The organism is Kitasatospora sp. NPDC001225, from assembly GCF_053597855.1.
This window is the reverse complement of record NZ_JBSFJC010000046.1, coordinates 1-56,923: the sequence shown is the minus strand read 5'-3', so window position 1 is coordinate 56,923 and position 56,923 is coordinate 1. Positions and strand designations below refer to the sequence as shown.

The following is a 56,923-nucleotide window of genomic DNA, read 5'->3' as shown; positions in this document are numbered from 1 at the left end:
CCCTCGCCGTACACCACCGGCTCGGCGCCGAGGCCGCGCAGGAAGTCGTGGTTGCGCTCGGCCGCGGTGCCGATCACCCGGGCGCCGCGGGCCCGGGCCACCTGCACCGCCAGGTGGCCGACCCCGCCCGCGGCGGCGTGCACCAGGACGGTCTCCTCCTCGGCGAGGCGCAGCGCCCGCAGGCCCTGCAGGGCGGTGAGCCCGGCCAGCGGCAGGCCGCCGGCCTGCGCCCAGTCCAGCGCGGCCGGCTTGCGGGCCAGGGTGCGGACCGGGGCGGAGACCAGTTCGGCGTAGGTGCCGTGCTCGACGGCGTCCTTGCGGACGTAGCCGTACACCTCGTCGCCCGGGGCGAACTCGGTGATCCCGCCGCCGACCGCGCGGACCACGCCGGCCACGTCCCAGCCCATGACCAGCGGGAAGTGCGCGTCGAGGATGCCGTCCAGGGCGCCGTCCCGGACCTTCCAGTCCACCGGGTTCACCCCGGCCGCCCGGACCTCGACCAGGACGGAGTCGGGCCCGACCTTGGGGTCGGGCAGGTCGGTGTACTCGACCACCTCGGGGCCGCCGTAGCGGTTGATCGCGATTGCTTTCATGGGCTCAGCCATACCCGTCGGCTTCGAAGTATCGATTCGGCCACGCCCGGAAGCATCCGATTCGACGAGCGGTTCTCGTCACATCGACAGGATGGCCATCGTCACTCTGACGCTAAGCGGTTAGAATAGATAGCGTCAGTTAGACGAAAAGGCCCCACCGCTAGCTCGGCCGCACAGAAGGGCACCCGCCCGTGACCACCACCATCACCGAGACCCACGGCGTCGACCCCACTCCGACGCCGCTCGCTCTGCTGCTGCTCGGCCGCGAGGCCGACCCGAACAGCGAGCGCGGCGTCGAATGCCCCGGTGACCTCCCCCCGGCCTCCGACCCCCACCTCGTCGAGCGCGCCCGCGCGGCCAAGGCCGCGCTCGGCGACCGCGTCTTCATCCTCGGCCACCACTACCAGCGCGACGAGGTGATCGAGTTCGCCGACGTCACCGGCGACTCCTTCAAGCTCGCCCGCGACGCGGCCGCCCGCCCCGAGGCCGAGTACATCGTCTTCTGCGGCGTGCACTTCATGGCCGAGTCCGCGGACATCCTCACCAGCGACCGCCAGCAGGTCGTCCTGCCGGACCTCGCGGCCGGCTGCTCGATGGCCGACATGGCCACCGCCGAGCAGGTCGCCGAGTGCTGGGACGTGCTGACCGACGCCGGCATAGCCGACGTCACCGTCCCGGTCTCGTACATGAACTCCTCCGCCGACATCAAGGCCTTCACCGGCCGGCACGGCGGCCTCATCTGCACCTCCTCCAACGCCAAGCGCGCCCTGGAGTGGGCCTTCGAGCAGGGGCAGAAGGTGCTCTTCCTGCCCGACCAGCACCTCGGCCGCAACACCGCCGTACGGGACATGGGCTTCTCGCTGGACGACTGCGTCGTCTACAACCCGCACCGGCCGAACGGCGGCCTGACCACCGAGCAGCTGCGGGACGCCAAGATGATCCTCTGGCGCGGCCACTGCTCGGTGCACGGCCGGTTCAGCCTGGACTCGGTGAACGACGTCCGCGAGCGGATCCCCGGCGTGAACGTCCTGGTGCACCCCGAGTGCAAGCACGAGGTCGTCGCGGCCGCCGACATGGTGGGCTCGACCGAGTACATCATCAAGGCGCTGGACGCCGCCGAGCCCGGCTCCAAGTGGGCCATCGGCACCGAGCTGAACCTGGTCCGCCGCCTGGCCAAGGCGCACCCGGACAAGGAGATCGTCTTCCTGGACCGGGCGGTCTGCTTCTGCTCGACCATGAACCGGATCGACCTGCCGCACCTGGTCTGGGCGCTGGAGTCGCTGGTCGAGGGCCGGGTGCCGAACGTGATCACCGTCGACCCGGAGACCGAGACGTACGCCAAGGCGGCGCTGGACCGGATGCTGGCCCTGCCGTAGCCGTCCGCGGACAACAGCCGAAGGGCGGGCCCCCTCCGTGGTGGAGGGGGCCCGCCCTTTCGTCTGGCAGCGGCCGCGGCCCTACTCCGGGAAGCCCGGGATCACGCCCTCGCCGTCGGCCATCAGCAGCTCGCGGACCTCGTCGATCGTCGCGTCGGCGCTCGGCAGGATCAGCTCGGACGGCTCCAGCGAGTCCAGCGGCACCGGGGTGCCGTACTGCTTCACCGCCTCGATGAGCTTGCCGTAGGCCTCACGGAAGAGCGCCTCGTCCCCCGACTCCACTGCGGTGACGAGCTCGGCGTCGAGCTCGTTGAGCAGGTTCAGGTGGTCGTCGCCCACCTCGTACTGCCCCTCACCCATGACCCTCATGATCATGCCGTGCGTCTCCCTGGTTCGTGGGGTCGAGCTCAGATCACTTGTTGTAGTTGATGCGCGGGGTGTCCTGCTGCGGCTGCGGCTGGACGTCCTGCTTGCCCTGCTCGATCGCGGCGGGGCCGGCCGAGGAGGGACCGGAGAGCTCGGCCTTCATCCGGGCCAGCTCCAGCTCGACGTCGGAACCGCCGGCCACCCGCTCCAGCTCGGCCTCGATGTCGTCCTTGCGGCCGAGACCGCTCGCGTCGTCGAGCGCACCGGAGGCCAGCAGCTCGTCGATCGCGCCCGCCCGGGCCTGCATCTGGGCGGTCTTGTCCTCGGCACGCTGGATCGCCAGGCCGACGTCGCCCATCTCCTCCGAGATCCCGGAGAAGGACTCGGCGATGCGGGTCTGCGCCTGGGCGGCGGTGTACGTCGCCTTGATGGTCTCCTTCTTGGTGCGGAAGGCGTCCACCTTGGCCTGAAGTCGCTGGGAGGCGAGGGTGAGCTTCTCCTCCTCGGCCTGGAGCTGCTGGTACTGCGTCTCCAGGTCGTTGATCTGCGACTGCATGTTGGCCTTGCGGGTCAGCGCCTCGCGGGCGAGGTCCTCCCGGCCGAGCGACAGCGCCTTGCGGCCCTGGTCCTCGTACTTCGCCGACTGCTGCTGGAGCTGCGTCAGCTGGAGTTCGAGCCGCTTGCGCGAGGTCGCGACATCCGCGACACCACGCCGTACCTTCTGGAGCAGCTCAAGCTGCTTCTGGTAGGAGTAGTCAAGCGTCTCACGCGGATCCTCCGCCCGATCCAAGGCCTTGTTCGCCTTGGAGCGGAAGATCAGCCCCATACGCTTCATGATTCCGTCGCTCATGGGCCTCGGGTGCCCCCTTCTCCGGCCTGCGGTCTCTATCTCGTTACCAGACACGACGAGTGTATGTGCAGCGAGCCCTTCGCCGCAGTGCACCTGCCTGCAACAAGACTGCTACAGCGACCAGTGGCGTTTCCTCCTCCCCCGGGTGGATCCGCCCCTCATCCCCCCCATCGTCCATCCGACTGATCCCCTACGGGAAGGGCCCGGGAAACCCGCTTCGGACGGCGACCTGGCGGTATCGATATGTGTTCGGTTCCGAGGGCGCCCGTGGAAGCCGCGTCGCACCCCGTACGCTGGTGGTGTGTTCCGACGCCGTTCAGATGATGCCGCCGCCTCCGCCACCGTGCTGGAGAAGCAGGACGAGACGACCCAGGCCCGCGATCCGCAGGCCAAGAAGGGCCGCCCCACCCCCAAGCGCAGTGAGGCCGAGGCCAACCGGCGTACCCGGGTGACCGTGCCCAAGGACCGCAAGGAGGCCGCCCGCCAGGGGCGCGAGCGGATGCGCGCCGAGCGCGAGAAGCAGCGCCAGGCGCTGATGAACGGCGACGAGCGTCACCTGCCGGCCCGTGACAAGGGCCCGGTGCGCAAGTTCGCCCGCGACTACGTGGACTCCCGCTGGTCGCTGGCCGAGTTCTTCCTGCCGGCCGCCGTGGTCATCCTGGTGCTCAGCATCGTCAAGGTGCCGGCGCTCCAGCTGCTCTCCACGCTGCTGTTCCTGCTGTTCTTCGTGCTGGTGATCCTGGACTTCGTCCGCCTCGGCTTCGGCCTGCGCAAGCAGCTGGCCGAGCGCTTCGCCGACCAGAACACCCGCGGCGCCGTCGCGTACGGCATCATGCGCACCCTCCAGATGCGCCGGCTGCGCCTGCCCAAGCCGCAGGTGCGGCGCGGGGAGAAGCCCTGACCGCCGAACCGGTCGGCTCCGGCTGGGCCCCGCCCTCCTGGGAGGGGCCCGGCCTCTACGCACTCCCCGGGCAGGGCGGCGCGCTGCCGGGGCAGGGCGACGGCGGCCACGACCGCCTCGCCCAGGAGCGCCGGCTGCCCTCGCGCAGCGGCTCCTTCGCGGGCGGCACCGGCGCCTGGCTGGACCGGCTCGGCGGGCTGCGCAACTTCGTCCGCCAGGAGCTCGTCGCCCGCCAGCTCGCCGAACAGCTGGCCGGCCGCAGCGGGCAGCGCGTCCTCGACATCGGCTGCGGCCAGGGCACCCAGGCCCTGCGGCTGGCCCGGGCCGGCCACTACGTCACCGGGATCGACTCGGACCCGGTCGCGCTCGGCGTCGCCCAGGGGGCGCTCGCCGAGGAGCCGCCGGAGGTCCGCGGCCGGATGCAGCTGCTCAGCGGCGACGGCCACCAGTGCGGGCGCTGGTTCGGCCCGCGCAGCTTCGACGTGGTGCTCTGCCACGGCGTCCTGATGTACCTGCCCGACCCGGACCCGATGATCGCCTCGCTGGCCCGGCTGCTGGCGCCCGGGGGGCTGCTCTCGCTGCTGGTCCGCAACCGCGACGCGCTCGCCCTGCGGCCGGCCGCCGCCGGGGACTGGCGGGCCGCCCTGCACGCCTTCGAGAGCGACCGGTACTACAACCGGCTCGGACTGGCCGCACGGGCCGACCGGCTCGCCGACCTCACCGTCACCCTCTCCGAGGTGTCCGTCCCGCTGCGGCACTGGTACGGCGTGCGGGTCTTCACCGACAGCGCCCCGGACGACGCGGCCCCGCCGGTGGACGGGCGGCAGCTGGCCCAGCTCCTGGAAGCCGAGGACCGGGCCGGCCGCACCGACCCGTACCGGCAGGTCGCCGCGCTCCTGCACGTGATCGGGGCGAAGTAGCCGCGCCGCGGCCGCTCCACCCCGTCCGCGCTACTCCTCGCCCAGGCTCATCGAGTAGACGACCCGGTCGTCCTCCAGCAGCACCGCGGTGTCCACACCGTCCTCCGCGAGCTGCTTCCAGGTCTCCCCGATCCAGGTCTCGGCGTCCCCCTGGCCGGCGAACTCCTCCTGGCCGGCGTCCGGCGTCACCGCGCTGCCGTCCGCCTTCTCGTACCGCCACGTCCAGACCATGCCGGCTCCTCCCACTGACCACGCTGCCTGTGTTGCTGCGCACCATAGCCTGCCCGGCCCGATCTTCCGTATGCCTGCTCCGGCAGGATGGACGGCATGGCGACCCGATCCGAGCCCACCCGTCCCCCGCTGCCCCGCACCCTGCTGCTCGGCGGCGCCCGCTCCGGCAAGTCCACCCGCGCCGAGCAGCTGCTCGCCGACCGTCCGGACGTCCTGTACGTGGCCACCGGCGGCACCCGCGACGGCGACGCCGAGTGGGCCCAGCGGGTCGCGCTGCACCGGGAGCGCCGGCCGGCGAGCTGGCGCACCGCCGAGACCTGCGACCTGGAGGCCGTGCTGGCCGACCCGGCCGACCCGGCACCGGTGCTGGTCGACTGCCTCGCCCTGTGGCTGACCGCCGTGATGGACGAGTGCGGCGCCTGGGACGACGAGGTCTGGGCGGCCGGCGGCGAGGCCGCCGTGCAGCGCCGCTGCGAGGCGCTGGCGCGGGCCTGGGCGGCCACCGGACGGACCGCCGTCGCGGTGAGCAACGAGGTCGGCATGGGCGTCGTCCCGGCCACCGCCGCGGGCCGCCGCTTCCGCGACACCCTGGGCCGGCTCAACATGGCCGTGGCGGACGCCTCCGAGCGGGTCCTGCTGGTGGTGGCCGGTCAGGTGCTGACCGTCAAGCCAGCCGTTGGCTGAACACCCGCGCCGTGTAGCCTTCCGGACGATGGACACGACCGTGGATCTCGATACGTTCTCCTCGCTCGTCGAGCGCCCCGACGAGAGCGCCCGGCGGGCCGCCGAGGAGCGCTGGCAGGCGGCCGACCGGCCGCGCGGCGGGCTCGGCCGGCTCGAGGAGCTGGGCAGCTGGCTGGCCTCCGTACAGGGGCGCTCGCCGGTGCTGCCCGTCTCCGCCCCCAAGGTGCTGCTGTTCGCCGCCGACCACGGCGTGGCGGCGCTCGGGGTCTCCCGGATGCCCGCCCGGGGCGGCACCGCGGCCCGGGTGCGGGCCGTGCTCGACGGCAGCGCGCCGGTGTCCCGGCTGGCCGCGCGCTACGGCGCCCAGGTGCGGGTCGTCGACGTCGCCGTGGACGCCGACCCGACCGACTTCCCGGACGAGGTGGTCGCCCACCGGATCCGGCGCGGCTCCGGGCGGATCGACGTCGAGGACGCGCTCACCGTCCAGGAGACCGTCCGGGCGTTCCGGGCCGGCATGGCCGTCGCCGACGAGGAGGCCGACGCCGGCACCGACCTGGTGCTGCTCGGCGACCTCGGGGTCGGCGCCACCACGGTGGCCGGCGTGCTGGTCGGCGCGCTCTGCGGGACCGACGCGGCGGCGGTGACCGGGCGCGGCTCCGGGATCGACGACCGGGTGTGGATGGTCAAGTGCGCCACCATCCGGGACTCGCTGCGGCGGGCCCGGCCGGTGCTCGGCGACCAGCTGGCCCTGCTCGGCGCCACCGGCGGCGCCGACTTCGCCGCGATCACCGGCTTCCTGCTCCAGGCGGCCGTCCGACGGCTGCCGGTGGTGCTGGACGGCGTGGTCTCGGCGGCCTGCGCCCTGGTCGCGCAGCGGATCGCCTTCCGGGCGCCGGAGTGGTGGCGCGCCGGGCAGTCCAGCGGCGAGCCTGCCCAGGCGAAGGCGTACGACCGGCTGACCCTGACGCCGCTGCAGGACCAGGGCATCACCATGGGCGAGGGCGTCGGCGCGCTGCTGGCGCTGCCGCTGCTCCAGGCCGCGGGGGACGTGCTCGCGGACGAGGCGCCGAAGCCCTTCGTGCCGGCGGCGCCGGGCGCGCCGAAGGAGCAGCCGAGGCTGCCCTCGGCGGCGGACCTGCTGCGGAAGCTGTAACGGCGGCCCCGGCCGTCCGGAGAACGCCCCTTCGCCGGGGCGTTCTTGCTTTCCCGCCCTCTCCTACTGTCCTGCTGTCTGACTCTGTCCTGCTGTCTGACCTTCGAGAGGAACACGCACATGACGGACCGCGGCGACCGGGCCGGCTGGGCCGAGGGCCTGCGGTTCGGGTTCGGGACGCTGTCCGTGCTGCGGGTGCGGGTGGAGCGCTGGGACCGGGCCGCGGCGGCCCGGGCGATGGTGACGGCCCCGGTGGTCGGGCTGGTGCTGGGCACCCTGGCGGCCGTGGTCGGGGCCCTGGTGGCCTGGCGGGCGGGCGGGCCGCTCGGCGCGGTGACCGCGGTGGGGGTGCTCGCCGGGCTGACCCGGGGTCTGCACCTGGACGGCCTGGCGGACGTCGCCGACGGGCTGGGCAGCGGGAAGCCGGCCGAGGACGCGCTGCGCATCATGAAGCAGTCCGACATCGGCCCGTTCGGCGTCCTGACCCTGGTCCTCGTCCTGCTCGCCCAGGTGGCCGCGCTGGCCGGACAGTTCGGCCACTCCCCGCTGCGCGGCGCGCTCGCGGTGCTCGCCTCGGCGACGGCCGCCCGCTGCGCGCTCGCCTGGGGCTGTCTGCGCTCGGTGCCGGCCGCCCGGCCGGGCGGGCTGGGGGCGATGGTCGCGGGCACCGTGCCGCCCGCCGGGGCCGCCGCCGCGACGGCCGCCGCCGCGCTCGCCCTGGCCGCGGCCGGACTGCTCGACGGATGGTCAGTTCTCCGCCTCCCGCTGGCCGTTGCGGTCGGCACGGGCTGCTCCTGGCTGCTGCTCCGGCGGTGCGTTCGCAGGTTCGGCGGGATCACCGGGGACGTGCTCGGCGCGATGGCCGAAACCGCCGCGACCGCCTCGCTGTTCGCCCTGGCGTTGCTCGGCTGACACCGGGCGGCGCGTGATCCCACCATGCGGACTACCATGCGTGGAGCACCGCAGCCCTGCACCGTGGCAGGTCCTGCCCGCCCGGCGCGTACCGAGGAGCCGGGGCCTCTGGTGTACGCGGCCACCCCGGCGGACGCGCGCAGCCAGGGGGCCCGGACCCGGAGGCCCGCCGGCGGACGGCCTGCGACGGCGCGGGCTGCGCCGGTGCGGCAGCCTCGCCGTGGCCGGCCGTGGACCGCGAAAGAACAGGACGCATTACGTGACTGCATTGTCTGTGAGCACCTCCTCCGCCGCCTCGCTGCGCGCGGACGCCCTGGTGGTCGGTGTCGCGAAGGGCCCGAAGGGCATCGTGCTGGCCCCCGGTGCCGAGGCCGTGAACGAGGCGTTCGAGGGCAAGCTGACCGAGGTCCTCAGCACCCTGGGCGCGACCGGCGCCGAGGGCGAGGCCGTCAAGGTCCCCTCCCCCGCCGGCCTGAAGGCCGCGCTCGTGCTCGCGGTCGGCCTGGGCGAGGCCGCCGAGGACGGTTACGCGCTGGAGACGCTGCGCCGCGCCGCCGGTGTCGCCGCCCGCACCCTGGCCGGTGCCAAGAAGGCCGCGCTGGCCCTGCCGGCCGAGTCCGCGGCGGACATCGAGGCGGTCGCGCTGGGCGGCCTGCTCGGCTCGTACGCCTTCGGCACCTACAAGGGCGACGGCAACGGCAAGGAGCCGGTCGGCGAGCTGGTCGTGCTGGCCGCCCGCAAGGGCAGCAAGGACGCCAAGGCCGCCGTGGAGCGCGCCACCGCGATCGGCGAGGAGATGAACCGGGCCCGCGACCTGGTCAACACCGCGCCGAACGACCTGAACCCGAAGAGCTTCGCCGCGATCGCCCAGGGGGCCGGCAAGGAGCACGGCCTCAAGGTCGAGGTGCTGGACGAGAAGGCGCTGACCAAGGGCGGCTTCGGCGGCCTGATCGGCGTCGGCATCGGCTCGGCGAACCCGCCCCGCCTGGTGAAGGTGGCCTACACCCACCCGAAGGCCAAGGCCACCCTGGCATTCGTCGGCAAGGGCATCACCTACGACTCGGGCGGCATCTCGCTGAAGCCGGCCGGCCACAACGAGACCATGAAGTGCGACATGGCCGGCGCCGCCGCCGTGTTCGCCGCCGTGGTGGCCGCCAAGCGCCTGGGCCTGGCCGTCAACGTGACCGGCTGGCTGGCGCTGGCCGAGAACATGCCGTCCGGCTCCGCCACCCGCCCCGGCGACGTGCTGCGGATGTACGGCGGCAAGACCGTCGAGGTGCTGAACACCGACGCCGAGGGCCGCCTGGTGCTGGCCGACGCGATCGTGCGGGCCGGCGAGGAGAACCCGGACGTCATCGTCGACGTGGCCACCCTGACCGGCGCCATGGTGCTGGCCCTGGGCAACCGCACCTTCGGTGTGATGTCGAACAACGACGAGCTGCGCGACGGCCTGCACGCCCTGGCCGGCGAGGTGGGCGAGCAGTCCTGGCCGATGCCGCTGCCGGCCGACCTGCGCAAGGGCATGACCGAGTCGACCATCGCCGACCTGGCCAACATGGGCGAGCGGATGGGCGGCGGCCTGGTGGCCGGCCTGTTCCTGAAGGAGTTCGTGGCCGAGGGCACCGACTGGGCGCACCTGGACATCGCCGGTCCGGCGTTCCACGAGAGCGCGCCGTACGGCTACACCCCGAAGGGCGGCACCGCGAGCGCGGTGCGCACCCTGGTCCGCTTCGCCGAGCAGCGGGCGAACGGCAAGGCCTGACCCGGACACCCCTGACCCGGGGCGTCCCCCGGTCCAGGACCCGCTGCGACGGGGCCCGGCGCGTGTGCGCCGGGCCCCGTCGGCGTTCCGGCCCGGTTACCCGCGAGTAGGCCGGAGCGCCGCGACGCACGCCTGTTCGCTGCGGGCGAAACTTTGTTCCACAGTGCGGAAGAAGCCGTGGCGGATGGCGCGGAAGACGCCCGTCCGGCGGCTGTCAACACCGCTCTGAGCTGCGATGATGCCCTTCCGTCGGGGGCGTTCCCGCCCCGGTGACCACTCCGCGGGACACCCCTGGGGCGGACCCGGACATCAGCCACCGTGAACAAGTGCGAAGATGTATTTCCGGCACGACTGGGCGCCCCACAAAGGCTTCCGACCCACCGGACCGCGACCGGCCCGGCGACCCACCCCATGCATGGAGGACGTGACGTGGCGAACGACGCCAGCACCGTTTTCGACGTAGTCATTCTCGGAGGCGGAAGCGGCGGTTACGCCGCGGCGCTCCGCGCCGCTCAGCTGGGCCTGAGTGTTGCCCTGGTCGAGAAGGGTGAGCTGGGCGGCACCTGCCTGCACCGCGGCTGCATCCCGACCAAGGCGCTGCTGCACGCCGCGGAGATCGCGGACGAGACGAAGGAGGCCGCCGAGTTCGGCGTCCTGGCCACCTTCCAGGGCATCGACATCAACGGCGTCCACAAGTACAAGGACGACGTGATCGCCGGCCTGTACAAGGGCCTCCAGGGCCTGGTGGCCTCCCGCAAGGTCACCTTCATCCAGGGCGAGGGCAAGCTCTCCTCGCAGACCTCGGTGGACGTCAACGGCCAGCGCATCGAAGGCCGCCACATCGTCCTGGCCACCGGCTCCGTGCCGCGCTCGATCCCGGGCCTGGAGATCGACGGCAACCGCGTGATCTCCTCGGACCACGCCCTCAAGCTCGACCGCATCCCGAAGTCGGTCGTCATCCTCGGCGGCGGCGTGATCGGCGTCGAGTTCGCCTCGGTCTGGAAGTCCTTCGGCGTCGAGGTCACCATCGTCGAGGCGCTGCCGCACCTCGTCCCGCTGGAGGACGAGAACTCCTCCAAGCTGCTGGAGCGCGCGTTCCGCAAGCGCGGCATCAAGTTCGAGCTGAAGGCCCGCTTCTCGGGCGTGGAGTACACCGAGACCGGTGTCCGCGTCTCCACCGAGAACGGCAAGCAGATCGACGCCGACCTGCTGCTCGTCGCCATCGGCCGCGGCCCCGTCTCGGCCGGCCTCGGCTACGAGGAGAACGGCGTCGCGATGGACCGCGGCTACGTCCTCGTCGACGAGTACATGCGCACCAACGTGCCCACCATCTCCGCCGTCGGCGACCTCGCCCCGACCCTCCAGCTGGCCCACGTCGGCTTCGCCGAGGGCATCCTGGTCGCCGAGCGCCTGGCCGGCCTCAAGCCGGTGCCGATCGACTACGACGGCGTTCCGCGGGTGACCTACTCCAACCCCGAGGTGGCCTCCGTCGGCATCTCCGAGGCCAAGGCCGTCGAGCTGTACGGCAAGGACAAGGTCGTCACCCTGAAGTACAACCTGGCTGGCAACGGCAAGAGCAAGATCCTGAAGACCGCCGGCGAGATCAAGCTCGTCCAGGTCAAGGACGGCGCCGTGGTCGGCGTCCACATGGTCGGCGCCCGCATGGGCGAGCAGGTCGGTGAAGCCCAGCTGATCTACAACTGGGAGGCGCTCCCGGCCGAGGTCGCGCAGCTCATCCACGCGCACCCGACCCAGTCCGAGGCCCTGGGCGAGGCGCACCTGGCGCTGGCCGGCAAGCCGCTGCACGCGCACGACTGATCACGCCCCACCCCCTTTCCCGGTACTTCCCGTACGCAAGTACTTCCCGTACGCAAGACTTGATAGGAGTCGCTGAAACCATGGCGGTCTCAGTAACACTGCCCGCGCTGGGCGAGAGCGTTTCCGAGGGCACCGTCACCCGCTGGCTGAAGGCCGAGGGTGAGCGTGTCGAGGTCGACGAGCCGCTGCTGGAGGTGTCGACCGACAAGGTCGACACCGAGATCCCGGCCCCGGCCTCCGGCATCCTGGCCTCGATCAAGGTCGCCGAGGACGAGACCGTCGAGGTGGGCGCCGAGCTGGCGATCATCGACGACGGCTCGGGCGCCCCGGTCGCCGCCGCGGCCCCGGCCGTCGAGGCCGCGCCGGCCCCGGTCGCCGCCCCCGCTCCGGTCGCCGCCCCGGCTCCGGTCGCCGCTCCGGCCCCCGTTGCCGCCCCGGCCCCGGCCGCCGCTCCGGCCGCCGACGCCACCCCGGTGCTGCTGCCCGCCCTGGGCGAGTCGGTCACCGAGGGCACCGTCACCCGCTGGCTGAAGGCCGAGGGCGACACCGTCGAGGTCGACGAGCCGCTGCTGGAGGTGTCGACCGACAAGGTCGACACCGAGATCCCGTCGCCGGTCGCCGGCACCGTGGTGAAGATCCTGGTCGCCGAGGACGAGACCGCCGAGGTCGGCGCCCAGCTCGCGCTGATCGGTGCCGCCGGTGCCGTCGCCGCCGCCCCGGCCCCGGTCGCCGCCCCGGCTCCGGCCCCGGTTGCCGCTCCGGCTCCCGTTGCCGCCCCGGCTCCGGTCGCTGCCCCGGCCCCCGTCGCTCCGGCCGCCCCGGTCGCCGCCCCGGCTCCGGTTGCCGCTCCCGCCCCGGTTGCCGCTCCGGCCCCCGTCGCCGCCCCGGCTCCGGTCGCCCCGGCCGCCCCGGTGGCCGACAGCGGTGACGCCTACGTCACCCCGCTGGTGCGCAAGCTCGCCGCCGAGCACGGCGTCGCGCTGTCCTCCGTCGCCGGCACCGGCGTCGGCGGCCGCATCCGCAAGCAGGACGTCATCGCCGCCGCGGAGGCCGCCAAGGCCGCTCCGGCCCCGGTCGCCGCCGCCGCCCCGGCCGCCGCGCCGAAGGCCGCCGCCGCGCCGTCCGCCCTGCGCGGTCAGACCGTCAAGATGACCCGCATGCGCAAGGTCATCGGCGACAACATGCTGAAGGCGCTGCACGAGCAGGCCCAGCTGACCAGCGTGGTCGAGGTGGACGTCACCAAGATCATGTCGCTGCGCGCCAAGGCCAAGGAGGGCTTCCTGGCCCGCGAGGGCGTCAAGCTCTCCCCGATGCCGTTCTTCGTCAAGGCCGCCGCCCAGGCGCTGAAGGTCCACGCGGTCGTCAACGCCCGGATCAACGACGCCGAGGGCACGGTCACCTACTTCGACACCGAGAACATCGGTATCGCGGTGGACTCCGAGAAGGGCCTGATGACCCCGGTCATCAAGGGCGCGGGCGACCTCAACATCGCCGGCATCTCGAAGAAGACCGCCGAGCTGGCCAGCAAGGTCCGCGACAGCAAGATCACCCCGGACGAGCTGTCCGGCGCCACCTTCACCATCAGCAACACCGGCTCGCGCGGTGCGCTGTTCGACACCGTGATCGTGCCGCCGAACCAGGTCGCCATCCTGGGCATCGGCGCCACCGTCAAGCGCCCGGTCGTCATCGAGGCCGACGGCGGCACCGCCATCGGCATCCGCGACATGACCTACCTGTCGCTCTCCTACGACCACCGCCTGGTGGACGGCGCCGACGCCGCCCGCTACCTGGTCGCGGTCAAGGAGATCCTCGAGGCCGGCGAGTTCGAGGTCGAGCTCGGCCTCTGACCCCACCGGGTCCCCGCGGCACCCCGCGTACGGAACCCCGCGTCGTCCCCGGACGGCGCGGGGTTCCGCCGTTCCCGGCCCCCGGGCGCACCGGGTTCCGGGACCCCGGGCACACCGGGCACGGGCCCGTGTCGAGTCGTGGCATGCGCGGAGGCGGCCGAACGGGGATGCTTGAGCGGTGATGGACGAGACGGACTTCTGGCAGATCATCGACGACACCCGGGACGCCGCCGACGGCGACCCCGACGAACAGGCCGACCTCCTGGTGGAACGGCTCCTCCAGCTGACCCCGGACGACGTGATCGACTTCGCCCGGCTGTTCCAGGCGCGGTTCCGGCGCGCCTACCGCAACGACCTGTGGGGCGCGGCCTACCTGCTGCTCGACGGCGCCTCGGACGACTCCTTCGACTACTTCCGCTTCTGGCTGATCGGCCAGGGCCGCGAGGTCTTCGAGGGCGGACTGGCCGAACCGGACGACCTGGCGGACCTGTTGCCGGAGTTCGACGAGGAGGAGGACGGCGACGCCGAGGACCTCGGCTACGCCGCCGACGAGGCGTACGAGCGGCTGACCGGGCTGCCGCTCCCCGAGGTGGGCGGGCGGCAGGCCGAGCAGCCGTCCGGGCCGGCGCTGGACTTCGACGACCCGGACGTGATGGCCAAGCGCTACCCCAAGCTCTGGGAGCGGTACGGGGATTAGGGCGTACCGGACGGGCCGGCGGACCGGCCCTCGCGGTTTCGTCAGGTGCTGCTGCCGGAGGAGCTGTCCTGCTGGATGCCGTTGAGGATCTGGTCCAGCGCCGAGAAGTCCGGCGCGGCCGGGCTGTCGTCCACGCCGCCCTCCATGACCACGTAGCCGCCGCCCTTGGCCGGGAGGGCGGCCAGCAGGACGTAGCCCTGGGTGCCGTCCGTGGTGCGGATGTGCCAGCGGGTGGCGTAGCCGAGCACCCCGGCCACCCTGACGTACCCGGATCCCGCGTCGGTGTGCGAGCTGACCCCGGAGAAGATCTGCCCGGCGTAGACGGGGATCTGGGCGTCGGCGGCCGCCTTGGGGGTGGTGCCCTGGACGGTGTCCTTCTCGACCGAGAACTGGCCGCGGATGCAGGAGCTGCCGTCCGGGCAGCTGTAGCGGCCGGTGCCGAGGTAGACCGTCGAGTGCGGCGGGTCGGTGGACACGTCCCAGCCGTCGAAGACCGGCACGGTGATCGCGTGCTGGGGGTCGGGGACGGTGCTCTTGACCACCGGCAGGGGCTTGGGCTTGGGGGTGGGCGTGGGCACGGTGGGGCTGGGGCTCGACGTGGGGCTGCCGCTCTGGGTCACGGTGACCGTGGGGTCCGGGGTCGGGTCCGCCCTCCGGTCGCCGCCGCCGCTGAACGCGATCCCGGCGACGATCCCGCCCACGGCCAGCACGGCGACCGCGATGCCGATGACCAGGCCGGTCTGCGGCCTGGCCTTGGCCGTCGGGGGCGGCGGGTAGCCCGGGCCCGGGTAGCCGTAGCCGGGGCCCTGGCCGGGGTAGGCGCCCTGGGCCGGGTAGCCGCCCTGGGCCTGGCCCTGGGCCTGGTAGGCGTCCTGGCCCGGGTAGCCGTGGGGCGGGAGCTGGTGGGCGTCCTGGCCCGGGTAGCCGTAGGCCGGGGCCTGGTGGGCGTCCTGGCCCGGGTGGCCGTAGGGCGCCGCCGGGCCGCCGGGGTAGCCGTAGCCGGGCCGCTGGTCGGACGGCGGCCGGGTCTGGGTGGGGGCGTCGGCGAGCCCGCCCGCGACGCCGTCCTGGAGCGGTCGGACCTCGCTGCTCCAGGCGTTGCCGTCCCACCAGCGCTCGTGACCGGGGGTGCCGTCCGCACCCGGGACCGGGTACCACCCGGGAGGCGTCGAGTTACTCACGGGCGTACGGTACCCGGCGCGGCGGCGGTCCAGACAGCGCGGAACCGTCACGACTCGGCACCGGCCCGGAACGCCGAACATCCGCTCGCGGCAAGCCTGTTCGGATCTTCGGCGCGGGCCCGGGCGGGCTCGGCGGGGTACCGTCCGGGGCTCAGTCGGCCAGGCGGCGGGCCATCCAGACGTCGTCCACGTACCGGCCGTCGATGAGGAACTCCTCGGCCAGCGAGCCCTCGACGACGAAGCCGCAGCTCTCGTAGAGCCGACGGGCCGGGGCGTTCCAGCCGAGCACCCGCAGGGTCAGCTTGCGGGCGCCTTCGGCCCGGGCCGCCGCGCAGGCCGCCTCGACCAGCCGGCGGCCGATGCCCCGGCCGCGGACGGTGTCGTCGACGGCCAGGCCCTGGATCTGCCGGACGTGCCGGTTGCTCGCCAGCGGGGTGGCCGGGACCTGACGGACGTAGCCGACGATCCGGCCGTCCAGCACGGCCAGCAGGTACTGCTCGGCCGGGTGCCGCTCGTCGAAGACCGGGTCCTCGACGGGCGGTCGCGGGGAGACGTCGGACAGGACGGACCAGGCGGCGTGGTTGAGGACGGCGAGTTCGCGCTCGTCCTCGCTCCGAGCCGTACGGATGATCAGATCGTCGTCAGGCATGCGCGTCATGCTAACGGGACGCATGCGAAGGTGACGGGCGGTCGGGAACACCGCGGGAGCGGGCGGGAGCTGCGAGGATGGGCGCATGCGCATCGCTGTCACGGGTTCCACGGGTTTGATCGGTTCGGCGCTCGTCCGCTCCCTGCTGGCGGACGGCCACGAGGTGGTCCGGCTGGTCCGGCACCGCTCGAAGACCGGCCCCCGGCCGGACGGCAGCACGGCGATCGGCTGGAACCCGCTGCTCGGCGAGGTCGAGCGGGACGGGCTGACCGGGGTCCAGGCCGTGGTGCACCTGGCCGGCGCCGGGGTCGGCGACCGCCGCTGGACGGACTCCTACAAGCGGGAGATCCGGGAGAGCCGGGCGTACGGCACCGAGACGCTGGCCGTCGCCCTGGCCGCGCTCAAGGAGCCGCCGCAGGTCCTGGTGAGCGCCTCCGCGGTCGGCTGGTACGGACAGACCGGCGACCGGGTGATCGACGAGGACTCCCCCGCCGGGGACGACTTCCTGGCCGAGGTCTGCCGGGAGTGGGAGGACGCCGCCAGGCCGGCCGAACGGGCCGGGATCCGGGTCGTCCACCCCCGCACCGGGATGGTCCTGTCCGCGTCCGGCGGGGCGGGCGGACGGCTCTTCCCGCTCTTCAAGCTGGGCCTCGGCGGGCGGCTCGGCAACGGGCGGCAGTACTGGAGCTTCATCTCGCTGCACGACGAGGTGGCCGCGCTGCGGTTCCTGATCGACCACGACGGCCTCTCCGGCGCCTTCAACCTCACCGCGCCGAACCCGGCGACCAACGCCGAGCTGACCACCGCGCTCGGGCGGGCGCTGCGGCGGCCGACGCCGTTCCCGGTGCCGGAGGCGGTGCTCAAGGCGGTGCTGGGCGAGCTGGCGGTCGAGGTGGTCGGCAGCCACCGGGTGGTGCCGCGGCGGCTGCTGGACGCGGGCTTCCGCTTCACCCACCCGGACGTGTACTCGGCGGTGCTCGCGGCGATGTGACGGGCCGGCGTGCGTGCGGCGGTGCTCGCGGCGATGTGACCGGTGGGCGTACGCGCGGGGGCGCGACGCCTGGGCGTGCGCGCGGCGGTGTGACGGATGGGTGCGCGCGCGGGCATGTGACGCGTGGGTGTGCGCGCGGGGCGTGCGGAGCCGTGCGTACTCCGACCGAGGCATCCACCCTGGCCAGCGGCATATGCCGGGCCGGGCCCGAGGGGGCCCGAGGAGGGGGCGCACGGGAGCACATGGTGGGCGCGTCGCACGCCCCCGGTGACCGTACGCGCCCGCCGACCCCCGAACCCGGCCACCACGGCGCACTGTCCGTGACCGCGCCCCCGCCCGGTGCCGCACAACCCTCCCCGGCCCTCGGATCCAGCCCGATGCGCTTGTCTGATGCTCGTACTGACTGGGCATCACCCTCCACGGACCGTGTCCCGGCACCCCGCTGCCTGCGTCGGCCGGAGCCCCGGGACCAGGGAGGGAGCACCCCAGTGCCCACGTACGACTTCACCCGCCGCGCCCGCCGGCCGTCCGACCCGGACGTCGTCGTGGTCGGCGCCGGACTCGCGGGCCTGGCCGCCGCCCGCGCGCTCACCGGCCACGGCCTCGACGTCCAGGTCCTGGAGACCACCGACCGGATCGGCGGCCGGATGGCCACCCGCGAACAGGACGGATTCCGGCTCGACGACGGCAGTCACCTGCTGAACACCGCCTTCCCCGAGCTGCGCCGCACGCTCGACCTCGACCGCCTCGACCTGCGCCCGCTCGCGCCCGGCGTGCTGGTGCACAGCGCCGGCCGCCGGTACCGCGCCGGGGACCCCCAGCTCGCCGTCGCCCGGCAGGCCGCCGCCCGGGCCCCGCTCGGCAGCCCGCTGGACAAGGCCCGGCTGGCCGGCCGGCTCGGCCGGCTCGCCACCACCCCGGTCGGCCGGCTCCAGGCCCGCCCGGAGACCACCGCCGCCCGCGCACTGGCCGGCCACGGCCTCGCCCAGCGCACCGTGGACGGCTTCCTGCGCCCGCTGCTCAGCGCGCTGCTCTCCGATCCGGCCCTCGGCACCAGCAGCCGGATCGCCGACCTGGTGCTGCGCTCGTACGCGCGCGGGCGGCTCTGTCTGCCCGCCGGCGGGATCGCGGCGGTACCGGCCCAGCTGGCCGCCGCCCTGCCCGCCGGAACCGTCCGCACCCGGGTGCAGGTCACCTCGATCGCCGCGGACGGCGTCGAGACCCTCGCGCACGGGCGGATCGGCGCCCAGGCCGTCATCGTCGCCACCGACGCCCGCTCCGCCACCGGACTGCTGCCCGGGCTGCGGCTGCCGGACTTCCACCCCGTCACGACCTTCTACCACGCGGCCGACACCGCCCCGCTGGGCGAGGCCGTCCTGCTGCTCGACGGCGACCGGCCGAACGGGCACCCGCCACTGGTCTCGCACTCGCTGGTGCTCAGCGAGCTGCACCCGTCCTACGCCCCGGCCGGCCAGGCGCTGATCGCCACCACCGTGCTCGGGCGGCGCGCCTTCGACGTGGGCGGCCCGGCCGGGCTGGAGCCGGCCGTCCGGGCCCGGCTGACCGAGCTGTACGACGTCCCGACCTCGGGCTGGCAGTTCCTCGGCGTACGGCACGTCCCGGACGCGCTGCCCGCGATGCCGCCGCCGCACAACCCCCGCCGCCCGGTGCGGCTGCTGGCCGGGCTGTACGTCGCCGGGGACCACCGGGACACCAGCACCGTGCAGGGCGCGCTGGTCTCCGGGCGGCGGGCGGCGCAGGCGGTCCTGGGCGACCTCGGTGTCCCGGCGGACGCCCGGGAGGCGGAGGCGGCGGCCTGACGGCGGCACGGGTGGCCGTCGGGGCGGTCCGAGCGGCGGGGCGGCAGGGGCGGCCGTTGCCACCACCGGAGCGCATCGGGGCACCGGGACACACCAGCGGTCTGCCGGGGTGACAGACCGACGGCGTGCCAGGATGCCGGGGTGCCTGCTCTGACCGTTCATCGGATGGTTCCGACCGTTCGGCCGGTTGCGCGGTGAGCGCCGCCGCCCAGCCGCTGACCCTGATCCTGATCCCCGCCGCAGCCGTGGCCGCCCCGCTGCTCGCCGACCGGCTGCTGCGGTGGATCGCCGTCCCGACCGTCGTGTTCGAGATCGTGCTCGGCGTCCTGATCGGCCCGGACGTCCTGGGCTGGGCGCACGTCGACGGCCTGGTCGACGCGCTCTCCCAGTTCGGCCTGGCCATGCTGATGTTCCTGGCCGGCTACGAGATCGACTTCGCCAAGCTGCGCGGCGGCCCGCTGAAACGGGCGGGCACCGCGTGGCTGGTCTCGGTGGCCGTCGGGCTCGGCGTGGGCGCGCTGGTCAACCGGGACCCGCTGGACGGCGCCTTCGCCGGGCTGGTGCTCACCACCACGGCGCTCGGCACCATCCTGCCGATCCTCCGCGACTCCGGTGAACTGCCCACGCCCTTCGGCTCCCTGGTGATGGCCACCGGGGCGGTCGGCGAGTTCGGGCCGATCATCGCGATCGCCGCCCTGCTCAGCGGCAACTCCCCGGCCCGCACGGCGGTCATCCTCGGGGCCTTCGCGGTGATCACCGCGCTCGCCGTGTTCGGCGCGCGCCGGCCCCGCCCGGCCTGGACCACCCGGCTGATCGAACGGACCCTGCGCACCTCCGGACAGTTCGCCATCCGCGCGGTGATCCTGGTGCTGGCCGCCATGGTCGCCGCCGCGCTCTGGCTGGACCTCGACATGCTGCTCGGGGCCTTCGTCGCCGGGATCGTCTCCCGGCTGCTGCTGGCCGGCGTCCGGCAGGCCGAGGAGGAGGTGATCGAGGCCAAGCTGGAGGGCATCGGCTTCGGTTTCCTGGTGCCGGTGTTCTTCGTGGTCAGCGGGATGAACTTCGACCTGGACGCCCTGCTGGACGACCCGGGCACGCTGCTGCTGGTCCCGGTGTTCCTGCTGCTCTTCCTGGCCGTGCGGGGGCTGCCCGCCGCACTGCTCGCCCCGGCCGGGCTCGGCCTGCGCGACCGCGCGGCGCTCGCGCTGTACGGGGCGACGGCGCTGCCGCTGGTCGTGGTGATCACCACCATCGAGGTGGACGCCGGACACCTGCCGTCCTCCACCGCGGCGGCGCTGGTCGGCGCCGGGATGCTGTCGGTGCTGGTGTTCCCGCTGGCGGCGCAGCGGGTGCGCGGCGGCGCGCGGCCGCCGGTGGCGGCCGACGCGGATCAGCCGAGGGTCCGGGCCGAGAGCTGGTAGGCCCGGGCCTCCGTACGCCGGGTGCGTGAGGCCCGTCCCCACGCACTCCGCCGGTCAGTTCACCTCCGCGCTCAGATCACTCCCGCCTGCCGGGCCGTCTCCTCGAAGGCGCGGGCCACCGGGCTGCCGCGGTAGGGGGTGAGGCGGCGGTGGAAGTCCCGGACGTACTCCAGCGAGCGGGCCGAGCGCATCTCCCCCGCCGCCCGCAGCGCGTCGGTGGCCATGGTGCACGCCTCGTCGAGGTCCCCCATGCCGAGCCGGGCGGTGGCCAGCACCAGGCGGCAGAAGATCCGGCTGCGGGCGTAGGCGGGCGAGCGCAGCCGCAGCGACTTCTCGGCGTGCTGCGCGGCCGTCCGCCACTGCTGGAGGTCGCGGTAGCAGTGGGCGAACTCGTCGGAGAGCTGGGCCTCGTCGAAGTACCGCGCCCAGGAGGGCAGTTCGTCGCCCGTCCGGGCCGCCGCCAGGGCGCGCTCGGCGCGCACCAGGGCGGTGGTGCAGGACCGGACGTCGCCCAGCAGGCCGTGCCCGCGCGCCTCGGCGGCGTGCATCAGCGACTGGACGACCGGCGGCACGGCGGTGCCCACGCCCTGCTGGGCGACCCTGGCGAGCTGGACCGCCTCCCGGCCGTGGCCGAGGTGGACGGCCTGCTGGCTCATCGTCACCAGCACGTAGCCGCCGAGCGCGCGGTCCCCGGCGGCCTGGGAGAGGCGCAGCGCCTGGACGAAGTAGCGCTGGGCGAGGCCGTGCGCGGCGATGTCGAAGGACGTCCAGCCGGCCAGCCTGGTGAGGTCGGCGACGGCGCCGAACAGCGCCCGGCCGATCTGCTCGCCGTAGCGGCCGCGCAGCATCGGCTCGGCCTCGCTCTCCAGGTAGCGGACCAGCGCCTGGCGGGCGTGGCCGCCGCCGTAGGCGTGGTCGAGCGCGCGGAAGAGGTCGCCGACGGCCCGGATGGCGGCGATGTCGCCGCGGCCGACCCGCAGGGTGGGGCGGGACTCGCGGGCCGGGTCGGTGTACGGCGGCTCGACGGCGACCGGCGGCCGGCGGCTCTGGATCGGCACCCGGCCGATGGTGGGGGCGGTGCCGGTCGTCCCGGCGGTGCTGCGCGCGGTGGGGGCCCCGGGGACGCCGGGGGCCGGGCCGCGCAACGGGCTCCCGGGGGACGCGCCGGGCGCACCCGGCGCCGGGGCGCCGGTGATGGCCGCGGAGGTGGCGCTGCCGGAGGGTGGACCGGTGGCGGTGTCCGGCCGGGCCAGGGTGGAGCCGTCCCGGGCGACCCGCTCGTCGGTGCGGCCGATCAGCCAGTCCCGGCTGGGGACGACCAGGCCGGCCGGGGTGAAGGCGATCCGGCGCAGCTCGGACTGGGGGCCGTTGTCCTTGCGCCACATGCTCGCCACGATGTCCACCGCCTCCTGCGGCGTCTCGGCGAACTCCAGGCCCGCGTAGACCGGGGCGCAGGCGTCCAGGCCGAGGTCCTGGGCGGTGAGGCGGCGGCCGAGCCGGCGGGTGAAGACCTCGGCGATCAGCGCCGGGGTGGCCCCGCGCGGCTGCTGGCCGCGCAGCCAGCGGGTGACCGAGGTCTTGTCGTAGCGCAGGTCGAGGCCGTGCTCCAGGCCGAGCTGGTCGACCCGGCGGGCCAGGCCCGCGTGCGAGAAGCCGGCCTCCTCGATCAGCGCCGCGAGCTGGCCGTTCTGCGGGGCCGGGCCGGAGTGGCCGGCGCCGCGGGCCGGGGCGGGCGCGACGGGGTTCTCGTGCCGGTCGGGTGTGGCCTGCACCGGCAGCCGCAGGTCGTCGGCGTCCGGGGCGTCGGCGGTCAACGTGTCGGTGGTCGACGCGTCGGCGGTCATGGCGTCGGCCGTCAGCGTGTCGGCGGTCATGGCGTCGGCGGTCAGTGCGTCGGGGGCGTCCGGAAGGGTCCGGCCGACCGGACCTCGGTGCTGGCCGAGCGGGTCGAGCGGTCCGTACGCCGGGCTGTCGGTTGCAGGCCGTTGGGGCATGTCTGTCAACACCTCTCGGACGTCGCACCGGGCCTCACCAGCACTTCGGCGGCCTGGGGCGGCGCCCCCTGTCGGGAATCGGCGTGAATGTAGCGAGCATTCGGGCGCTATGGGTGGATCTGACCGAGCAATCCACCGAACGGGTGAAGCAACCGCGCCCATTGTGGGGAAGCGGAGCCGGGAGGGGTTTGGTCTTCCGTAGCCGAACCGTCGGTGGTTCCGGGGGCCTCCCCGAGGGCCTCTCCGAGGGTCGATCCGCCGTTCGGGCCGCGGGTCGCCGTCATGGCGGACGACGCCACAACCTGGCGGGATGCTGTGGCGGTCCGCCACATGGGAGCGGGGCCGCCGGATTCCTACCGTTCTGGGCCATGGACACCTCTACTGCCCGCCCGCTCGCCGGGCGCACGGCCATGGTCACCGGGGCCGCCTCGGGCATCGGCCGGGCCTGCGCCGAGGCCTTCGCCGGGGCCGGCGCCCGGGTCTACGTCGTCGACCTCGCGGCCGGCCCGGCCGAGGAGCTCGCCGAGCGGATCGGCGGCCGCGCGATCGTCACCGACCTCGCCGACCCCGGGGCCGTGGACGCCCTCCCGGACGACGCCGACATCGTCGTCAACAACGCGGGCCTCCAGCACGTCGCCCCCGTGCACGAGTTCCCGCCCGACCGCTTCACCCTCATCCAGCGCGTCATGGTCGAGGCCCCCTTCCGCATCCTGCGCCGCACCCTGCCGCACATGTACGAGCAGGGGTGGGGCCGGGTCGTCAACATCTCCTCCGTCCACGGCCTGCGCGCCAGCGCGTTCAAGTCCGCGTACGTCACCGCGAAGCACGCGCTGGAGGGCCTGAGCAAGACCGTCGCCCTGGAGGGCGCGCCGTACGGCGTCACCAGCAACTGCGTCAACCCGGGCTACGTCCGGACGCCCCTGGTGGAGAAGCAGATCGCCGCCCAGGCACTCGCCCACGGCATCCCCGAGGACGAGGTGGTCGAGCGGATCATGCTCGACCGCACCGCCGTGAAGCGCCTCATCGAACCCGACGAGGTCGCCCAGCTCGCCCTCTGGCTCTGCTCCCCCGCCTCCTCGTACATCACCGGCGCCAGCCTCCCCGTCGACGGCGGCTGGACGGCGCACTGAGCGGCGGGCGCTCCGTGGTCCGGCCATCCCTCTCATAGGGAGAGCGGGCACATTCGACCCCGGGACTGTGTGGGCCGCCCACATAGTCCCGGGGTCGGCCGCTTCCTACCTTGTGGCGACATCGTCTCCCCCCTGGTTCTGGAAGTGGTGGCCATGAGCACCTCCGCACGAGGTACGGCGGCGAGCAGTTCACTCCCGAGAGTGGTGGCTGCGAGCCTGATCGGCACGACGATCGAGTGGTACGACTACTTCCTGTACGGAACGGCGGCGGCCCTGGTGTTCGGGAAGCTGTTCTTCCCGCACAGCGATCCGCTGACCGGGACGCTGCTCTCCTTCCTGACCTACGCGATCGGCTTCGCGGCGCGGCCGCTCGGGGCGCTGGTGTTCGGGCACTTCGGGGACCGGGTGGGCCGGAAGAAGCTGCTGGTGGTGAGCCTGCTGCTGATGGGCGGGTCGACCACGGCGATCGGGCTGCTGCCGACCTACGACTCGATCGGGGTCGCTGCGCCGGTGCTGCTGACGGTGCTGCGGCTGGTGCAGGGCTTCGCGCTCGGCGGCGAGTGGGGCGGCGCGGTGCTGCTGGTGTCGGAACACGGGGACCAGCGGCGACGGGGCTTCTGGGCGTCCTGGCCGCAGGGCGGGGCGCCGGCCGGGAACCTGCTGGCGGCCGGCGTGCTGTCGCTGATGACGGCGGTGCAGTCGGACGCGGCGTTCCTGGCCTGGGGCTGGCGGGTGCCGTTCCTGCTGTCGGCGGTGCTGGTCGCGGTCGGGATGTGGATCCGGCTCGCGGTGGACGAGTCGCCGCTGTTCAAGCAGGCGCTGGCGGCGCAGCAGTCCCGGAGGGCTCCCGAACGGCCGCCGCTGGTCGAGGTGTTGCGGAACCACTGGCGGGAGGTGCTGGTGGCCATGGGCGCGCGGATGGCGGAGAACATCTCCTATTACGTGATGACGACGTTCGTGCTCGTGTACGCCGTCAACCACGCCCACTTCTCCAAGCAGACCGCGCTGAACGCCGTGCTGGTCGCCTCCGCGATCCAGTTCGCGCTGATCCCGCTGTTCGGCGCGCTGTCCGACCGGGTCGGGCGCAGGCCGGTCTACCTGGTGGGCGCGGTCGGGGTGGGCGCCTGGGCCTTCGTCTTCTTCGGCCTGGTCGACACGAGGTCCTTCGGCTCGCTGCTCGCCGCCGTGACCGTCGGACTGGTCTTCCACAGCGCCATGTACGCGCCCCAGGCCGCCTTCTTCTCCGAGCTGTTCGCGACCCGGATGCGGTACTCGGGCGCCTCGATCGGGGCCCAGTTCTCCTCCGTGGCGGCCGGCGCCCCGGCGCCGCTGATCGCCACCGCGCTGCTCAAGGACTACGGCAGCGCCACCCCCATCGCGGTGTACGTCGCCATCGCGGCGGCGGTCACCGTCCTGGCGGTGCTCTGCGGCCGGGAGACCAGGGGCCTGGACCTCGCGGAGGTCGAGGGGCAGGCCGGCCAGGACGGCCCGGAGCCGGACGCCGCCGCGGCCGGAAGGCCCGCCGTCGTCTGAGGGCCGAGCCGGTACGATCGCGCTTTCTCGGAACCGACGGAACCGACGCCGATTGGCAGCACGCACCATGAACCACCCTCAGGAAAGCGCCGCGCCCGCGCTGCGGCGACTGCTCGACCTGCTCGCCTCCGGCGCCGCCACCGAGGACTTCGCCGACGTGCTGGCCGACGCCCGCCGCCGCGGGGCGCCGGCCGCCGTCCTCGCCGAGATCGACGACGCCACCTGGCAGGCCCTGCGGGTCCACCGCACCCTGCGTCAACACCGGCGCCGCGAAACCGAGTTGACCGCCCTGTTCGACACCGCCGGGGACCTCGCCGCCTCCCGGGACCTGGACACCGTGCTCCAGGCGATCGTCCGCCGGGCCCGGATGCTGCTCGGCACCGACACCGCCTACCTGACCCTGCCGGACGAGGCCGCCGGGGACACCTACATGCGGGTCACCGACGGCTCGGTCTCCGTCCTGTTCCAGACCCTGCGGCTCAGCCTCGGCCACGGCCTGGGCGGGCTGGTCGCCCAGACCGCCCGCCCGTACGCCACCCCCGACTACCGCACCGACGAGCGCTTCCACCACACCGGCACGATCGACGCGGGCGTGCTGGACGAGGGCTTGGTGGCGATCATCGGGGTGCCGCTGCTGCTCGGCGGGCAGGTCATCGGCGTCCTGTTCGCCGCCGACCGCTCGCCGCGCGCCTTCTCCCCCGACGAGGTCGCGCTGCTCTGCTCGCTGGCCGCGCACGCCGCGATCGCCCTGGACACCGCCAAGTCGCTGGCCGACACCCGGGCCGCGCTCGCCGAGCTGAACGCCGCCAACGAGCTGGTCCGGGCCCACTCCGCCGCTGTCCAGCGCGCCGAGCAGGCCCACGACCGGCTCACCGACCTGGTGCTGCGCGGCGCCGAGGTGCCGGACGTCGCCGCCGCCGTCGCCGCCCTGCTGGGCGGGGAGATAGCGGTCCTGGACGCCGAGGGCGAGCCGCTGGCCGGACGCTCCGCCCCCGCCGCCGAACTCGCCGAGGCGGTCGCCGCCTCCCGCGCCGAGGGCCGGTCCGTACGGCACCGCGAGCAGTGGGTCTGCGCGGTGCTGGCCGGGCACGACGCGCTCGGCACCATGGTGCTGCGCGGCCGCCCCGACCTCGACGACGCCGACCGGCGGCTGTTCGAGCGGGCCAGCGTGGTCACCGCCCTGCTCCTGCTGCTGCGCCGCTCCGTCGCCGAGACCGAGAACCGGATCCGCGGCGACCTGCTCACCGACCTGCTGACCGCCCCCGAGCGCGACCCGGCCGGGCTCACCGCCCGCGGCCGCCGGCTCGGCGTCGACCTCGCCCGGCCGCACCTGGTGCTGGTCGCGGAGCCGGCCGACGGGAAGACCGACGAGCGCGGACGGCTGGCCGGGGCGGCCCGGCGCTACCTGTTCGGCTCCCGGGGCGTCAGCGCCGAGCACGCCGAGACGGTGGTGCTGCTGACGCCCGTCGAGAGCGGCAGCGGCGGCAGTGGCAGCGGCGGCGCGGTCGGCGCCGGCGATCCCGAGGAGACCGCCCGGCAGGCCGCCGAACGGCTGGCCCGGCTGGCCGGGTTCCCGGTCACCGTCGGCGCGGGCCGCCCGGCCGCCGGGCCGTCCGCGCTGGCCGCCTCCTACGGCGAGGGCCTGCGCTGCCTCCGGGCCCTGCGGGTGCTCGGCCGGGCCGGGGAGGGCGCCTCCGCCCGGGCGCTCGGCTTCCTCGGCGTGCTGCTCGGCGACGGCCACGACGTGGACGGCTTCGTCGGCGCGACGCTCGGCCCGCTGCTGGCCTACGACGCCCGGCGCGGCACCGAGCTGGTCCGCACCCTGCGCGCCTACTTCGACTGCGGCGGCAGCCTGACCAGGGCCAAGGACGAGCTGCACGTCCACGTGAACACCGTGGTCCAGCGGCTGGACCGGGTCGAGGCGCTGCTCGGGCGGGACTGGAACCAGCCGGAGCGGTCGCTGGAGCTCCAGCTCGCGCTGCGGCTCCAGCTGCTCGCGGGGGGCTGAGCGGGGCGGGGCGGCTGAGCAGGGCTGCTGGGCGGGGCAGGGCTCGGGTCGGGCCGCTGCCCGCAGGCGGCTGAAGGGGTTCGGACGGGCTGGGCGTACAGTGGCGAGGTTGGTCTCGAACGCCTGGCAAGGAGCGGCAGCGGTGAGCGAGAACGTGCGTTTTGTTCGCATGGGCATAGGTGAGCGGACCGTGCCCTACCAGGAGGCCTGGGAGGAGCAGCAGCGGCTGCACGCGCTGCGGGTCGCGGACGAGATCCCCGACACCGTCCTGCTCCTGGAGCACCAGTCGGTGTACACCATGGGCAAGCGCACCAACCCCGCCGACCTGCCGCTGGACGGCACCCCGGTGGTCGAGGTCAACCGCGGCGGGGAGATCACCTGGCACGGCCCCGGCCAGCTGGTCGGCTACCCGATCGTCAAGCTGCCCGACCCGATCGACGTCATCGCCTACGTCCGCCGGCTGGAGGAGGCGCTGATCCGCACCGCCGGCGAGTTCGGCATCGACTCCACCCGGGTCGAGGGCCGCAGCGGGGTCTGGGTGCTGGGCGAGTCCATCCCGGACGCCGTGGTGGACCCGGCGCAGGTCGTGGACATCGGCAAGCTGACCCTGCGGATGGGCCTGCCGCTGGGCATCGACCCGCGCCTGGCCGGCCCCGAGTACGCGCCCTCCAACGCCGGCCAGCGCGGGGACGACCGCAAGCTCGCCGCGATCGGCGTGCGGGTCGCCCGCGGGGTCACGATGCACGGCTTCGCGCTCAACTGCGACCCGGACATGACCTGGTTCGACAAGATCGTGCCGTGCGGCATCCGGGACGCGGGCGTCGCCTCGCTCACCGGCGAGCTGCGGCGCGGACTGTCCGCCGCCGAGGCGGCACCGGTGGTCGAGCGGCACCTGGCGGCCGTCCTCGCCGAGCTGCCGGAGCCGGCGCTCAGCCGCTGAGCCCCGCCGCCCGGCTCCGGCGCACCGCCGGACACCTGCCCTGATGTGTCCTGACGGCCGTCCGCCCCGGCAGCCGTCCGCCCCGCTGTCCTGACGGCCGTCGGAAATCCCGGCGGCCGCTGGGAATCTACCGACCGGTAGCCATGTTGCCCTGCGATTGCAGGGCAACAGGCCCGACGAAGGCCGTACAACCACAGGCGTACCCTGGGGGTACCCCGTCTAGTTCTAGGAGTCGCACGTGTCCGCTGTCGCGCCCGACGGCAGGAAGCTGCTCCGCCTGGAGGTCCGCAACAGCGAGACCCCCATCGAGCGGAAGCCCGAGTGGATCAAGACCCGCGCGAAGATGGGCCCGGAGTACAACGCCCTCCAGTCGCTGGTGAAGAAGGAGGGGCTGCACACGGTCTGCCAGGAGGCCGGCTGCCCCAACATCTTCGAGTGCTGGGAGGACCGCGAGGCGACCTTCCTCATCGGCGGTGACCAGTGCACCCGCCGCTGCGACTTCTGTCAGATCGACACCGGCAAGCCCGCCGAGTTCGACCGCGACGAGCCGCGCCGGGTCGCCGAGTCCATCGTCACCATGGACCTCAACTACGCCACCATCACCGGCGTCGCCCGCGACGACCTGGAGGACGGCGGCGCCTGGCTGTACGCCGAGACCGTGCGCCAGGTGCACGCGATGACCGCCGACCGCGCGGCCGGCCGCACCGGCGTCGAGCTGCTCATCCCCGACTTCAACGCGGTGCCCGAGCAGCTGGCCGAGGTCTTCTCCTCCCGCCCCGAGGTGCTCGCGCACAACGTCGAGACGGTGCCGCGGATCTTCAAGCGGATCCGCCCGGCCTTCCGCTACGAGCGCTCGCTGGACGTCATCACCCAGGCCCGCGCGGCCGGGCTGGTGACCAAGTCCAACCTGATCCTCGGCATGGGCGAGACCCGCGAGGAGGTCAGCCAGGCGCTGGCCGACCTGGTCGGCGCCGGCTGCGAGCTGATCACCATCACCCAGTACCTGCGCCCCTCGCTGCGCCACCACCCGGTGGAGCGCTGGGTGAAGCCGCAGGAGTTCGTCGAGCTCCAGCAGGAGGCCGAGGAGCTGGGCTTCGCGGGCGTCATGTCGGGCCCGCTGGTGCGGTCCTCGTACCGGGCCGGTCGGCTGTACCGGCAGGCGCTGGAGCGGCGCGAGCAGGCCGCGGTCTGACGGTCTCCTGACCGGTACGGTCTGATCGGGCCGGTCGGACCGTTCGGTCCGGCCGTGCTGTTCGAGCCAGGGAAAGGGCGGAGCTTCGGCTCCGCCCTTTCGGTTTCACCACGCTTTGACGGCCTGGTCACGGGCTGGTAACACGGGGTGGGGACGCTGGACGCCTGGTGAGCGTTCGATTCTTCTCGGCCACCTCGGCCGGCTCGGCCACCACGGCCGTCTCACCCGGCTCGGCCGGCTCGGCCCCCATCAGCCCGGAGAGGAGCTGTTCGGCATGCGGATGCGGATCCGATCGGTCGGAGTGGCACTGCGGTACGCCGAGAGCGTCCTGCTGGCCCCCGGCCAACAGCACGCGCGCCGCAACGCGTGGGCGGCGGTGTGCGAGAACCGCCGGTACGCGGCGGACCGCCGGCACGACGACGCGGAGGCGGCCCGGACCACGCCGCAGCCCCTCTCCACGCCCCCGGGCCGTCCCGCGCCACGGACCCGTTCCACGCCACGGAAGTGAGCCCCCGGCGTCGCTGTGCGCGACGGTGCACCGGCGCACGGGTCACGGTTGGGGCGAACGGGTACCCGGGCTTGGATATCCCGTACCCGTGCCACGTACCATGAGCGTTATGGCGAGGGAAACATCCGAGAACCCCGGACGGCTGAAGCAGATCCGTCTGGCGTACACCATGACCAAGAAGGTCGACACCAAGATCGGCCTGATCATCGCCGGCGTCGGCCTGCTGACCTTCGGCGTGTTCCTCGCCATCGGCTTCGCGATCGAGCATCCCGTCTACCTGGGCATCCTGGGCTTCATCGTGGCCGTGCTGGCCATGGCGATCGTCTTCGGGCGCCGGGCCGAGCGCGCCGCGTTCGGGCAGATGGAGGGGCAGCCGGGCGCCGTCGCGGCGGTGCTGAACAACATCCGGCGCGGCTGGAGCTCCAACAGCACCCCGGTCGCGGTCACCCGTAGCCAGGACGCGGTCTACCGCGCCGTGGGCCGGGCCGGCATCGCGCTGATCGGCGAGGGCAACCCGAACCGGGTCCGCCAGCTGCTGGCCTCCGAGAAGAAGAAGATGGCCCGCGTGGTCGGCGACGTGCCGGTGCACGACATCGTGGTGGGCAACGGCGAGGGCGAGATCCCGCTGAAGAAGCTCCAGATCCACCTGATGCGCCTGCCCCGCGCCATCACCGCCGCCCAGGTCACCGAGACCAACGACCGCCTGCGCGCGCTGGGCGACCTGCTCTCCAAGGCGCCGATCCCCAAGGGTCCGATGCCGAAGGGCGCCCGGATGCCCAAGGGCGGCCAGGCCCGCTGACCCTCCCCCGCCCCTCACGACACGAGAACGGCCCCGCTGAATCCTCAGCGGGGCCGTTTCGGCGTCGTCCGGCATCTGCTGCCGGGCTTGTCCGGACCGTGCTAGATGCGGACCTCGACGGTGCCGACCGCCTTGTCGTGCAGGCCGCGGGTGTCGCGGTCCCAGACCAGCGGCGGCACCACCAGGCAGAGCAGCAGGGTGCGCAGCAGGACCTGCGGGATGGTCGCGCGGCGGCCGTCCAGCCGGACCACCCGGAGGCCGAACAGCCGCTTGCCGACCGTCGTGCCGGTGGTGGACAGCATCAGGGCCGCGACGAGGAAGTACAGCGGGCTGGTCCACAGGTTGGCCTCGGCCTGGTCGCCGCGGGCGATCAGCCCGTACGAGATCAGGGCGACGAGCCAGCCGTCCACGAACAGCGCGCCGATCCGGCGGCCGGGGCCGGCAATCGAGCCGGGGCCCTCCTTGGGCAGCCCGAGGCGCTCGCCGCGGTGGCCGAAGTCGGCGCCCATCTTCTCGGCGGCCGCCCGGGGGCCGTCGATCCACGATCCCAACGCTTCTCTGGTGTCCACGAATCCACACTAACCGGGCTGACGGGTCGCACCGCCACCGGCTCCCCTCCGGCCGGGGCATCACCCCCGACCGGGTGAATCGTCATCCCGGCGCCCTTCCAAGTGGTCCAGACCACTTGCGGAAGGGTGCGCAGCTGGGCGGGGTGATTTGTACCGTCCCGTACATCTTTGCCGCCCGCGAGGCGACCGTGGTTAACATCTAGGAAACGAGCGGGTCACCGGCTGGAAACGACCCATTCCTATGGTGAGCCCAATTCGCACGCCGAGGAGGATGGATGTTCAACAACGCCGCCGAAGTGAAGCAGTACATCCAGGACAACGACGTGAAGTTCGTCGACGTCCGGTTCTGCGACCTGCCGGGCGTCTTGCAGCACTTCTCCGTACCTGCGGCGACCTTCGACCCGTCCGAGATCCTGATGTTCGACGGCTCGTCGATCCGCGGCTTCCAGGCCATCCACGAGTCCGACATGGCCCTGGTGCCGGACCTCGCCACCGCCCGCCTCGACCCCTTCCGGGCCGAGAAGCACCTCAACATCAACTTCTTCATCCAGGACCCGGTCACCGGCGAGGCCTACAGCCGCGACCCGCGCAACGTCGCCAGGAAGGCCGAGGCCTACCTGGCCTCCTCCGGCATCGCCGACACCGCGTACTTCGGGCCCGAGGCCGAGTTCTACGTCTTCGACTCGGTCCGCTTCGAGACCAGCGCCAACGCGTCCTTCTACCACATCGACTCGGAGGCCGGCGCCTGGAACAGCGGCGCCGCCGAGGGCGACGTGCGCGGCTACAAGGTCAAGTACAAGGGCGGCTACTTCCCCGTCCCGCCGGTCGACCACTTCGCCGACCTGCGCGCCGAGATGTCGCTGGAGCTCGCCAAGGCCGGACTGGAGGTCGAGCGCCAGCACCACGAGGTCGGCACCGCCGGCCAGGCCGAGATCAACTACAAGTTCAACACCCTGCTGCACGCCGCCGACGACCTGATGCTGTTCAAGTACATCATCAAGAACGTCGCCTGGCGGAACGGCAAGACCGCCACCTTCATGCCGAAGCCGATCTTCGGCGACAACGGCTCCGGCATGCACGTCCACCAGTCCCTGTGGACCGAGGGCTCGCCGCTCTTCTACGACGAGCAGGGCTACGCCGGACTCTCCGACACCGCCCGCTACTACATCGGCGGCCTGCTGCGGCACGCCCCCTCGCTGCTGGCCTTCACCAACCCCTCGGTGAACTCCTACCACCGCCTGGTGCCGGGCTTCGAAGCGCCGGTCAACCTGGTCTACTCGCAGCGCAACCGCTCCGCCGCGATCCGCATCCCGATCACCGGCTCCAACGCCAAGGCCAAGCGCATCGAGTTCCGCGCCCCGGACCCGGCCTCCAACCCCTACCTGGCCTTCGCCGCCATGCTGATGGCCGGCCTCGACGGCATCCGCAACAAGATCGAGCCGCTGGAGCCCGTCGACAAGGACCTCTACGAGCTGGCCCCCGAGGAGCACGCCAACGTCCCCCAGGTCCCCTCCTCCCTCCCCGCCGTCCTGGAGGCCCTGGAAGCCGACCACGAGTACCTCCTCGCCGGCAACGTCTTCACCCCGGACCTCATCGAGACCTGGATCGACTACAAGCGCACCAACGAGATCGCCCCGATCGCCCTCCGCCCCCACCCCCACGAGTTCGAGCTCTACTACGACCTGTAGGACCCCCTCTGACCTGCGGAAATACAGTTTGATCTCTCATCGTTTCCGCAGGTCAGGCAAGGCCCTGACCTGCGGAAACGCGCAGCGGGGGGTCGGCTGCAGTACCTCTGGGGCTCGCGATGTGAAATGAGTGTGAAATGAGCAGGGGTAGATCGAACTCGCGATGACGCCTTCTTGCCCCTGCCAGCATTGGGCAGTACGCCATCTCGCTACTCTCAGTAGCCATAGCTCGCGGCTCCCGACCCGGCAGGTTCGATCTCTTACCGGCACTGCGCCCATCAGGCGAGGTGTCACCTGTGCCCGCCAAGCAGCGGAGCCTGCCGTCATCGGGCCGCGCCGGTTCAGCGGGCGGCTGATCGGTATTCCGGCCGGCGCGGAGGTCAGCAGCACCGTCGAGAGCCCCGCAGTGGTCGCCTGAGTGAACCGCCCAGGCGGTGCTCGGCGCCCGCACCCGCGACTCGGCGGCGCACACCACCGCGGACCGTATGCCGCCTACCCTCCACCACCGCTCGCCAAAGCGAGGCGAGTTCGACGATCAGATCGGCCAGGTGCCGACGCGAGACGCCGGTCAGCAACCGATGGCCGAGGACAGCGCGATCCACCATGATCATCACTGCCCGGTTGCCCCTGTGGCAGCGGCTGGAGCACACCGACATTCTCGAGAAGTACGTCGGCCGCGACGGTCAACGCCCGGAGGGCGGGCTGGTGATCGTGGGAACGCAGGTGGTGGAGCAGTCCCTCGACCTGGACCTCGACCTGGTCATCAGCGATCTCGCGCCGATCAGCCTTCTCCTCCAGCGGGCGGGCCGGGGCTGGCGGCACGATCGGGAAAGGCGGCCCGGCTAGGCGACGGGGCCGAGAATGGTCGCCCTCACCCCGGCCGGTGACCTACCGCCGCGCCGCTGGGGAAGCGTGTACGACGGCTCGCTGCTGCGCCTGACCGCCGAGGCACCCACCGGACTCTCCGCACCGGTGGCAGCGCCGGAACAGGTCCAGATCCTGATCGAGGCCGTATACAGCAGGGCTGGTCAGGCACCGGGACGGATGCCGATGTCGCGGCACGACTGGCGAAGGAGCAGGGCCTGGCCGCAGTGGCTGATATGGCGGCGATCCCTCCGCCATCCCGGATCACCGGTGACCTGCACCCATTGACATCACCACTCGATCCGGACCTGGCAGTCACCCGGCTCGGCGCGGAGTCCCAACGCATCCTGCCGGTGTGGCCGACGGCGGACGGAGGGTTCGAGTTCGTCACCCAGGCCAGCCGAGCGGTGCTGCCAGAGCGGCCGACGACCGAGGACATCCGCCAGGTGATCCTCTCCACGGTTCAGGTCCGCCGCGATTGGCTCGTCCCGGGCAATGCCGAGCCACTACCCGCAGATATGAGGTTCCCCCGAGGTGCGGAAGGTTGCCGGAGATGGCCTGATTGGCCATGAGAAGGGAGCCCCCGTCATGGCTGCACCGATGAAGTACCCGCCCGAGTTGCGGCAGCGGGCTGTTGCCGCATACCGGGCGGCCGATCCGAAGCCCGTGATCCGTCAGATGGCCCGCGAGCTCGGGGTTCACCATGAGGCCCTGCGGAACTGGATCCGCCAGGACGAGGCGGATCGGGGTGAGCGCGACGACCGGCTGACCACTGTCGAGAAGGAGGAGTTGGCGGCTCTGCGCAAGGAGAACGCCGAGCTCCGGCGCTCGTGCGAGATCCTCAAGGCCGCCTCGGCTTTTTTCGCCCAGGAGCTCGACCCGACCCGGCGACGGTACTGAAGCTCATCGACGAGCACCAGGACCGCTTCGGGGCCGAGCCCGTCCTCCGGGAACTGCACATCCCCGCCTCCACCTACTACCGCTGGCGCCGCGACGTCCACGAGCCCTGCGAGCGCAAGCGCCACGACGCGGAGCTGACCGAGCACATCCGCCGCATCCACGCCGACTCCGACGAGACCTACGGCTCCCCACGCGTCCATGCCGTCCTGCGGCGCGAGGGCACCCACGTCGGCCGCAAGCGGGTCGAGCGTCTGATGCGCCAGGCCGGAATCCAGGGCGTCAGCCCGCGCCGGCCCCGCTCCTTCACCCGCCGCGACCCGGCGGCGGACCCCGCTCCGGACCTGGTCCAGCGCGACTTCACCGCCGCCGCACCGAACCGGCTGTGGGTCGCCGACATCTCGCTGATCCCCACCGGCGAGGGCCCGTGGTGGCTTGCCACGATCCGCGACGCCTTCTCCCGTCGCATCGTCGGCTGGCACACCTCCGAGCGCGCGGACGCCGACCTGGTCCTCACCGCCCTGGAGTACGCGCTGCACGGCCGGCCCATCGAGCCGGGGAAGCTGATTCATCACAGCGACCACGGGTGTCAGTACACGTCCATCAAGCTCACAACTCGCCTGCTGAAGGCGGGAATCGAGCCGAGCATGGGAAGCGTGGGCGACTCGTTCGACAACGCCCTGGCAGAGAACTTCTGGAGCGTCCTGAAGACCGAGTGCGTGCGCCGCACGACCTTCACCACCCGCACCGACGCCGACCTCGCGCTGTTCGCCTACATCGACGGCTGGTACAACACCCGCCGCATCCAGAAGCACCTGAGCTGGCTCAGCCCCGACGAGTACGAAGCCAAGCACTACGCCGACCAGGCGACGGCCGAACCAGTGGCCGTCGAACCACCCACACCCGCCCTGACCAGGTAATCACCACCTCCCGCGCAGCGGGGGAAGCTCAATACGGCGCCACCCGCGAACTGGGTAAGCAGTCCAGGTCTGGCGGACATCGCCCTGATCCCACACCACCCCGCCACAGACTCCTGGCGGGCTCCCGACGGACGCACGATCCACCTCGACCCCGTGCAGGGCATCGTCCGTTCCTGACCACCTCCGCGCACAACCCCGAAAGGCCGCGCTGGCTCAGCGAATTCGCGGGCCTCGCTGCGTTTCGGTGAGTCACGCTAACAGGGGCGGATGAGCAGGAGACGCCGGGCAGTGAAGCCAAGGATCTTCGAGCTGTCCGGCGCATCGTCATGAGCAGACGAACCCGACGGCACTCTTGGCCGCGACGGGGCCTCCAGCGCGTACCCACGCGCTGGAGGCCGTGCCCTGCGGACCGCGGCAGTGGGAGCTGTCGGTGCCGGCAGCTACGCTCGCACCGGTGTGTCTGCGTCGGGAGGAATGGAGCTCCAGGTGGAAGACGGGCAAGTACCGGAGACTGAACACACTGCCATGGGTCGGGCGATAGCCAGACTGGTCGACGCCTATGGGACGGAGGTCGCGATGATGTGGCGCAGAAGGACTGGCGTGGTCTGCCATGACAAGCACCTGATACCCGCCATGGGCAAACCGCACAGCGGGCGCTGGAACACCGAGAGCGACGCCGTGCTGTGGTACCTGTTGCGCTTGTACGTCACCGGCAACCTGGTCTTCAGCCATATCCGGGTCGGGGCCACAGCGCTCAAGGACAAGGAACGGCGGCGCAATCAGGAAACTCTGACCCATGCGAATTTGCAGGGGATTAGCATCGCCGTCGACCAAGAGCAGAGCGGTGCGCCTTGTGACGGTTGGGTCCGCTTCGAGGCTGCCTGGGGGTGCGAACGCCTCACGTTCGAGGTCACGGAGCGCGGCACCACTGTTTTCGCTACGGACGAGATCGTTTTCCCTGCGCACGCCGAGGGGACGCGAGGGATTCCCCTGGAGATCGGCAACTCCGATGTCACCCGCACGCTGGCCCACCTGCGCCAGTACGGGGCGCTGGTGCGATGGCCCTACGGCAGCGACCACATGATCGTTCTGGCGCTGAACGGTGACGCGAAGACGGTGGGCTTGGACAAGTTCTTCGCGAAGGACATGAGGGACAACCGCCAGTCCACGCCGTCGATGGTCTCGCGCGTCACAGGCGCCATGCACGAGGCGCTGTACGCCTCGCAGGTCTGCGACGCCCTCTATGACCTTTCCGCCGAGGAGGCCGCCGAGCGGGTGTTCGAACTGCGGGTCGCCATGCTCATGGCCGCCAGGCTCGTTCGGGCGGTTCCCCTTGCCATGTTCGTCCACGTGGACCCCCGGCCGACCGACGCTGCCGCACCGCACCCGCGAGTGGTCAGCGAGGAGGACGGCGTCACCAAGATCGCCAGCCGCGGGGTCACTGTCTACGCGAAGGCAGCCGGACCGGACCAGGACTGCGCGGATCCGTTCGCACTGAAGCCCGCATTCCCTCCCGGCCCCTACAGCCAGCTCTTGACACGGCTCATAGCCTCCTCACCGAGCCCACTGATCGCCGTACCGCCGACTACAGTCCACTCCCATCGGAAGACGGCCCTGGGAGACTTCACCATCGAGGACCTTGGCACGCTGTCCGAGGCCGTGGAGGAACTGCAGCGCCAGGGTCTGGAGCCGAGCTGGGAGTCGTAGTGAGGTAGATGTGGCGGCACCCAGGTCGACCGCAGTGCCACGTGGGTGGCCTGGTCCAGCGGGGCGGCCATCGCCGCCCTGCTCGCCTGGATCGCGCCCAGCTTCCGAACGGTCCTTCTGCCCCTGAGCGCGGTGGAGGCGGTCGCGACCATCGTGATCCTGCTGGCGTGGCGCAGCTCCACCCGGCGATGCGCCGGCGACCATGAGGCCGCCGCCCGCGTCGAACTGACCCTCCCCGAGACCGGCGTCCGCAGCGGAGCCGGTCTCTTCGACGAGCCCACCGCCGCCCAGAGCAACGGTGGCGACTGCTGCTCCGTCCCGGCCGACCCGTAGCTGATCACCCTCGGCTCACCCGCCTCGGAGTCCTCTTGCTCTACCACAGGCGGAGGGTGCTAACCAGCCCCTGATCGCCACTCAGGCCAGCGGGACCGTGACCGGAACGGGGGACCGGTCACGGGCGTTCTCCGCCGACTCAGGGACATTCCGCTCGGCCAGATGGATGATGGACTTCACCGTGTAGGCAAAAGCTGGCAGCCTCGCGCCGTGAAGAGTTGGGAGTACTGCCCTCGATGGCCCATGACGCCGCGTACCACCGGCCCCCGGAGCTGATGCGATCTCGCTACTTTCAGTAGTCATCACTCAGGACTCCCGACTCAACGGGTTCGATCTCTTACCGGCACTGCGCCCCCTCCGGCGAGACGTCACCAGTGCTCGCCAAGCAACGGAGCCTGCCGTCATCGGGTCGCGCCAGTCCAGTTGGCAGCTGATCGGGATAGCGGCCAGCCCGGGGGTCACCAGCGCCGTCGAGAAACCTGCGGTGGTCGCCCGGGTGAACCGCCCCCGCTGACGGCGATCAGTACGCCAATGCGCGCCTGGGCGGCGACCGTACCTACAGGATGTGGCCCAGCATCTGCCCAGGCCGCCCAGTCCGAGGGCCCAGGTCGCCAGCGCGGTCAGTAGCGAAGCCATTCGGACTGCATAAATCCGCTTGTCGGTGGCGTGTGGGACTCTTTGAACATGACGCTCCGGGGTAACTACTCCCAGCGAAGGTGCTCCAATACACACGGACGGTGTCTCATGGGCGGCGCACGGGTGATACGCACGAACAGAGTCCTACCACCCGACCCGAACGGCTGTCGGTGGTGCGGCGACGCCCAAGGCCACCACGGCACTCAGTGGGTGGCCTCGGTCGGTCAGCACACTTGGGCGGAGCCAACGCCCGAGCAGCGGCTTCGCCGCATGCAGGCGCGGCGGGCGGCCCGGCAGGCCACGTCCGCGGCAGTCACCACAGATGCGGCCCCGCGTTCCGGGCACGCATGACCAGATCGTCGAAGAGCTTGGTGAGGTCCTCGGGAATGCGCTCCTTGGGCAGGTGCGCGGCGATCCCGACCATCAAGTCCTCCTTGGACTGAGGCCCCTCCAGGGAACCGGTCTTGAACATGTCCAACAGCGCGGAACTGAACTTCTTGCCCGACCGCAGCCCGGCTAGGTCGTCGGGCTCCCACGGCCCCAAGCCGTCGGTTCGCGGCCACAGGGCGTTGGCGGTGTCAGCCCAGTCCGCATTCTGGAACAGGTCCTCCAGTTCGTTGGGCGCGCCCAGGTAGAAGCAGTGCTTGTGGGGAGTGAAGCCGTACTCCTTGAGCTTGTCGTCGCGAAAGACCTGCTTCTGGTTCGTACGGCTGTCCTTGTCGACCACGAATGCCACGTCCCGCCGGTGGTCGGCCAGGAACTTCGCGAAGCGCAGCGCACCCTCGTTGCTGCCGCCGGCCATCAGGCACACGCCCGCGGACTGGATGGGTACGCCGGTGTACTTGCGAAACAGGATCGGGAACGCGGACGTCTCCGATACGCCCTCCACGGCAACAAAGAACCGCTCGTGCAGCAGGACGCTATTGCGGAACCCAAGCGTCGTCGCAATAGTCGACAGGTGGCGGCGCACGTCCGCGTCGGCGCCGCCTTCATCGAGGACCTCCACGCAGACCTGTCCCTGATGGGTGCGCAGGTGCACCACGGAGGAGATGTCGACCCCGTCGATCAGGTTGAGTGAGTGGGTGGCCACGATCACCCGGGCGTTTGGCTGTGCCGACTGCTCTTGGATGAGCGACATGATCCGCCGCTGGCGGGTGTAGTCCAGATGGGTGTCCGGCTCGTCGTAGACAAACACGACGTCGCTCGTGGTGCCGTCGTCGTTCTGGGTCAGCTCATTGCTGCTCTCCCAGAGAGCCAGGGAGATGCGGCGGGAACGGCCCGTTCCGGCCGAGGACAACGGGATGCGATGTCCGCCCGCGTCCACAATGGTCAGTTCCACGCCAGTCAGGGCAGGCTTGACCTGCACCTTCGGGTCTAGCTCGACCGACGGCAGTTCGCAGCGGTCCGCGATGTGCTTGCGGATACGGTCGATGTCCACAGTAAGCGAGTTCGCGAGGTACTCCTCAAGCTCCTCGACCCGCTTGGCGGCGTCATCGGCTCGGCTGTATTCCCGCAGGCGGGACCCCAGCAAAGTATGGATCACCGTCTCAGGCGCCTGGACCGCATCGCCGCGGAAGTACACGAGCGACGGCAGCGCGGCTTCAATGGAAGAGTCCGCCGCTACCCACTCGTCGACCTGCGGCATGGTGTCAGCAAGCTGCCGCAGCGGCTTCTCCCAGCTGTCGCGCGCGGTGGCCGGGCCGACCGGGAGTACACCGTAGGAGTTCGCGATCGTCTTCAAAGCAGGGAGCTTGAGTGATGCGAGGTCCTGCAGCGCCGCCTCCTCGCAGACGCGGCGCCGCACCTCCAGGAACGAACCCGCCTCCGGCCGGTAGCGGCGCCGGATCGGCACTTGCTCGGGCAGGCCCAGGTCTTCCTGCTCGTGAGGACGCAGTGCGAAGGAGCCCTCGACCACCGCCTGTGCCACGCGCGCCTGCGCGTCGGCATCCTCGGCTTCACCCTCACCGAGGTAGGTCAGGTCACGCTCGCTGAGTGCCGTGCCCTTCAACAAGAACGCGAGGGCGTCCAACAGCGCCGTCTTCCCGCCCTCGTTCTGGCCGGTCAGTACGGTCTGCCGCAAGACCGGCACTTGCTTGATCTCCGCGAGGCAGCGGAAACCCTCGACCGACACATCAGAAATCTGCACGCACGCCTCGACTTGGCCAGGAACGAGTGGACTCAGAGCCGGGTCAGCCCGCAAGCTTGCGGGTCGGGTACCGTCCCTTGATATACCGGGCCACGAACCCGCCCTTGCTCGCGGCGGCCATCAGTGCGGTGTGCACCTGCGCGGGCACGCATGTGTACTCGTAAAGGGATCCGCTGTGGAAGGCGATCTGCAAGGTGCTGGAGCAGTCGTCGTAGCCGACGGACAGGACATTAGTGGACTGGACCGGCTGGTGCAGCACAACGCCTCCTGCGATTCATGCGCCGGAAGGTGCCCGGTTAGCCGTTGATGCTATCAGCAGTGCGCCAAGAGCCCGCCCGGAAAGGGAGGTTGGCGTCGGGCAGCGTGCCAACCATGGGAGGCCACTGCTGCCGGGCAACCGCGCGGTGAACCCTTGGCGTAGTGGCTGGAACCTCCTCCGCAGCGACGCCAACAGCATGGACCCGGGCGAGGTAGAGGTCCGGCGCGCCCACACCGTCGACCCAACTCGCCGAGGACCTTCCTGCCACCCACAAGGCCCTGCTCGGCATCGCTCTGGCCACGCTCCTGGCCGCCGCGCTTGACCTGCTCAACATCGGCCTCGCCACCGTCCGCGACCGGACCCCTGAGCTGACCATCCGTCGAGCCGCAAACGCCACCCGCTCGGTTCGCCGCCGTCCTGCTCGCCCCGTCATCCTCGGCCTGCTCACTGCGGTGCTTACCGTCTCCGGGACTTGCGCCGCCGTCACCCTCTCGTCCCGCTCCTAATCGATCCGGCCAGCGCCCTGCACCGTCGGCTTCCCGACCGGGGTCGCACTCGACGGCGTCGTTCCGGCCGTCCTCCCACCCGTGTCGACCTGGCCCAGGTACCCCGTGAGCGAGGAAGGCACCTGTCCGCGCAGTAGACACGGTGCACAGACATCCCAGCATCGCCTTTCAGACAGCGCTCAACGTTGCCCGGCCAGGACCGCACTACGGCCGATACTGTCGACAAACCTGGCACGCAAGACGGTCCAGGCCGGGTTGTGCAACCCATGCGAGGGCCATCCAGCTACTTCAAAGGAGAACCGTCCCATTTACGGAGAAGCAGTTATGGCAGTGAGTACGGGAGCCGCCAGTGGAGTTCTCTCCTACCTACTCCAAGGCCAGGTCGACGCATTGAGCACTCGGATCTCAGCCATCTTCCGTCGCAGTAGCAACCCCCAAGAGGAGACCTCCGCCTTGCAGATGCTGAATGAGCACGCGGAAGCGCTGAGCCGGCGCGAGATTACTGAGCGCGCCGTCACCGACAACTGGACCGAGCTGTTCGCAGCTTTTCTTGGTGCCCACACCGACGCCCGGGCCGATATTGAGGAACTCGCGACCGCAGCACCAAACAGGACGACTACCATCGGCTCTCAAAACAACTACAGTTCTGGGGTATTCATCGGCAACAATCACTATGGTGAAATCAATATCAGCACCCGGAACGACAGGTGACCACCGACGCCCCAGTGCCTCAAAAGTCGCAGTCGATTCAAAATAACTACGGCAACGGTGCATTTATCGGCGGCGACCAGCATGGCGACATCAATATTCACCATGAGATCGACCCGAAAACCAAGGCCACACTCGCAAAGCTGGGAAAGTCGGCACCTAGGCTTTCCCAGATGCTCGAAAATGCCCTGCGCGACGGAATAATCTCACCCGACACGGCCAGCCAGCTCTCCGTGGCCGCCCGAAGCATCAATGAAGACGTAGCCGACCGTCTCACATACGCCTCACATCGGATAAATGAGGACGTCGCCGGCCTTCTCACCCATGCAAGCCACAGCATCAACGAAGACGTGGCAAGCCAGATAGCCCAAGCCGCGGATCAGCTTTCCCGGCTCTCCACAAGAATCGACTTCGAATCGCTTGCCAATCTAGTCAGGCGTCTTGAGGAAATTCTCGGATCTCACAACAATGGCAGCCTCGACGGGCTCGCAGTCCGACTCGAAAGCAGCATTGAAAGCCTTGGCACTGCAGCAGATCAAATGAATCATCTAAAAGGCGGCAGCGTCCACACAGCAGAGCTCAAGCAAGTGACTACATCACTTGCGGAGATCGCGAAACGAGTTGAGGCAAGAGTAACTCCACCTCCCCCAATAGTCCTCCCCGACTGGGAAGGAAGATTTCGGTGGCTTGGCATTGGAATTTTCCTTGGGATTGCGATATCAATCATTTTCACAGCCTACTCGTAGAAGACCTCGTTCCTGCCGTTGGCCTAGTTCAGCCAAGTGGGAGCCGCAAGGTACCACCAGAGGCAGCGGGGTGGTTCACACCTTCGGTAGAGCTCGAATGTTCACCGCGGCCTCGGCGATGATTTCGGCGACCAGTACCAGAGCTGCGTCGCATTCTGCCCACACACCGTCGAGACTCCGCACGTTTCGGGCCTCACTCGTCCCGCTCGGGTTGACGTAGTCAAGATCGTGCACAATGGCGTTTCGCGCGATGAAGAAGTCGTCGAGAGCCTTGAGCTTCGCCGCTGGCATCTGAGCATTGGTCAGGCCGAGGGTGTCACAGAGGCGCGACTTCAAGTCGCTGCTGCCTTGAAAGCTCGCTTTGGCGCGTGCTGCGACGTACAGCCGGACCATCTCCTCGCGCGGGTTCAGGCTGAGGATCGCTTTGGACATAGAGCCTGATGGCCCATCAGCAAGATCCTGCTTCACATAGTCGTCGAACTTTCTCGCGGCGTTGGCATTGCCATTGATCAGCAGCGGGACGGTGTCCCTGAGCAGCCTCTTGGCGCAGGCGTCGATACCGCTGGAGGTGAAGACGATGGCGGCCCGCAGCAGATCCGCCTCATCCCTGCCAAGCCGACCACGGGGATCATCCTTCTGTTTGGCAACCCGAACAGCGGTGAGCCCGTCGAACACTCCCTGAACGGTGGCATGGGCACCCTTCAGGTACCGCCACGCCGGACTGATCGCTGTGCCTCGCGGCTTGGTAGGCAATGCAGTGAGTTCGATGAAGGTGTAGCCAGCCATGCCGCCCCCAGCCGTACAGAGTCCGCCGTGTTCTCGTCTTGGCGAGCCATCCTAGGACCAAGGGGTGGGCACCGTTCTTCCAGCGCACGCCGTGGCGCCGCTGCCGGGCGCCAGGAGACACAGCCCACCATCCACTCAACCTACCGACAGCGGGCGAGCCGCCCATCCAGCGTCCCGCCGGCCAACACCGCCAACTGGTCCGGGCCAGCGAGCTCGGTCAGCGCGTGCATCGCGGCGTCCATCAGGTCCGAGCTGACTATCGTCGTCGCCCTGGTCACCACCTCTGTCCTTCCAGTTCGCCCACCTCGCGGCCAGGGGTGGGTTCGCGCTTCGGTGGCACTCCGTAGTGACGCGCAACACCCAGCCGCGCGACCTCTCATCACCGCCCGACACCTCTCGACTCTTCTCATCCGTTGAGGCCGTCGCGTGTGCACTGGTTGTGAAATGATCTTCTATGTGGTCACTGTTTCCGCAGGTCAGGGGCATGTTCGATCAGAACTACGACCTGTAGGAGCCCCTCCGGCCCTCGGGTGCGGAACAGGGACCGGTGCCGGGCGGCGCCGGTCCTTTTCGGTTGTGAGGGGGCGGCCGGTGGGGTGGGAAACGGGGTTGCGGGGGTGGGTTGGATGGGGGGATGGGACGCAGGGTGAAGGTGACGCCGACGGTGTACGTGTCGGTGGACGTGGAGGCGGACGGGCCGATCCCGGGGCCGTACTCGATGGTGAGCTTCGGGGCGGTGGTGGCCGGGTGGCACGACGGGGAGGGGTTCCGGCGGGCGGGAGCGGGCGGGGCGGCGTTCTACCGGGAGCTGCGGCCGATCAGCGCGGAGTACGTCCCGGAGGCGCTGGCGGTGTCGGGGCTGGACCGGGCGGTGCTGGAGGCGGACGGGGCCGATCCGGCGGCGGCGATGCGGGAGTTCGGCCGCTGGGTGGAGGGGGTGCGGGGCGGGCCGGGCGGGCAGCGGTACCGGCCGGTGATGGTGGGCTACCCCGCCGTGTACGACTGGCAGTTCCTCTACTGGTACCTGGTGCGGTTCACCGGCTCCAGCCCGTTCGGGCACTCCGGCTGCCTGGACCTGAAGACGCTGTACGCGGCGCGCGCCGGGGTGCCGTTCGCCGGGATCGGGAAGCGGTCGATGCCGCCGGAGCTGCTGCCGGACCTGCCCCATACGCACCACGCCCTGGACGACGCCCGGGAGCAGGCGGAGCTGTTCGCGAACCTCTGGGAGTGGGACGGGGCTACGGGGTGTCCGGGGTGAGGGCGAGGACGGCGAGGTCGTCGGCGAGGAGGCCGGCGTAGCGGTGGACGTCCTGGGCCAGGAAGGAGACCACCCGGTCGGGGGCGGTGGTGCCGAGGGCGGCGAGGCGGGGGGCCAGCGGGTAGAAGGCGCCGGTGGTGTCGCGGGCCTCGCTGACGCCGTCGGTGTAGAGCAGGACGGTGTGGCCCGGGGGCAGCGCGACGGCGATCGCCTTGCTGCGCTCGTCGGCGGGGCCGAGGTGGCCGAGGCCGAGCGGGAGCTCGTCGGCGCAGGACACCGGGGATATGCCCCCGCCGCCGAGGAGCAGCGGGGTGGTGTGGCCGCGGTTGACGATCTCCACGCAGTCCGAGCCGGGCCGGTACTGGAGCAGGACGGCGGTGGCGAACAGTTCGTCGTCGCCGCGGTCGGCGGCGTCGCGCAGCACCGCGCGGTCCAGCTGGTCGGCGAGGTCGACCAGCCCGGGGGTGTCGTACGCGGCCGCCCGGAACGCGCCGAGGACGTCGGCGACGGTGCGGACCGCGGCCAGGCCCTTGCCCCGGACGTCGCCGAGCAGCACCCGCACGCCGAAGCGGGTGTCGCACACCTCGTACAGGTCGCCGCCGACCAGGACGTCGGCCTGGGCCGGGCGGTAGAGGCCGGCCACCCGCAGCCCGCCGGCCCGTTCGGGCACCGGGCGCAGCACGGTGCGCTGCAGGGTCTCGGCGACCGTACGGGCCTGGAGCAGGTTGCGGTTCTGCCGGGTGCGCTGCCAGGACAGGGCGGTGCCCATGACGCCGGAGAGCAGGGTGGCGATGTAGACCCAGACGTGGTGCTGCTCGTCGACGTGGTCCGCGCGCAGCGCCAGGACGAGCTGGAGGCCCAGGGAGCCGGCCGTGGTGACGGCGGTCAGCACCGGGCCGTAGCTGAACGCGGCCACCACGGGCAGCGCGGTCAGCAGGAAGCCGGCGGCGACGGCGTCCGGGACGACGGCCTCGGCGACCAGGTCCAGCACCAGCAGGAGCACCGGCAGCCAGGGCACCCACCGCGGCGCCTTGGGCTCCAGCGCCGCGGGACGCGGCGGGCGGGGTGCTGTGCGCACGGCGGGACCTCCTGGCAGGCGGCCGTTCCGGGCGATCCGCCCGGATTGGCCGGTTTGGTCCCTCCATGCTCTCCCACGGACGGCCCTGCCACGAATGGCCGAACGTCCCGGTCCCCGGGGCCGGAGGAGCCAAATCCCCGGCCCCCGGGAGCGGAACGTCAGCGGACGGTCACCGGCAACGTCTCGTAGCCGCGCAGCACCAGGCGGTCGCGCCGGGTCGGGACGCCGCCCGGGGCGAGCCGGGGGAAGCGGTCGAGCAGGGCGGGCACCGCGACCTCGGCCTCCATCCGGGCCAGCTGGGAGCCCAGGCAGAAGTGGGTGCCGCCGCCGAAGCTGAGCGGCTGGCTGTCGGTGCGGGTCGGGTCGAACACCTCGGGGCGCTCGTAGCGGTCCGGGTCGTGGTTGGCCGAGCCGATCAGCAGGGTCAGCCCGCTGCCGGGCGGGATCGGCAGGCCCTCGACGGCCAGGCCCGGCTCCAGCGCGACCCGCCCGGTGGCCTGGACCGGGGAGTCGAACCGCAGCACCTCGTCGGTGAACCCGGCCGGGGTGATCGCGCCGCTGCGCAGCCCGGCGGCCGCCTCGGGGTGGCGGAACAGCAGGGCCAGGCCGTTGCCGAGCAGGTTGGTGGTGGTCTCGAAGCCGGCCACCAGCAGCAGCACCAGGTTGGCCAGCAGCTCCCGGGCGGAGAGCCGCTCGTCGTCGGCGGCGGCGATCCGGGCCAGGTCGGTGACCAGGTCGTCCTGCGGGCGGGCCAGGCGCTCGGCGGCCAGCTCGGTGAAGTAGCCGGCCAGCTCGTCGGCGGCCTCGTCGGCGGCGGCCAGCTCGTCCAGGTCCTGGATGATCTCCAGCGCGATGGTCAGGTCGGAGGCGAGGCCGCGGAAGCGGTAGCGGTCCTGCTCGGGGACGCCGAGCAGCTCGCAGATCACCCCGACCGGCAGCCGGAAGGCGAAGGCGTCCATGAAGTCCACCGGCGAGCCGTCGGCGCCCTGCTCGGCCATCCCGTCCAGCAGCCGGTCGACCGCCGCCTCCACGGCCGGGCGCAGCGCGGCGACCCGGCGGGCGGTGAACACCGAGGCGATCAGCGAGCGGACCCGCGGCTGGTCGGGGGCGTTGCGCTGGAGGATCGAGCGGCCGAGCAGCGCGAGCGAGGAGTGCACGGCGTACTCGGGGGCCAGGCCGGCCATCATCTCGGCGGTCGCGACGCCGAAGGCGGGCGTGCGCAGCACCTTCTTGACCGCCGCGTAGCCGGTCACCACGAACATGCCGTCCCCGGCCGGGGCCACCGGGCCCAGCTCGCGGGCCCTCGCGTACAGCGGGTACGGATCGGTCCTGACCTCCGTGGTCATCAGCTGTTCGATGATCGCCGCGCCGTCCATCCGGTGCTCCCCTCCCGAGCTCACGCTTCCTGACCGGTCAACCGCCGGTGGGCGGGGCGGAGTTCCCGTACGGAACGGATCGCGCGCGGCGGGACGGGAGGACAGCGCGCGGCCGGCCGGGAGGACAGCGCGCGCCGGGGCAGGGGCGACATCGCGCGCGGCGGCTGCCGGGGCGGGCGCGGGCGGCTCGGTAGGGTGGCCGGCATGGAGATCTGGATCAACCCCCGGTGCGGCAAGTGCCGGACCGCGCTCGGCGAGCTGGACGGCGCCGGGGTCGAGTACACCGTACGGCGCTACCTGGAGGATCCGCCGACCGCGGCCGAGCTGGTGCGGGTGCTGGAGCGCCTGGGCCTGGAGCCGTGGGACATCACCCGCACCGACGAGCAGGCCGCGAAGGACCTGGGGATGAAGGGCTGGCCCCGGGAGGAGGGTTCGCGCGACCGCTGGATCGCGGCGATGGCCGAGCACCCGATCCTGATCCAGCGCCCGATCATCACCGCGGACGACGGGCACGCCGTCGTGGCCCGCACCCCGGACGCCCTCAAGTCCGTTCTGCCGTAGGGCGGTTGCGTCCCACCCGGCCCACTCATCCGGGTCGGCCGGGTCGGCCGGGTCAGCCGGGTCAGCCGGGTCGGCCGGTCAGTGGATCTGGATCCGCTCCACCGGCCGGCCGGGGTGCCAGTTGAAGACGAGCAGGTGGTCGCCCTCCAGGGCGGTGTGCACCACCTGGTCGAGCTCCAGCCGGAAGGCGTGGAACGGGGTGGGCGGCGGCTCGGGCAGATCGGCGGCGAAGGCGGCGAGTTCGGTCTCGTCGGTGACCTCCACCGCCCGGCCCGAGACCTTGGAGTCCCCACCGGCCATGGTCTCGTCCCCCGGGTGCGCGTGCAGCGCGAAGCGGGCGTCGCGCTGGAGCTCACGCGCCTTGACCGCGCCGTACATCGACCCGATCCACAGGTCGGCGCCGACGAATTCGACCTCCGTCCCGCTCACCCGGGGCGATCCGTCCTTGCGCAGCGTCGCCAGGACGTGGTGCTTGTTCGCCTCGAACCGGGCCCGGACCAGGGGCGCCAGGTCGGGGGCCTCGTGCTCGAAATCCTGCCAGGTAGCCATGGCGCCAGTCTGGCACCCGGCACCGACAACCGCCGGGCGCGGACGACCGGACTGGCAGGGGCGGTCGGGCGGATGCGGGGCAGGGGCGGCGGGCCGGTCGGGGGCGGCGGGCCGGTCGGGGGCGGGCCGGGAGCGCCGGGCCGCTGTCGGTGGCCGGTGCCAGACTGGCCGGGTGACCACCACGACCACGTACATCGCCTTCCTGCGGGCCATCAACGTCGGCGGCCGGACGGCGCGGATGGAGCGGCTGCGGGCGCTCTTCGCCGAGCTCGGGCTGGGGAACGTCCGCTCCTACATCCAGAGCGGCAACGTCTTCTTCACCACCGCCGAGCCGGACCGCGCCGCGCTGACCGGGCGGATCGAGGAGCACCTGGAGCAGGCGCTCGGGTACCCGGTGCCGGTGCTGCTGCGGACGGTGGACGAGGTGGCCGACCTGCTCGCCGCCGAGCCGTTCCGGGGCGTCGAGGTGACGCCGGACGTCCGGCTGGTCGTCGCCTTCCTCTCCGAGCCGCTGCCCGCCGAACTCGCCCTCCCCCACCGCTCGCCGAAGGGCGACATCGAGGTGGTCGGCGCCGGTCCGGGGGCCGCCTACGTGGTGGTCCACCTCCGGGACGGCAAGTGGGTCACCAAGGAGATGTTCGGCAAGGCCTACCGGGGCGCGGTCACTTCCCGGTTCCTGCACACCACGGAGAAGATCCTGGCCGCCGCCCGCAAGGCCTGACGGCCCGTACGACAGCCGGGGACGGCCCGGACGGCGGCCGGGGACGGCCCGGACGGCGGCCGGGGTCCGTCGGTACGGCGTCCCGGAACGGCCCGTACGGCACACCGGAAACGCGCGGAACCGCCCGGCCGGAAAGGGCGTCTGGACTGCCGTGACGTACGAACCCCGCGCCCGCGCCCGGCGTGATCTGGACAGCCGGAATCGGCCGCGCGGACAATGTGGCCATGACGCCTCCTGAGCTCCCCGCCGGCACGGCCGGGCCGACCGGCGCGGTCCGGCCCTCCGACGCCGAGCGGGAGGAGGCGCTCGGGGTGCTGCGGGACGGCGCGGGCAGCGGGCGGCTCTCGCACGACACCTTCCTCGGCCGGATGGACATCGTCCTCCGGGCCACCAGCCGCGGCGAGTTGGACGCGGCGGTGGCCGGACTGCCGACCGGCGGGCCGGTCGAGCGGTTCGTGCTGCGGACGGTCGGGCGGATCTCCGCCTTCGGCGACCGGCTGGGCAAGGCCTGGCGCACCGAGCGGCTGCCGGGGCTGAGCCTGCCGCAGTCCGGGGCCGGGAAGTTGACGATCGGCCGGCTCCCCGGCTCGGGACTGCGGCTGCACGACCCCTCGGTGTCCCGGAACCACGCCGAACTGCGGCACGAGCGGGACGGCTGGATGCTGTACGACCTCGGCTCGACCAACGGCACCCATGTGAACGGGCGCCGGATAGCGGGCGGCGTCCGGGTCCGGCCCGGCGACCAGGTGCGGTTCGGGAACCTGGAGTTCCGGCTCGCCCCGCTCTGACCGGCCCGCCCCCGGCCCCGCCCGCCCAGGCGCCCCGGGTCAGTGCGGGAACTGCCGGGGCGGCCGCTGACGCGGCAGCTCGTCCTGGAACTCCGCGATGACGGTGGCGATCTGGCGGGTCACCACGGTGTTCTCCAGCCGGTCCAGGTACCGGTGCTCGGCGGCCAGCGCCTCGACCGTGACGCCGAAGTAGAGCGTCATCAGCGGATTGATGAAGAGCTGCTCGCCCTTGGTCCGCTCGGTGAAACGGACGTCGCCGAACTCGCCGCGCAGCGCCGCCGCCACCGAGCCGTTGACGATGCTGGGGTGTTCCGGGAAGGCGGCCCGGGCGTGCTCGACGGCGTCCAGGTAGAGCACCCCCTCCCGACTGTCGCGCGGGACGGAGAAGGCGCCGAGGTAGCCGCCGGCCCGGTCGATCGCGGCGAGGTTCTCCAGCACCAGGGAGTGGTTGACGCCGTGGTGGGCGTCGATGCCGAAGCCGAGGCAGGCGACCAGCCGCTCGGGCACCTCGTCCAGGCCGGCCACCGCGCCCAGGCTCGCCATGTCCTCTTCCGGGGTGCCGAGTCCGGCCTCGTCGCCGCGCATCAGGATGTCGGTGCCGCCGTCCACCAGCAGGACCGCGTCCACACCCAGGCGGCCGACCAGCGCGCGGTAGGCCTCGCGCAGCGGCTGCACACCCACCGACGGGAAGGCCCACACGGTGTCGGGCATGCCGTGCCGGTTCAGCCAGCGGGCCAGGGTGCGCTCCGGGAAGTAGCCCTCGGGGGCGGCGGTGTCCGGTCCGATCCGGGCCACGTCGGACTCCGCCCAGACGTCGAGCGGCAGGCCGTAGAGGTGGGAGAAGGAGAGGTTGGCCAGGTGCACCTCCTTTCCCGCGGCCCGCAGGGCGAGGGCGATCGGCAGCCCGGCGTACACGTCGAATCCGCCGCCGGCTCCGGCGATCAGGATGCGCTCGGCGGCCAGCAGCCGGGTGAGCAGCGGTGGTTGCAGCAGGGAGGTCACCGGCGGGACGGTAGCAGGACGGCGGCCCGCGGCGAAGCGCTGGTCCCCGCCCCCGCGCCCGGCCGTCGGTGTCAGTGGCGGGTGCAAGGATGCGGGCATGACCGAGGAGACGGTTCTCACCCCCGACGTGCTGCGCGAAGTCCAGGAGCGGGCAAGCGAGTTGATCCGGTGCGGCTTCCAGGAGCCGGACGAGATAGCCGAGTCCCTGGTCGAGGACCTCGACGACCAGGGGCTGACGCAGGAGGAGGCGGAGCGGATCGTCGCTCCGCTGTGGGCCGCGCGGCTGGCCGAGCAGGCGGCCTGGCCGGAGACCACCGACGTGGACCGGCTGGCGGACGCCTTCGACGCGCTGGAGGACCAGGGCATCGTCGCGGCGATGGACTTCACCTGCTGCGCGGGCTGCGGCTACGCGGAGATCGGCGGCGAGGCCGGGGAGGGCTCGGTCGGCTTCGTCTTCTTCCACCAGCAGGACACCGAGGCGGCGGCCGCCGGCCGGGGGTTGATGCTGCGCTACGGCGGGTTCCGCGCCGGGGAGGAGACGACCGAGGTCTCGGAGCGCCGGACGGCGGAGGTCGGGCGGACGGTGGTCGCCGCGCTGGAGGCCGTCGGGCTGACGGCGGAGTGGGACGGCTCGCCGCACACGGCGATCCGGGTCGCACCGCTGGAGTGGCTCAACCGCCTGCCGGAGTAAGCGGCCGGAGCGGCGGGCGGGACGGCCGGCACCCGATGCCGATGGGCCCAATCCCCCTGGAAATACGGAGAGTTGGGATATCAGCCAGCCCCCGGAGCCTTCGAGCATATGCCGGAGGCCCGTACCGGAGGCCCATGCCACGCGCGTAGATCAACGGCCCGAGAAGAGGCCCCGGGGTCAGTCGGCGACGCTCCCCAGACCGCCGAAGCCGGGACCGAGGCCGAAGCCGGTGCCCGTGCCCGTGCCGGCACCGCCGACCGGGCCGTCCACCGGCCCCCACAGCGGCGAGGTGCAGCGCTGGTAGGTCGCGTGCCAGTGCGGCCAGTTGCGGGCCACGTCGTCGTCGCACTCGGCCAGCAGCCGTTCGACCAGCGCGGGCTCCACGCCCTCCAGCAGCCAGGCCAGCGCGTCCGCGACGCCCGGGCCGTCGGCCAGCCGCAGCAGGTCCAGCAGCTCGCCCAGCCCGCCGAGCCGGGAGCCGTCGGCGACCACCCGCTCCATCCGGGGCAGCAGCTGCCGCTCCTCGATCCGCAGGTGGGTCTCCAGCCGGGCCGCCAGGTCCTCCATCGCGTACGCGACCGGCCAGGCGCTGCCGGTGTCCCGGCTCGCTATCCGCACCAGCGTGGTGACCCGGGTGAAGGAGTGGTCCAGGTTGTGGTGGTCGTCCTCCAGCCAGTTGAGCAGCAGCCGCAGCTCGGGCGCGAAGCGGCGCACGATCGGCCAGAGCCGGGTGTCCTGCTGCTCGTGGTGGCAGGTGAGCATGGCGGTGATGAAGTTCCAGTGCCGCAGCAGCGCCTCGCCCTTGTCGTCCTCGTCGGGCTGGAGCAGCCGCAGCGCGTTGGGCAGCCGGGCGAGGTCCCGGCGCAGCGCGGCGTGCACCAGGCGCAGGCCGGCGAACCGCGGGGTGGCCGGCTCGTCGTCCACGACCTGCCCGTACGCGTACGCGTCCCCGCCCAGCGAGTCGGCTCCGGACTGGCCCTGGGCGGGCACGGTGTGGACGGGCTGGGGCACCAGGTGGATCGGCATGGGACTCTCTTCACTGCTTGGGGCACGACGGGTGGCGGCGGCCGGTGAGGACCGCCCCAGCCAAGGTGCTCGCAGTCGATCAGAAGCGAATCAATGTCCGATTGACGCGCAGGTCACGGGGCTGCCGACGGGCGGCGGAACCGCACCGGAACCCCCCGGCAAGCTCCACCGGGGAAGCCGTTGGAAGAACCGCGGAAGAACCGCGGGAAGGCCCGCGCGCAGACCCTCCGGAAGCAGAACCGCCGGTGCCGGGAGCGCGAACGCGTCCCGGCACCGGCGGCAGCGGTGGGAGCAGGTGGGAAACAGGTCGGAGCAGGGGCCTCAGTCGGCCGCCGGCCCCGCCAGGTGGGCGGTGAGCCACACCAGGGTGTCCGGGATCATCTTCTTGAAGTCCGAGGTCAGGTGCTTGCCGCCGGGCTGCTCGTGGTACTGGAGGTTCACCGGCGGCACCGCCTTCTCCACCCAGCTCTTGACCACCTTGGTCTCGTACGGGTTGGCACCGCCCGCGGTGACCAGCATGCTCACGTCCGCCTTGCCCTGGGTGACCAGCACGTCCGGGTTGTTGGCGGCCTTCTCCGCGTCGTGGCCCTTCCACAGCCCCGAGTCCGGTATGAAGTAGCCGTCGATCGGCACCGCGGCCTTGTAGACCTGCGGGTACTGGAGGGCGAGCTTGGCGCTGCAGAAGCCGCCGGTGGAGGCGCCCATCACGCCCCAGCCGTCGCGGCCCTTCACGGTGCGGAAGTTGGCGCGGACGAAGTCCGGGAGGTCCTCGGCCATCCAGGTGGCCATCTTGGCCTGGCCCGGGATGTCGGAGCAGTCCAGCGCGTTCTTCTCGTCGCCGTTGAAGTTCTGCACCGGCATGATCATGATGAACGGGTGGGACTTGCCCTCCTTGACCAGCCGCTCGTTCTCCTCCTGGATCGGCAGCTGGTTGTCGGTCCAGGTGTTGTAGCCGTTGCTCTGGCCGCCCGCGAACAGGGTGAGCACCGGGAAGCCGGTCTTGGCGAACTTGGGGTCGTTGTACTCGGGCGGCAGCCAGACCCAGACCTGGCCGGTGACGCCGGACTTCGCGCCGGTCACCTTGGTCATCATGATCGGGCCGGCGCCGGTGTCCCGGGACTTGCTGAGGGCGGCGGCGGGCCCGGTGGGCATCAGCACCTTGCCGGAGGCGGCGGCCGGGGTCGCGCTGCCGGTCGCGGGCTGGCCGGTGCCGGTGGTGCTCGGGCTGCCCGACGAGCTGCCGCCGGTCGCGCCGGCGCTCGCCGTGGCGCTGTCCCCCTTCCCACCGCCGGAACTCCCGCAGGCCGCGAGCGAGGCGGCCAGGGCGAGCACGGCGGCGCCGGACAGGACGGCGCGGGAACGGGACGACTGCCTAAGCACGGTGAGGACTCTCCGACCGATGTCGCGCCCGGTCCGTGACCGGGCGGCGGCCCCCCGGTGGGGCCGGACATGCCCGAGGGCACAGCGCTGGCGCGTCCCCCGGAGTGATGGCGCGCCGCCCCTTCGCGGGGGTGCGCCTTCCTGCGATCTTATGACGTAGGCCGGGGTGGCCCGGTTGCGCGGTGGCCACCGGAAATCCAATGTTTGTTCGCGATCAGGTAAAAGCCTTCACCCGTCCCCCCGGTCGGCGGGGGCCGGTCGGCGGGGGTGGCCGTCGGAGCCCCGTCGAATCGTCCGGATTCTGGTGATTCGACCAGCTCCTCGGCGGCTTCGACCAGTGACGGCGGCCCCCGGATCCGCGAAGATCTCCGGGGCACGCCCAGGCCTTGCCCAGGCTGTGCCCAGGCCATGCCCAGGGCACGCCCAGGCCGGGGCCGACCGGGAACAGTCATCGAGGAGGGTGCCATGAACCAGCGGATCGCCGTCGTCACCGGAGCCGGGAGCGGCGTCGGCCGGGCCGTGGCGGTGGAACTGGCCGCGGACGGCTGGCGGACGGTGCTGGCCGGCCGCCGGTCCGGACCGCTGCGGGAGACCGCCGCGCTCTGCGCCGGCCCGGCCGACGTGGTGCCGACCGACGTCACCGACCCGGCCGCGGTGGACGCGCTGTTCGCCGCGGCCGCCGAGCGCCACGGCCGGGTGGACCTGCTGTTCAACAACGCCGGCGCCTTCGGCCCGGCCGTCCCGGTGGACGAGCTGGCGGTCGAGGACTGGCGGGCCGTGGTCGACCTCAACCTGACCGGCGCCTTCCTCTGCGCCCGGGCCGCGTTCCGGCGGATGAAGGAGCAGGACCCGCGGGGCGGCCGGATCATCAACAACGGCTCGATCTCCGCGCACGTCCCGCGCCCGCACTCGATCGCCTACACCGCGACCAAGCACGCCGTGACCGGCCTGACCAGGTCGCTGTCGCTGGACGGCCGCCCGTACCGGATCGCCTGCGGGCAGATCGACATCGGCAACGCGGCGACCGACATGACGGCGGCGATGGGCGCGGGTGTGCGGCAGGCGGACGGCCGGATCGCCCCCGAGCCGACCATGGACGTGGCCGACGTGGCGCGCACCGTACGGCACATGGCCGGGCTGCCGCTGGAGGCCAACGTGCAGTTCGCCACCGTGATGGCGACGGCCATGCCCTACATCGGGCGGGGCTGAACCCCGGCCCGGAGGGCCGCGGGAGGGGCCCCGTCGGTCGATGCCGACGGGGCCCCGGTCCGCTCCGGCCTCACGGCCGCCAGGTGTCGTTCAGCGTGACCGTCCCGCCCGAGGGCACCGTCGCCGTCCGGTTGGCGCCGGACTCCCAGGTCACCGCGCCGCTCGCGTCCTTGCGGACGTACTTGTACTGGAAGGACGTGCCGGCCGGCAACGACAGCGCCAGCGACCAGACCGGGTAGCCCGCCGAGGAGAGCGGCAGCGCCTTCGCCGGGTCCCAGCCGCCGAGCGCCGCGGCGTCGCCGACCAGGTAGATGTTCTGCCCGGGCGTGGTGGTCGCGTTGACGTTGAACGAGGCGCCGGAGACGCTCGCGCCGGGCTGGACGTACAGCGCGACCGCGTCGCCCGCGCCGACCGTCGCGGTGAACTGCCCGTCGGCGCCCACCTGGTAGGTCGGGCCGGTGCAGCCGCCGCCCGCCTGCGGGTCGCCGTGCTGGACGTCGCAGTAGGTGCCGGCCGGCAGCCCGGTCTGGAAGGTCCGGGTGATCGCGGCGCCCTCGTGGTTGATCGCGACGTAGCCCTTGCCGCCGCGGCCGAAGGCGATCGCGTTGCCGCCGTTGGACCACCAGTTGCTCACCCCGGTGCCCGCCACCGCGTTGCGGAAGCCGACCATGTTGGCGATCTGCCGCCAGGCGTGGGTGCAGTTCCAGCCGTCCTGGTAGCAGGCGTTGACGGTGCCGCCGTTCGGCGGGCCGTCGTCCTTGTTGGCGAAGGAGTAGCCGGAGTAGACGTTGGGGGCGCCGTACGGCGAGGCCAGCAGGAAGACGTTGGCGAGCGTGTAGGTGTTGCCGTAGGTGGAGTTGAGGGTGGAGCCGTTGCGCTCGGTGTCCCAGTTGTCGACGAAGGTGCGCGCCTGGCCGCTCGGCAGGTAGCCCCAGGAGGCGCCCCAGCCGCTGAGGTTGGCGAGCTTGTCGGTGGTGAACATCCGCTTGAGGTCGGTGCCGGCCCGGAACTCGTCCAGGTCGCCGGTGCCGGTGTACTCGGTGGGCTGGACCGGCTCGCCGGCGCCGTAGATGACCTCCTGGACCCAGTACGCCTTGGGGTTGGCCATCCTGGCCTTGATCGCGGCGAGGTCGGCGGCGGCGATGTGCTTGGCGGCGTCGATCCGGTAGCCGTCGACGCCGAGCGAGGCCAGGTCGTCCAGGTAGTGCGCGATGGTGGTCTGGACGTAGGCGCTGCCGGTGTCCAGGTCGGAGAGGTTCTCCAGTTCGCAGTTCTGGACGTTGCCGCGGTCCTGGTAGTTGGTGATCGGCTGGCGGCAGCCGTGGAAGTCCTGGTCCTGGTACGTGCCGGGGTAGTTGTACTTGGTGTACGCGGTGCCGCCGGTGCCGGTGCCGGAGCCCGCCGACATGTGGTTGACCACCGCGTCGGCTATCACCTTGACCCCGGCCGCGTGGCAGGTGGCGACCATGTTCTTGAACGACGTGCGGTCGCCGAGCCGTCCGGCGATCTTGTAGCTGACCGGCTGGTAGGACGTCCACCACTGCGCGCCCTGGATGTGCTCCTGCGGCGGGGAGACCTCGACGAAGCCGTAGCCCTTGGGCCCGAGGGTGGAGGTGCAGGCCTGGGCGACGGAGTCGAAGCGCCACTCGAAGAGGATGGCGGTGACGTCCTTGCCGTTGTTGGCGGGCGGGGCGGCCTGGGCGGCGGGGGCACCGAGGGAGGTGCCGAGCGAGAGGGCGAGCGCCGCCGAGGCGGCGAGCGCACCGGCCGCGCGGGCGGGCCGGCGGGCGGGGGCGGTGGTGACCACGTCGTCTCCTGGGGGTGGCTGGGGTGGGGCAGCCGGAGGGGGAGCCTGCGGAAGGGCCGCAGGGGGACTGCAGGAAGTTTCTGCAACTTGCCGGAAACTTGCAGCGCCGAACCTAGAGGCACCCGCGGGGGCCGTCAAGACCTTGGTCGAAAGCCCGGGAGAAGCCGAGGATGAGCCGGGGAGCGAGCCCGGGAGCAGACCCGGGAGAAGCCGAGGAGGAGCCGGGGCCGGGCCAGGAGGAGCGGGCACGACAAGGGCCCGGCAGCCGTAGCCGCCGGGCCCCTCACCTGTCCTGGTTCACCGGCCCGTCAGGAGCCGGCCCGGGCTCAGCCGGTCTGGACGGAGGTGTCGTCGATCACGAAGCTGGTCTGGAGCGAGGCGTCCTCGGTCCCGGCGAACTTCACGGTGACCGTCTGGCCCGCGTAGGCCGACAGGT

At 72.1% G+C, this 56,923-nt stretch carries 49 protein-coding genes and 2 pseudogenes (1 of these 51 cut by a window edge); 33 read left to right on the top strand and 18 right to left on the bottom strand.

The annotated features are described in order from the left end of the window. Positions 1–593, bottom strand: the 5' portion of a protein-coding gene (locus ACWDCZ_RS18260; protein ID WP_449816383.1) for an NADP-dependent oxidoreductase. The gene continues 331 nt to the left of window position 1, outside the view; the window shows 593 of its 924 coding nt (coding positions 1–593); its start codon is at positions 591–593; its stop codon lies off the left edge, out of view. Positions 594–784: 191 nt separating this feature from the next. On the opposite strand from ACWDCZ_RS18260, the gene nadA reads away from it, so the two are divergent. Continuing rightward, positions 785–1,969: a quinolinate synthase NadA gene (gene nadA, locus ACWDCZ_RS18255; protein ID WP_259316562.1), complete on the top strand. Its 1,185-nt coding sequence runs from the start codon at positions 785–787 to the stop codon at positions 1,967–1,969. 81 nt (positions 1,970–2,050) lie between these two features. On the opposite strand, the gene pspAA is transcribed toward nadA, so the two are convergent. Together pspAA and ACWDCZ_RS18245 are read right to left on the bottom strand one after the other, a co-directional pair. Beyond that, positions 2,051–2,344 carry a PspA-associated protein PspAA gene (pspAA, locus tag ACWDCZ_RS18250; protein ID WP_049651850.1) on the bottom strand — a complete coding sequence of 98 codons (294 nt, stop codon included), beginning with the start codon at positions 2,342–2,344 and terminating at the stop codon, positions 2,051–2,053. A gap of 37 nt (positions 2,345–2,381) precedes the next feature. Then, positions 2,382–3,185 (bottom strand): PspA/IM30 family protein, encoded by an 804-nt coding sequence (locus ACWDCZ_RS18245; protein WP_074000884.1) that lies wholly within the window; start codon positions 3,183–3,185, stop codon positions 2,382–2,384. A gap of 301 nt (positions 3,186–3,486) precedes the next feature. Between ACWDCZ_RS18245 and ACWDCZ_RS18240 the strand changes: the two genes are divergently transcribed. Next, the gene (locus tag ACWDCZ_RS18240) at positions 3,487–4,086 is read left to right on the top strand and encodes a DUF3043 domain-containing protein (protein WP_241852715.1); all 600 of its coding nucleotides are present in this window, start codon (positions 3,487–3,489) and stop codon (positions 4,084–4,086) included. A 179-nt stretch (positions 4,087–4,265) separates the two neighbouring features. After that, positions 4,266–5,006 carry a class I SAM-dependent methyltransferase gene (locus tag ACWDCZ_RS18235; protein WP_181970803.1) on the top strand — a complete coding sequence of 247 codons (741 nt, stop codon included), beginning with the start codon at positions 4,266–4,268 and terminating at the stop codon, positions 5,004–5,006. A gap of 30 nt (positions 5,007–5,036) precedes the next feature. Here the strand turns inward: ACWDCZ_RS18235 and ACWDCZ_RS18230 are convergent, their stop codons facing one another. Further along, positions 5,037–5,237 carry a hypothetical protein gene (locus ACWDCZ_RS18230; protein WP_449816382.1) on the bottom strand — a complete coding sequence of 67 codons (201 nt, stop codon included), beginning with the start codon at positions 5,235–5,237 and terminating at the stop codon, positions 5,037–5,039. A 123-nt stretch (positions 5,238–5,360) separates the two neighbouring features. Here ACWDCZ_RS18230 and cobU point away from each other — a divergent pair. From cobU to ACWDCZ_RS18195, 7 genes and pseudogenes are all read left to right on the top strand, one after another. Further along, positions 5,361–5,921 (top strand): annotated as a pseudogene (gene cobU, locus ACWDCZ_RS18225) (bifunctional adenosylcobinamide kinase/adenosylcobinamide-phosphate guanylyltransferase); the annotation flags it as partial. Between the two features lie 28 nt (positions 5,922–5,949). Further along, positions 5,950–7,074: a nicotinate-nucleotide--dimethylbenzimidazole phosphoribosyltransferase gene (locus tag ACWDCZ_RS18220; RefSeq protein WP_449816381.1), complete on the top strand. Its 1,125-nt coding sequence runs from the start codon at positions 5,950–5,952 to the stop codon at positions 7,072–7,074. A gap of 120 nt (positions 7,075–7,194) precedes the next feature. Next, entirely contained in the window at positions 7,195–7,986 is a 792-nt protein-coding gene (locus ACWDCZ_RS18215) for an adenosylcobinamide-GDP ribazoletransferase (protein WP_449816380.1), read from the top strand. Between the two features lie 259 nt (positions 7,987–8,245). Further along, positions 8,246–9,748: a leucyl aminopeptidase gene (locus tag ACWDCZ_RS18210; protein ID WP_449816379.1), complete on the top strand. Its 1,503-nt coding sequence runs from the start codon at positions 8,246–8,248 to the stop codon at positions 9,746–9,748. A 411-nt stretch (positions 9,749–10,159) separates the two neighbouring features. Next, positions 10,160–11,566: a dihydrolipoyl dehydrogenase gene (lpdA, locus tag ACWDCZ_RS18205; RefSeq protein ID WP_107086631.1), complete on the top strand. Its 1,407-nt coding sequence runs from the start codon at positions 10,160–10,162 to the stop codon at positions 11,564–11,566. 80 nt (positions 11,567–11,646) lie between these two features. Further along, positions 11,647–13,413, top strand: a complete 1,767-nt coding sequence (sucB, locus tag ACWDCZ_RS18200) for a 2-oxoglutarate dehydrogenase, E2 component, dihydrolipoamide succinyltransferase (RefSeq protein WP_449816378.1) — start codon at positions 11,647–11,649, stop codon at positions 13,411–13,413. Positions 13,414–13,594: 181 nt separating this feature from the next. Further along, entirely contained in the window at positions 13,595–14,110 is a 516-nt protein-coding gene (locus tag ACWDCZ_RS18195) for a DUF4240 domain-containing protein (RefSeq protein WP_049658975.1), read from the top strand. A 41-nt stretch (positions 14,111–14,151) separates the two neighbouring features. Here the strand turns inward: ACWDCZ_RS18195 and ACWDCZ_RS18190 are convergent, their stop codons facing one another. Beyond that, entirely contained in the window at positions 14,152–15,291 is a 1,140-nt protein-coding gene (locus tag ACWDCZ_RS18190; protein WP_449816377.1) for a DUF2510 domain-containing protein, read from the bottom strand. A gap of 151 nt (positions 15,292–15,442) precedes the next feature. Further along, positions 15,443–15,949 (bottom strand): GNAT family N-acetyltransferase, encoded by a 507-nt coding sequence (locus tag ACWDCZ_RS18185; protein ID WP_049658978.1) that lies wholly within the window; start codon positions 15,947–15,949, stop codon positions 15,443–15,445. Positions 15,950–16,025: 76 nt separating this feature from the next. On the opposite strand from ACWDCZ_RS18185, the gene ACWDCZ_RS18180 reads away from it, so the two are divergent. From ACWDCZ_RS18180 to ACWDCZ_RS18170, 3 genes are all read left to right on the top strand, one after another. Continuing rightward, complete coding sequence (locus ACWDCZ_RS18180) at positions 16,026–16,931, top strand: TIGR01777 family oxidoreductase (protein WP_375874027.1); 906 nt, start codon at positions 16,026–16,028, stop codon at positions 16,929–16,931. A gap of 488 nt (positions 16,932–17,419) precedes the next feature. Continuing rightward, positions 17,420–18,751 carry an FAD-dependent oxidoreductase gene (locus tag ACWDCZ_RS18175; RefSeq protein WP_074000878.1) on the top strand — a complete coding sequence of 444 codons (1,332 nt, stop codon included), beginning with the start codon at positions 17,420–17,422 and terminating at the stop codon, positions 18,749–18,751. A 194-nt stretch (positions 18,752–18,945) separates the two neighbouring features. Further along, positions 18,946–20,172 carry a cation:proton antiporter gene (locus ACWDCZ_RS18170; RefSeq protein ID WP_049659880.1) on the top strand — a complete coding sequence of 409 codons (1,227 nt, stop codon included), beginning with the start codon at positions 18,946–18,948 and terminating at the stop codon, positions 20,170–20,172. A 71-nt stretch (positions 20,173–20,243) separates the two neighbouring features. On the opposite strand, the gene ACWDCZ_RS18165 is transcribed toward ACWDCZ_RS18170, so the two are convergent. Continuing rightward, the gene (locus tag ACWDCZ_RS18165; RefSeq protein WP_449816376.1) at positions 20,244–22,166 is read right to left on the bottom strand and encodes a regulator; all 1,923 of its coding nucleotides are present in this window, start codon (positions 22,164–22,166) and stop codon (positions 20,244–20,246) included. Between the two features lie 368 nt (positions 22,167–22,534). Between ACWDCZ_RS18165 and ACWDCZ_RS18160 the strand changes: the two genes are divergently transcribed. The 6 genes from ACWDCZ_RS18160 (at position 22,535) to ACWDCZ_RS18135 (ending at position 30,276) form a co-directional block, all read left to right on the top strand. Next, positions 22,535–23,296, top strand: a complete 762-nt coding sequence (locus ACWDCZ_RS18160) for a 3-hydroxybutyrate dehydrogenase (RefSeq protein ID WP_049659106.1) — start codon at positions 22,535–22,537, stop codon at positions 23,294–23,296. A 153-nt stretch (positions 23,297–23,449) separates the two neighbouring features. Next, positions 23,450–24,829: an MFS transporter gene (locus ACWDCZ_RS18155; RefSeq protein WP_449816375.1), complete on the top strand. Its 1,380-nt coding sequence runs from the start codon at positions 23,450–23,452 to the stop codon at positions 24,827–24,829. A gap of 67 nt (positions 24,830–24,896) precedes the next feature. After that, positions 24,897–26,837 (top strand): helix-turn-helix domain-containing protein, encoded by a 1,941-nt coding sequence (locus ACWDCZ_RS18150; protein WP_449816374.1) that lies wholly within the window; start codon positions 24,897–24,899, stop codon positions 26,835–26,837. Between the two features lie 169 nt (positions 26,838–27,006). Then, on the top strand, positions 27,007–27,777 hold the full coding sequence (gene lipB, locus ACWDCZ_RS18145; RefSeq protein ID WP_049656811.1) for a lipoyl(octanoyl) transferase LipB: 771 nt from the start codon (positions 27,007–27,009) through the stop codon (positions 27,775–27,777). A 238-nt stretch (positions 27,778–28,015) separates the two neighbouring features. Beyond that, positions 28,016–28,969 (top strand): lipoyl synthase, encoded by a 954-nt coding sequence (gene lipA, locus ACWDCZ_RS18140; protein WP_049656812.1) that lies wholly within the window; start codon positions 28,016–28,018, stop codon positions 28,967–28,969. 617 nt (positions 28,970–29,586) lie between these two features. Then, positions 29,587–30,276 carry a DUF4191 domain-containing protein gene (locus ACWDCZ_RS18135; protein WP_049656816.1) on the top strand — a complete coding sequence of 230 codons (690 nt, stop codon included), beginning with the start codon at positions 29,587–29,589 and terminating at the stop codon, positions 30,274–30,276. A gap of 101 nt (positions 30,277–30,377) precedes the next feature. On the opposite strand, the gene ACWDCZ_RS18130 is transcribed toward ACWDCZ_RS18135, so the two are convergent. After that, entirely contained in the window at positions 30,378–30,845 is a 468-nt protein-coding gene (locus tag ACWDCZ_RS18130; RefSeq protein ID WP_074000874.1) for an RDD family protein, read from the bottom strand. 275 nt (positions 30,846–31,120) lie between these two features. On the opposite strand from ACWDCZ_RS18130, the gene glnA reads away from it, so the two are divergent. The 6 genes and pseudogenes from glnA to ACWDCZ_RS18100 all read left to right on the top strand — a co-directional run. Beyond that, entirely contained in the window at positions 31,121–32,533 is a 1,413-nt protein-coding gene (gene glnA, locus ACWDCZ_RS18125; protein WP_049656821.1) for a type I glutamate--ammonia ligase, read from the top strand. A 603-nt stretch (positions 32,534–33,136) separates the two neighbouring features. Continuing rightward, a complete protein-coding gene (locus ACWDCZ_RS18120) occupies positions 33,137–33,379 on the top strand; it encodes a hypothetical protein (protein ID WP_449816373.1) in 243 nt (80 codons plus the stop codon). A gap of 606 nt (positions 33,380–33,985) precedes the next feature. Then, positions 33,986–34,297 carry a transposase gene (locus ACWDCZ_RS18115; RefSeq protein WP_375877717.1) on the top strand — a complete coding sequence of 104 codons (312 nt, stop codon included), beginning with the start codon at positions 33,986–33,988 and terminating at the stop codon, positions 34,295–34,297. Further along, complete coding sequence (locus tag ACWDCZ_RS18110) at positions 34,228–35,214, top strand: IS3 family transposase (protein ID WP_375877716.1); 987 nt, start codon at positions 34,228–34,230, stop codon at positions 35,212–35,214. Before ACWDCZ_RS18115 ends, ACWDCZ_RS18110 begins: the two co-directional genes overlap by 70 nt. A gap of 474 nt (positions 35,215–35,688) precedes the next feature. Further along, entirely contained in the window at positions 35,689–36,921 is a 1,233-nt protein-coding gene (locus ACWDCZ_RS18105) for a hypothetical protein (protein WP_449816372.1), read from the top strand. 171 nt (positions 36,922–37,092) lie between these two features. After that, positions 37,093–37,254: pseudogene (locus ACWDCZ_RS18100) on the top strand (flavoprotein); the annotation flags it as partial. 949 nt (positions 37,255–38,203) lie between these two features. On the opposite strand, the gene ACWDCZ_RS18095 reads toward ACWDCZ_RS18100, so the two are convergent. Then, positions 38,204–40,036 (bottom strand): ATP-dependent nuclease, encoded by a 1,833-nt coding sequence (locus ACWDCZ_RS18095; protein ID WP_449816371.1) that lies wholly within the window; start codon positions 40,034–40,036, stop codon positions 38,204–38,206. 43 nt (positions 40,037–40,079) lie between these two features. Next, positions 40,080–40,295, bottom strand: a complete 216-nt coding sequence (locus ACWDCZ_RS18090) for a KTSC domain-containing protein (protein WP_449816370.1) — start codon at positions 40,293–40,295, stop codon at positions 40,080–40,082. A 959-nt stretch (positions 40,296–41,254) separates the two neighbouring features. On the opposite strand from ACWDCZ_RS18090, the gene ACWDCZ_RS18085 reads away from it, so the two are divergent. Beyond that, positions 41,255–41,512 (top strand): hypothetical protein, encoded by a 258-nt coding sequence (locus ACWDCZ_RS18085; RefSeq protein WP_380342770.1) that lies wholly within the window; start codon positions 41,255–41,257, stop codon positions 41,510–41,512. Then, on the top strand, positions 41,509–42,255 hold the full coding sequence (locus ACWDCZ_RS18080; RefSeq protein WP_449816369.1) for a hypothetical protein: 747 nt from the start codon (positions 41,509–41,511) through the stop codon (positions 42,253–42,255). The genes ACWDCZ_RS18085 and ACWDCZ_RS18080 overlap by 4 nt, the downstream gene beginning before the upstream one ends. A 75-nt stretch (positions 42,256–42,330) precedes the next feature. Here ACWDCZ_RS18080 and ACWDCZ_RS18075 read toward each other — a convergent pair whose 3' ends face one another. After that, the gene (locus tag ACWDCZ_RS18075; protein ID WP_449816368.1) at positions 42,331–43,041 is read right to left on the bottom strand and encodes a hypothetical protein; all 711 of its coding nucleotides are present in this window, start codon (positions 43,039–43,041) and stop codon (positions 42,331–42,333) included. A gap of 634 nt (positions 43,042–43,675) precedes the next feature. On the opposite strand from ACWDCZ_RS18075, the gene ACWDCZ_RS18070 reads away from it, so the two are divergent. Then, positions 43,676–44,299: a 3'-5' exonuclease gene (locus ACWDCZ_RS18070; RefSeq protein WP_449816367.1), complete on the top strand. Its 624-nt coding sequence runs from the start codon at positions 43,676–43,678 to the stop codon at positions 44,297–44,299. On the opposite strand, the gene ACWDCZ_RS18065 is transcribed toward ACWDCZ_RS18070, so the two are convergent. Together ACWDCZ_RS18065 and ACWDCZ_RS18060 are read right to left on the bottom strand one after the other, a co-directional pair. Continuing rightward, positions 44,280–45,377: a PP2C family protein-serine/threonine phosphatase gene (locus tag ACWDCZ_RS18065; protein WP_159028402.1), complete on the bottom strand. Its 1,098-nt coding sequence runs from the start codon at positions 45,375–45,377 to the stop codon at positions 44,280–44,282. The genes ACWDCZ_RS18070 and ACWDCZ_RS18065 overlap by 20 nt on opposite strands. Positions 45,378–45,535: 158 nt before the next feature. Next, positions 45,536–46,777 carry a cytochrome P450 gene (locus ACWDCZ_RS18060; RefSeq protein ID WP_449816366.1) on the bottom strand — a complete coding sequence of 414 codons (1,242 nt, stop codon included), beginning with the start codon at positions 46,775–46,777 and terminating at the stop codon, positions 45,536–45,538. Between the two features lie 180 nt (positions 46,778–46,957). Between ACWDCZ_RS18060 and ACWDCZ_RS18055 the strand changes: the two genes are divergently transcribed. After that, on the top strand, positions 46,958–47,314 hold the full coding sequence (locus tag ACWDCZ_RS18055) for an arsenate reductase family protein (protein WP_049650761.1): 357 nt from the start codon (positions 46,958–46,960) through the stop codon (positions 47,312–47,314). Between the two features lie 78 nt (positions 47,315–47,392). On the opposite strand, the gene ACWDCZ_RS18050 is transcribed toward ACWDCZ_RS18055, so the two are convergent. Continuing rightward, the gene (locus tag ACWDCZ_RS18050) at positions 47,393–47,863 is read right to left on the bottom strand and encodes a pyridoxamine 5'-phosphate oxidase family protein (RefSeq protein ID WP_074000870.1); all 471 of its coding nucleotides are present in this window, start codon (positions 47,861–47,863) and stop codon (positions 47,393–47,395) included. Positions 47,864–48,035: 172 nt separating this feature from the next. Here ACWDCZ_RS18050 and ACWDCZ_RS18045 point away from each other — a divergent pair, with 172 nt between their 5' ends. Further along, complete coding sequence (locus ACWDCZ_RS18045) at positions 48,036–48,584, top strand: DUF1697 domain-containing protein (protein WP_449816365.1); 549 nt, start codon at positions 48,036–48,038, stop codon at positions 48,582–48,584. Between the two features lie 224 nt (positions 48,585–48,808). After that, positions 48,809–49,372: a DUF1707 and FHA domain-containing protein gene (locus ACWDCZ_RS18040; RefSeq protein WP_049650762.1), complete on the top strand. Its 564-nt coding sequence runs from the start codon at positions 48,809–48,811 to the stop codon at positions 49,370–49,372. A 39-nt stretch (positions 49,373–49,411) separates the two neighbouring features. Here the strand turns inward: ACWDCZ_RS18040 and ACWDCZ_RS18035 are convergent, their stop codons facing one another. Further along, the gene (locus tag ACWDCZ_RS18035; RefSeq protein ID WP_074000867.1) at positions 49,412–50,374 is read right to left on the bottom strand and encodes a DUF1152 domain-containing protein; all 963 of its coding nucleotides are present in this window, start codon (positions 50,372–50,374) and stop codon (positions 49,412–49,414) included. Between the two features lie 97 nt (positions 50,375–50,471). Between ACWDCZ_RS18035 and ACWDCZ_RS18030 the strand changes: the two genes are divergently transcribed. Beyond that, positions 50,472–51,065, top strand: coding sequence for a DUF6891 domain-containing protein (locus ACWDCZ_RS18030; RefSeq protein WP_074000866.1), 594 nt, complete (start codon positions 50,472–50,474; stop codon positions 51,063–51,065). A gap of 177 nt (positions 51,066–51,242) precedes the next feature. Here ACWDCZ_RS18030 and ACWDCZ_RS18025 read toward each other — a convergent pair whose 3' ends face one another. Both ACWDCZ_RS18025 and ACWDCZ_RS18020 read right to left on the bottom strand, forming a co-directional pair. Next, a complete protein-coding gene (locus ACWDCZ_RS18025) occupies positions 51,243–52,091 on the bottom strand; it encodes a hemerythrin domain-containing protein (RefSeq protein WP_449816364.1) in 849 nt (282 codons plus the stop codon). Between the two features lie 321 nt (positions 52,092–52,412). Beyond that, positions 52,413–53,471 (bottom strand): alpha/beta hydrolase, encoded by a 1,059-nt coding sequence (locus tag ACWDCZ_RS18020; RefSeq protein WP_079271752.1) that lies wholly within the window; start codon positions 53,469–53,471, stop codon positions 52,413–52,415. 465 nt (positions 53,472–53,936) lie between these two features. On the opposite strand from ACWDCZ_RS18020, the gene ACWDCZ_RS18015 reads away from it, so the two are divergent. Further along, positions 53,937–54,680: an SDR family oxidoreductase gene (locus ACWDCZ_RS18015; protein WP_416873415.1), complete on the top strand. Its 744-nt coding sequence runs from the start codon at positions 53,937–53,939 to the stop codon at positions 54,678–54,680. A gap of 70 nt (positions 54,681–54,750) precedes the next feature. Here the strand turns inward: ACWDCZ_RS18015 and ACWDCZ_RS18010 are convergent, their stop codons facing one another. Then, positions 54,751–56,487: a carbohydrate-binding module family 20 domain-containing protein gene (locus ACWDCZ_RS18010; protein ID WP_449816363.1), complete on the bottom strand. Its 1,737-nt coding sequence runs from the start codon at positions 56,485–56,487 to the stop codon at positions 54,751–54,753. Positions 56,488–56,923: the final 436 nt, after the last annotated feature.

Coding starts and splice junctions, on each gene's coding strand:
- ACWDCZ_RS18135 (WP_049656816.1), top strand. CDS start 29,587: ATGGCGAGGGAAACATCCGAGAACCCCGGACGGCTGAAGCAGATCCGT.
- ACWDCZ_RS18050 (WP_074000870.1), bottom strand. CDS start 47,863: ATGGCTACCTGGCAGGATTTCGAGCACGAGGCCCCCGACCTGGCGCCC.
- ACWDCZ_RS18215 (WP_449816380.1), top strand. CDS start 7,195: ATGACGGACCGCGGCGACCGGGCCGGCTGGGCCGAGGGCCTGCGGTTC.
- ACWDCZ_RS18180 (WP_375874027.1), top strand. CDS start 16,026: ATGCGCATCGCTGTCACGGGTTCCACGGGTTTGATCGGTTCGGCGCTC.
- ACWDCZ_RS18245 (WP_074000884.1), bottom strand. CDS start 3,185: ATGAGCGACGGAATCATGAAGCGTATGGGGCTGATCTTCCGCTCCAAG.
- glnA (WP_049656821.1), top strand. CDS start 31,121: ATGTTCAACAACGCCGCCGAAGTGAAGCAGTACATCCAGGACAACGAC.
- ACWDCZ_RS18030 (WP_074000866.1), top strand. CDS start 50,472: ATGACCGAGGAGACGGTTCTCACCCCCGACGTGCTGCGCGAAGTCCAG.
- ACWDCZ_RS18220 (WP_449816381.1), top strand. CDS start 5,950: ATGGACACGACCGTGGATCTCGATACGTTCTCCTCGCTCGTCGAGCGC.
- ACWDCZ_RS18105 (WP_449816372.1), top strand. CDS start 35,689: ATGGAGCTCCAGGTGGAAGACGGGCAAGTACCGGAGACTGAACACACT.
- ACWDCZ_RS18075 (WP_449816368.1), bottom strand. CDS start 43,041: ATGGCTGGCTACACCTTCATCGAACTCACTGCATTGCCTACCAAGCCG.
- ACWDCZ_RS18070 (WP_449816367.1), top strand. CDS start 43,676: ATGGGACGCAGGGTGAAGGTGACGCCGACGGTGTACGTGTCGGTGGAC.
- ACWDCZ_RS18040 (WP_049650762.1), top strand. CDS start 48,809: ATGACGCCTCCTGAGCTCCCCGCCGGCACGGCCGGGCCGACCGGCGCG.
- lpdA (WP_107086631.1), top strand. CDS start 10,160: ATGCATGGAGGACGTGACGTGGCGAACGACGCCAGCACCGTTTTCGAC.
- ACWDCZ_RS18015 (WP_416873415.1), top strand. CDS start 53,937: ATGAACCAGCGGATCGCCGTCGTCACCGGAGCCGGGAGCGGCGTCGGC.
- ACWDCZ_RS18160 (WP_049659106.1), top strand. CDS start 22,535: ATGGACACCTCTACTGCCCGCCCGCTCGCCGGGCGCACGGCCATGGTC.
- ACWDCZ_RS18025 (WP_449816364.1), bottom strand. CDS start 52,091: ATGCCGATCCACCTGGTGCCCCAGCCCGTCCACACCGTGCCCGCCCAG.
- ACWDCZ_RS18115 (WP_375877717.1), top strand. CDS start 33,986: ATGGCTGCACCGATGAAGTACCCGCCCGAGTTGCGGCAGCGGGCTGTT.
- ACWDCZ_RS18155 (WP_449816375.1), top strand. CDS start 23,450: ATGAGCACCTCCGCACGAGGTACGGCGGCGAGCAGTTCACTCCCGAGA.
- ACWDCZ_RS18120 (WP_449816373.1), top strand. CDS start 33,137: ATGATCATCACTGCCCGGTTGCCCCTGTGGCAGCGGCTGGAGCACACC.
- ACWDCZ_RS18195 (WP_049658975.1), top strand. CDS start 13,595: ATGGACGAGACGGACTTCTGGCAGATCATCGACGACACCCGGGACGCC.
- ACWDCZ_RS18165 (WP_449816376.1), bottom strand. CDS start 22,166: ATGCCCCAACGGCCTGCAACCGACAGCCCGGCGTACGGACCGCTCGAC.
- sucB (WP_449816378.1), top strand. CDS start 11,647: ATGGCGGTCTCAGTAACACTGCCCGCGCTGGGCGAGAGCGTTTCCGAG.
- lipB (WP_049656811.1), top strand. CDS start 27,007: ATGGGCATAGGTGAGCGGACCGTGCCCTACCAGGAGGCCTGGGAGGAG.
- ACWDCZ_RS18230 (WP_449816382.1), bottom strand. CDS start 5,237: ATGGTCTGGACGTGGCGGTACGAGAAGGCGGACGGCAGCGCGGTGACG.
- ACWDCZ_RS18055 (WP_049650761.1), top strand. CDS start 46,958: ATGGAGATCTGGATCAACCCCCGGTGCGGCAAGTGCCGGACCGCGCTC.
- pspAA (WP_049651850.1), bottom strand. CDS start 2,344: ATGATCATGAGGGTCATGGGTGAGGGGCAGTACGAGGTGGGCGACGAC.
- ACWDCZ_RS18185 (WP_049658978.1), bottom strand. CDS start 15,949: ATGACGCGCATGCCTGACGACGATCTGATCATCCGTACGGCTCGGAGC.
- ACWDCZ_RS18150 (WP_449816374.1), top strand. CDS start 24,897: ATGAACCACCCTCAGGAAAGCGCCGCGCCCGCGCTGCGGCGACTGCTC.